This window comes from Klenkia terrae (assembly GCF_900491935.1).
In the GTDB taxonomy this organism is placed as follows: domain Bacteria; phylum Actinomycetota; class Actinomycetes; order Mycobacteriales; family Geodermatophilaceae; genus Klenkia; species Klenkia terrae.
In genome coordinates this window covers 4541486-4583174 of record NZ_UEXK01000004.1, presented here as the reverse complement: position 1 = coordinate 4583174, position 41689 = coordinate 4541486, and the positions used below count along the sequence as shown (strand labels likewise).

Sequence of the window (41689 nt, the reverse complement as noted above, 5' to 3'; positions counted from 1 at the left end):
CGGCGGGGGAGCGGGCACCGGGGCCGGACGGGGCGGCAGCAGCACCACCGGCTCCGGCGGCTACTCCCAGGTCGCCGTCGTCCCGGTCGGCTCCGTGGACACCGGCGACGGCTCCACCGCGTGACCCGGCTGTCGCACCGCCTGCGCCCGGCGGTGCTCGCCGCGGTCGCCGCGGTGCTGCTGGCCGGGTGCGAGTCCGGGGCGCCGGCCCCGTCCGCCGGGGGGCCGGCCACGAGCTCGTCGCCGGTCGCCGGGCCCACCACCGCGGCCCCGCCGGTGCTGCCGGCCTCCCAGCCGCTGCGGGTGCGGGTGCCGGCGATCGGCGTGGACTCCGAGCTGGTGGACCTGGGCATCGAGCCCGACGGCACGCTCGAGGTCCCGGCCGAGGGGTTCCCCGCGGGCTGGTTCACCGGCTCGCCCACCCCCGGTGAGCGGGGCCCGGCGGTGCTGGCCGGGCACGTCGACTGGGCCGGCTCGCCCGGGGTGTTCGCCGACCTGCTCGACGTCGTCGCCGGCGACACCGTGCTCGTCGACCGCGCCGACGGCAGCACGGCCACCTTCGTGGTCACCCAGGTGGACCAGGTGGCCAAGGCCGACTTCCCGACCGCCGAGGTCTACGGCGACCTCGGCCACGCCGGCCTGCGGCTGATCACCTGCGGCGGCGAGTTCGACTCCTCGACCGGGGACTACCTGGACGACGTCGTCGTCTACGCCGACCTGGTCGGCTGACCCCCACCTGATCGGGCACCGCCGCCGTCAGGACGGCGTCAAGACCTCCGCCGTCGGGCGTCAAGGACCCGTCAAGACGCCCCGCGGCGTGCCCGGGCGCTCCTAGCGTCGCCGACTGCGAGGGCACCGGCGACGGGTCGGGCCCCGGAGTGGGATGAGGGACCTGGCGTGACCGACGTGGTCTACGTGCTCCTGACGCTGGCGGTCTTCGGGCTGCTGGCGCTCGCCGTGCGCGGGGTGGAGCGGCTGTGATCGAGACCTGGGTCGGACTGGCCGTCGCGGTGGGCCTGGTGGCGTACCTGCTGGCGTCCCTGCTGTTCCCGGACCGGTTCTGATGTCCGGGGCCGCAGCCGGGTGGCTGCAGGTCGGGCTGCTCGTGGTGGCGCTGGCCGTCGTCCACAAGCCCCTGGGCGACTGGACGGCGCGGGTGTTCACCAGCCCGGCGCACTGGCGGGCGGAGAAGCTGGTCTACCGCGCGGTCGGGGTCGACCCCGGCTCGGACCAGCGCTGGCCGGTCTACCTGCGCAGCGTGCTGGCCGTGTCGGTGGTCGGCGTGCTGCTGCTCTACCTGCTGCAGCGCGTGCAGGGCCTGCTGCCGCTGGACAACGGCATGGCGCCGGTGGAGCCCTCCAGCGCCTGGAACACCGCCGTCAGCTTCGTGACCAACACGAACTGGCAGGGCTACGCCGGCGAGTCGACGATGGGCCACCTGGTCCAGATGGCCGGCCTGGCGGTGCAGAACTTCGTGTCCGCCGCGGTCGGGCTGGCCGTGCTGGCCGCCCTCGTGCGCGGGTTCGTCCGGCAGGGCACCGACCGGCTGGGCAACGCCTGGGTGGACATCACCCGCTCGATCACCCGGCTGCTGCTGCCGCTGGCCGTCGTGGCCACCGTGGTGATGGTGCTCGGCGGCGTGGTGCAGAACCTGCACTCGGGCACCGACGTGACCACCCTGGCCGGGGGTAGCCAGTTCGTCCCGGGCGGGCCGGTCGCCTCCCAGGAGGCGATCAAGGAGCTCGGCACCAACGGCGGCGGGTTCTTCAACGCCAACTCGGCGCACCCCTTCGAGGGGCCGACCGCCTGGGTCTCGCTGTTCCAGGTCTTCCTGCTGCTGGTCATCCCGTTCTCGTTGCCGCGCACGTTCGGCCGGATGGTCGGCGACCGCAAGCAGGGCTTCGCGATCCTCGGCGTCATGGCCACCCTGGCCACGATCAGCCTGACCCTGATGACGGTGTTCCAGGCCCGCGCCGGGGGTGCGGCCACCCAGCTCGCCGGCGGCGCGCTGGAGGGCCAGGAGGTCCGCTTCGGCGGCCCGCTGTCCTCGCTGTTCGCCACCGCCACCACGCTGACGTCGACCGGGGCGATCAACACCCAGCACGACAGCCTCACCCCGCTGGGCGGGATGGTCGCCCTGTTCAACATGATGCTGGGCGAGGTCGCGCCGGGCGGGGTGGGCTCGGGCCTCTACGGGATGCTCGTGCTGGCCGTCGTCGCCGTCTTCGTGGCCGGCCTGATGGTCGGCCGGACGCCGGAGTACCTGGGCAAGAAGCTCGGCCGCCGGGAGATGACCCTCGCGTCGCTCTACATCCTCACCACCCCGACGATCGTGCTGGTCGGGACCGCGGTCGCCATCGGCACCGCCGCCGGCCGGGCCGGCATGCTCAACGACGGACCGCACGGCCTCACCGAGGTGCTCTACGCCTTCACCTCCGCCGGCAACAACAACGGCTCGGCGTTCGGCGGGCTCAGCGCCGACACGACGTTCTACAACACCGCGCTGGGCCTGGCCATGGCCCTCGGCCGCTTCGTGCCGATCGTGCTGGTCGTCGCCCTGGCCGGCCGGCTCGCCGAGCAGGGCCGCACCCCGGTCACCGCCGGCACCTTCCCCACCCACCGCCCGCTGTTCGCCGGGCTGCTCACCGCCGTCGTCCTCGTGGTCGTCGGTCTCACCTACTTCCCGGTGCTGGCACTGGGACCGCTCGCCGAAGGACTCTCATGACCGCCCCCGTCCTGGACCGGGCCCCCGCGGAACGCCCGCAGGCCCGCCCGACGATCGAGTGGCGCCCGGCGCTGACCGGCGCCGTCGCCAAGCTCGACCCCCGCGGACTGGTCCGCCAGCCCGTCGTCTTCACCGTCTGGGTCGGCTCGGTGTTCTCCACCGTGCTGGCCGTGCTGCACCCCTCGGTCTTCGGCTGGTCGATCGCGGTCTGGCTGTGGCTGACCGTGCTGTTCGCCAACGTCGCCGAGGCCGTCGCCGAGGGCCGCGGCAAGGCGCAGGCCGCCTCGCTGCGCAACGCCAGGACGACGACCGTCGCCGTCCTGGAGGACGGCCGCGAGGTGCCGGCCGCCGACCTCGTCCCCGGCGACCGGGTGGTCGTCGTCGCCGGGCAGGTCATCCCCGGGGACGGCGACGTCGTCGAGGGCATCGCCAGCGTCGACGAGTCCGCGATCACCGGGGAGTCCGCCCCCGTCATCCGGGAGTCCGGCGGCGACCGGTGCGCGGTGACCGGCGGGACGACGGTGCTCTCGGACCGGGTCGTCGTGCAGATCACCAGCAAGCCGGGGGAGACCTTCGTCGACCGGATGATCGCCCTGGTCGAGGGCGCCTCCCGGCAGAAGACCCCCAACGAGACGGCGCTGAACATCCTGCTGTCCTCGCTGACCATCGTCTTCGTCCTGGCCGTGGTGACCCTGCAGCCCTTCGCGGTCTACTCGGGTGCCGGTCAGTCGACGACGGTGCTCATCGCGCTGATCGTCTGCCTGATCCCGACCACCATCGGGGCGCTGCTGTCCGCGATCGGCATCGCCGGGATGGACCGGCTGGTGCAGCGCAACGTGCTGGCGATGAGCGGGCGGGCCGTCGAGGCCGCCGGCGACGTCGGCACCCTGCTGCTGGACAAGACCGGCACGATCACGCTGGGCAACCGGCAGGCGGCGTCCTTCCGCCCGGTCGGCGACGCCACCGAGGCCGAGGTCGCCCAGGGCGCGGTGCTCGCCTCGCTGGCCGACGAGACGCCCGAGGGCCGGTCGGTCGTCGTCCTCGGCGGGGGAGCGGTGCCCCGCCCGGACGGCGCGACCTTCGTGGAGTTCACCGCGCAGACCCGGATGAGCGGGGTCGACCTGCCCGGCGGCCGGCAGCTGCGCAAGGGTGCCGCCGCGGCGGTGCAGGCCTGGGTCCGGTCGCTGGACGGCCCGGTGCCCCCGGACGTCGCCCCGCTGGTCGCCGAGGTCGCCGAGGCCGGCGGGACGCCGCTGCTGCTGGCCTCGGCCGGCCCGGACGGTGCGCGGGTGCTGGGCGTGATCGAGCTCAAGGACGTCGTCAAGCCCGGCATGCGGGAGCGCTTCGACGAGCTGCGCCGGATGGGCATCCGCACCGTGATGATCACCGGCGACAACGAGGCCACCGCCCGGGCCATCGCCGCCGAGGCCGGGGTGGACGACGTCCTGGCCGAGGCGACGCCGGAGGACAAGCTCGCGCTGATCGCGAAGGAGCAGTCCGGCGGACGCCTGGTGGCGATGACCGGCGACGGCACCAACGACGCCCCCGCGCTGGCGCAGGCCGACGTCGGGGTGGCGATGAACACCGGGACGTCGGCGGCCAAGGAGGCCGGCAACATGGTCGACCTGGACTCCGACCCGACGAAGCTCATCGAGATCGTCGCGATCGGCAAGCAGCTGCTCATCACCCGCGGCTCGCTGACCACGTTCTCCATCGCCAACGACCTGGCCAAGTACTTCGCGATCCTGCCGGCCATGTTCGCCCCGGCGTTCCCGGGGCTGGACGCGCTCAACGTCATGCGGCTGTCCTCGCCGGAGTCGGCGATCCTCTCGGCCGTCGTGTTCAACGCGTTGATCATCATCGCGCTGGTGCCGCTGGCCCTGCGCGGCGTGCGGTACCGGCCGGGCTCCGCCTCGGCGATGCTGCAGCGCAACCTGCTGGTCTACGGCCTGGGCGGCGTCGTGCTGCCCTTCGTCGGGATCAAGCTCATCGACCTCCTCGTCTCCCTCATCCCCGGGATCGCGTGATGCCCAGTCCTCGTCCGGGCCGCCAGCTGGTGGCCGCCGTCCGTGCCCTCCTCGTGGCCACCGTCGTACTCGGCGTCGGCTACCCGCTCGCCATGACCGGCATCGCCCAGGTCATCGCCCCCTCCGCGGCCGACGGGTCGCTGGTCAGCACCGCCGACGGCACCGTGGTCGGGTCCTCGCTGCTCGGCCAGGGCTTCGTGGACGCCGACGGCGCCCCGCTGCCGCAGTACTTCCAGTCCCGGCCCTCGGCCTCGGACTGGGACGGCCGCGCCTCCGGCGGGTCCAACCTCGGCCCGAACTCCGCCGAGCTCGCCGACACCGTCGCCCAGCGCCGCACCGCGGTGGCCGCCTTCAACGGCGTGCCCGAGGCCGACGTGCCGGCCGACGCCGTCACCGCCTCGGCCTCGGGCCTGGACCCGGGCATCTCCCCGGCGTACGCGGCCATCCAGGTCGCCCGGGTCTCCCGGGAGCGGGGGGTGCCCGAGGCGGAGGTGCAGCAGCTGGTCGCCGCGGCCACCACGGGTCGGGACCTCGGCTTCATCGGCGCCCCGTACGTCGACGTGCTGGAGCTCAACCTGGCCCTGGACCGCGAGCTCGGCTGACACCCGGGTCGGCCGACGGTCGGCGGACGCGACGGATGACGCTGGTGGGCACGCCGACCGGTGGCCGACGGTGCTGGGACGGGGCGGGACAGCGCCCCCGTCACCACCCGCGGACCCACGGAGCACCGATGCAGCCAGCCGAGCACCCCGACGACCCCGGCCGCTACCTGTTCCGGCCGCCGCGCAGCACACCGGCCTCGCGCGGCGGGCGCCCGCCGGAGCACCGGTTCGAGAACCGGCCGGGGATGGTGATCGAGAAGGACATCGCCGTCCCGTTCGGGGACGGCGGGGAGGTGTTGTACGTCGACGTCTACCGGCCCGACACCGATGTCCCGGCCGCGCCGCTGGTGAGCTGGTCGCCCTACGGCAAGCACAACCCGGCCCCGATCGGGCAGATCTACCCCGGCAGCGGCGTGCGGCCGGAGTGGACGTCGGACCTGACCACCTTCGAGGCGCCGGACCCCGAGTACTGGGTGCCGCACGGCTACGCGCTCGTGCTCGCCGACGTCCCCGGCACCTGGTACTCCGAGGGCCGGGCCACCTACCACTCGCCGGAGGAGGCGCGGGCGTTCGCCGACGTCGTCGAGTGGGCCGGCACCCAGCCCTGGAGCGCCGGGAAGGTGGGCCTGTCCGGCGTCTCCTACCTGGCCAGCCTGCAGTGGTTCGTCGCGGCCCTGGACCCGCCGCACCTCGGGGCGATCAACCCCTCGGAGGGCTGGAACGACACCTACCGCGAGGTCGCCCGGCACGGGGGCATCCCGGAGACCTCCTTCTGGCCCTACATCTGGGAGCGGTGGGGAGCCGGCACGACCGAGGTCGAGGACCTCGAGGCCGAGACGGCGGCCCATCCCTGGTTCGACGGCTTCTGGGCCAGCAAGACACCGGACCTGGAGGCCGTCCGGGTGCCGGCCTACGTCGTCGCCGGGTGGGCCGACCAGGGACTGCACCTGCGCGGCACGCTGGAGGGGTTCCGGCGGCTCGGGTCGGCCGAGAAGTGGCTGGACGTGCACGGCCGCAAGAAGTGGTCCTACTACTACGAGCCGGAGAACGTCGAGCGCCAGCGCGCCTTCTTCGACCACTTCCTGCTCGGCCGCGGGCCGGGGCCGGCGTCCTGGCCGCGGGTGCGCGCCGAGGTCCGCGAGTCCTACGGCGAGGCGACCTGGCGGGAGTCCGACCGCTGGCCGCTGGACGTCGAGCCCCGCCGGCTGCACCTGGACGCCGTCGCCGGGTCGCTGGGCTGGGACGCACCGGCGGGGGAGGGCGCGGTCTCCTACGACGGGCTGGGCAGCGGGCTGGCGCCGCGCCGGGTGACCTTCGCGGTGACGTTCGACGAGCCGGTCGAGCTGGTCGGTGGCGTGCGCGCCGTGCTGCACGTGTCCACCGACGGGGCCGAGGACGCCGACCTCTTCCTCGCCCTGGTCAAGCTCGACGCCGTGGGCACCCCGGTCGGGTTCGCGCACTACGGGCAGTTCGAGGACGGCCCGGTGGCCCAGGGCTGGCTGCGCGCCTCGCACCGGGAGCTGGACGACGAGCGCTCCACCGACCTGCACCCGGTCCTGGCCCACCGCCGGGCACTGCCGCTGGTGCCCGGGGAGCCGACCCGCCTGGACATCGAGGTCTGGCCCTCGGGCACCCGGTTCGAGGCCGGCGAGCAGCTGCTGCTCGTCGTGCAGGGCAGCGATGTCATGCGCTACCCGGAGCACCTGACCTACGCCCGGCACACCGACACGGTGAACGTCGGCCGCACCACCGTGCACACCGGCGGCCGGCACGACTCCCACCTGCTGGTCCCGGTGGTGCCGGCCGCGGGGACCTGACGGGCACAGCCGGCGCACGGCCGGCACCCAGGACGAATGTCGCACCCGACCACGTCAGGACCGGACGGTCGGGTCGGGACATTGCGGTGGTCCGGGTCACACGGGCCCGACCGTAGCGTCGCCCCCGACCGCCAGTACGCCGGCGGACGACGACGATGTCGGAGGGCGACGCATGACGGCACCACCTGCCCCGGACGCGATGCTGAGCGTGCGGGGGGTGTCCCTCCGCTTCGGCGGGATCACCGTGCTCGACGACGTCTCCTTCGACGCACCGCGCGGCGGCATCCTCGGCCTGGTCGGACCCAACGGCGCCGGCAAGACCTCGCTGTTCAACTGCATCAGCGGGCACTACCAGCCCGCGGCCGGCTCGATCCTGGTCGACGGCACCGAGACCGTCCGCACGCCGGCCTGGCGGATGGCCCGGCTGGGGCTGGCCCGCACCTTCCAGCACCCCGCGCTGCGGCTGGACGCCACCGTGCTGGAGAACGTGCTGCTCGGCGCGCACTCCTGGCTGCCCGGCGGCCCGGTCGCCTGGGCGCTGCGGTTGCCCACCACCCGCCGGCACGAGCGCGAGGCCCGCGCCCGCGCTCTGGAGCTGGTCGAGCGCACCGGCCTGGGCTGGGCCGCGCACACCCGCGCCGACGAGCTCTCGCACGGGCTGCACAAGGGCGTGGAGCTGTGCCGGGCCCTGCTGGCCCGCCCGAAGCTGCTGCTGCTCGACGAGCCGGCGGCCGGCCTCTCGCACGCCGAGGTGGAGCAGCTCATCGGCACCGTCCGCGCGGTGCGCCAGGAGTTCGACCTGACCGTCGTCGTCGTCGAGCACCACATGGGCCTGATCTCCGCGCTGACCGACCGGGTCGTCGTCCTGGACCACGGCGCCAAGCTCATGGAGGGCACGGCCGCGCAGGCGCAGTCGGACCCCCGGGTGGTCGAGGCCTACCTGGGCAAGGAGGTGGGCGCCGGTGAGCCTGCTTGAGCTGGACGGCGTCAGCGCCTCCTACGGCCACGCCGACGTGCTGCACGGGGTCTCCTTCGTGCTGCCGGACAACGGGGCCACCGGTCTGCTGGGCGCCAACGGCGCCGGGAAGACCACGACCCTGCGGGCGATCAGCGGGATGGTCCGCACCACCGGCCGGATCGTGTTCGACGGCCGCGACATCACCGGGCTCGGCCCGGACCGGACGGCGGCCCTCGGCATCGCCCACGTCCCCGAGGGCCGCGGCACGCTGGGCCAGCTCAGCGTCCGGGAGAACCTGCTGGTCGGGGCCTACCGGCGGCGCGACCGCAAGCAGATCGCGGTCGACGTCGACTACTGCCTGGACCTGTTCCCCAACCTGCGGGAGCGGGTGGGGTCCAACGCCGCGGCCCTGTCCGGCGGCGAGCAGCAGATGCTCGCCGTCGCCCGGGCGTTCATGGCCAAGCCGCGGGTGATGCTGCTGGACGAGGCCTCGCTCGGCCTGGCCCCCAGCACCGCCCGCCGCGTGTACGACGCCGTCGTCCGGCTCCGGCGGGAGGCCCAGGTGGCGATGGTCGTGGTCGAGCAGAACGCGAACCTGGCCTTCTCCGTGGTCGACGACGCGACCGTGCTGGAGACCGGCCGCGTCGCGCTGCAGGGCAGCAGCGCCGAACTGCTCGGCATGGACGCCGTCCGCCGCGCGTACCTGGGAGGTTAGGTGTCCTACTTCGTCCAAGTCGTGGTCGACGGGTTGTCCAACGGGGCGATCTACGCGGCCCTGGCCCTGGCCATCGTGCTCGTGCACCGGGCGACCGGGCTGGTGAACTTCGCGCAGGGCGGCATGGCGGTCGCGGCCACCTTCGTCGCGTTCGCCCTCACCCGCGCCGGTGTGCCGGTCCTGCTCGCGCTGCTGGCCGCGGTGGTGTTCGGCTTCGTCCTCGGCGCGCTGCTCGAGCGCGGCGTGATGCGGCACTTCGAGCGCGGTGACCCCGACACCGCGGTGGTCGCCACCATCGCGCTGCTGGTGCTGCTCACCGGGGCGTCGGCGTTCTTCTTCGGCTACGAGCCGCAGCCCTTCCCGTCGCTGTTCCCCAACCGCACCTTCGAGGTCCTCGGGGTGTTCGTCAGCTTCCGGTCGATCGGCACGATTCTCGTGCTCATCGCGGTGATGGTCGGCCTGCAGCTGCTGTTCCGGTCCACCAAGCTCGGCCTGGCCATGCGCGCGGTGGCCGACAACCCGGAGTCCTCCGCGCTGTCGGCGCTGCCGGTCAGCCGGTTGCTGATGATCGGGTGGGGGCTGGCCGCCGGGCTCGGCGCGGTCGCCGGGGTGCTCGTGGCCCCGCAGCTGTTCATCAGCCCCGGGATGCTCGACTTCGTCCTGGTCTACGCCCTCGCCGCGGCCATCCTCGGCGGGCTGGACTCCCCGGTCGGCGCGGTCGTGGCCGCGGCCTTCATCGGCGTCGCGGAGAACCTGGCCGGGGCCTACCTGGACGTCGTCGGCGACGACCTGAAGATCGCGGTGCCCTTCGTCGCGGTCATGGTGATCCTGGTCGTCCGGCCGCAGGGCCTGTTCGGCCGGAAGACCACGGTGCGCGTCTGATGGCCACCGCCACCCGTCCGGCCCCCGCGGCCACCACCACGCCGCCGCGGTCCGTCGTCACCCGCGCGGCCGCCGCCGTCGCCGGCCTCGCCGTCGCCGTGGTGCTGGTCGTCGCGCCGCTGGTGTCCAGCCCGTACATCAACTTCCAGCTCGCCTCGATCATGGTCTTCGCGGTCGCGCTGCTGGGCCTGAACGTGATCATGGGGTACACCGGCCAGGTCTCCCTCGGCCAGAGCGCGTTCCTCGGCCTGGGCGCCTACATCACCGCCTACGGGGTGCTGAACGACTGGCCGATCGCGCTGTCGCTCCTGCTCTCGGCCGTCGTCCCCGCCGCGGTCGGCATGCTCGTCGCGCTGGCCGCGGCCCGGCTGCGCGGGCTCGCGCTGGCGATGATCACCCTGGCGCTGCCGATCATCGGCGTCCCGCTGGCCCGGCGCTTCGACGGCTTCACCGGCGGCTCGCAGGGCCAGGTCGTCAGCTGGCTGCGCGCCCCGGAGTCCCTGGGGCTGGCCAACGACCAGTGGCGGTACTACGTCGTCGCGGTCATCGCGCTGGTCGCCTTCCTCCTGGTCCGCAACCTGGTGCGCGGACGCATCGGCCGGTCCTTCGCGATCGTCAAGGAGAACGAGGCGGTCGCGCTGTCCATGGGCGTCTCGCCGTACCGCACGAAGGTGCTGGCGTTCACGATCGCGTCGGCCCTGGGCGGGCTGTCGGGCTTCATGTACCTGGCCGTCGTGCAGTACACCTCGCCCGAGACGCTGGTCTTCGCCACCTCGATCAACCTGGTCGCGGCCATGGTGATCGGTGGATCGGCCAGCATCGTCGGCACGGCGCTGGGCGCCCTGTACTACGTGCTGGTGCCGGTGCTCGCCGGCCAGGTCAACTCCTCGCGCACCGCGCTGATCTCCGGCGCCGTCCTGCTCGCCGTGCTCTTCGTGCTGCCGGCCGGGCTGGTGTCCCTGCCCCGCCGGCTGGCCCGCCGCCGGTCGGCCCGCCGGGGCACCCGCACGGCCCCGCACGACACCGCGGACGACGCGGCGACCCCCACATCCACCGACGGGTCAGCACCTGCGGTGCCCGCCCCGGCGGCGACCACGACGGACCAGCACCCGTGAACCCCAGGAAGGGCGACCCCATGACCTCAACCCCCCACACCGTGCGCGCCGGCGCACTGGTGGCCACGGCGAGCATCGCCGTGCTGCTCGTGTCCGGGTGCACCCGCGCGGAGTCCTCGGGCGGTCTCGGCGGTGACGGGTCCAGCCCGGGCATCACCGACGACTCGATCAGCATCGGCATCAGCAGCCCGCTCAGCGGCCCGACCGCCGGCCCGGGCTCGTGCACCGTGGCCGGCCTGGCCGCCTACATCGAGGCGCAGAACGCCGACGGCGGGTTCGAGTTCGGCGACGGCAACACCCGCCAGGTCGAGTTCACCTACCTGGACGACGTCTACGACCCGGCCCGGGCGGTGTCGAACTTCCGGCAGCTCACCGACCAGGGGATCTTCGCCTACGTCGGTGCCCTGGGCACGCCCACCAACGCGGCCGTCATGCCGATCGCCGAGGAGGAGGAGGTGCCCCAGGTCCTGCTCACCACCGGTGCCCGCACCTTCTCCGAGGACCAGGAGGCGCACCCCTGGACCACCGGGTTCGTGCCGACCTACGCCACCGAGGGCCGGGCGTTCGGCGAGCTGCTGGTGGCGGCCGACCGGCCGATCACCGTGGCGACGCTGGCCCAGAACGACGACTTCGGGCAGAGCTACCTCGACGGCTTCACCGAGGCCACCGAGGGCAGCCAGGTGGAGGTCGTCGCCTCCGCGACCTACGAGCCCACCGACACCACCCTGGACTCCCAGGTGACCGAGCTGGCCGCCAGCAACGCCGACGTCCTGCTCAGCGCGGTGTCGGTGACCCCGCTGCAGGTCGGCGTGCTGACCAAGGCGCAGTCCCTGGGGTGGCTGCCGAGCATCTTCCTGCCGTCGAACACCTCGACGCCGGGCACGATCCTGCAGCCCGGCGGCGCCGAGGCCTACCCGGCGGTCTTCACCCCGTCGTTCTCCAAGAACCCCAACTCCCCGGCGTTCGCCGAGGACGAGGACGTGCAGGCCTACAACGCGGCCTTCGAGGAGTACGGCTCGCAGATCGCCACCACCTACACCCCGCACTGCACCTGGAGCTACGCCGAGGGCGCCGTGCTGGCCGAGGCCTTCGCGGGCATGGAGGAGCCCACCCGGGAGTCGTTCATGACCGCACTGCGGTCGATCAGCGACTTCCAGGCGCCGATGCTGCTCGACGGCATCACGGTGGACACCACCAGCGACGACGAGGCGGCCATCTCCACCGTCGAGCTCGTCCGGTACGACGCCGGCACCGGTGGCTTCGCGCCGGTCGACGGCTTCTGAGCCACCCGTGGTCGGGGCCGGGGTGCACGGCTGTGCATCCTGGTCCCGACCCGGGCCCGCCACCCGGTCCCCGCGGCGACCGCCGCGGGCCAGCGCCCGTGCCGAGGAGGCGTCCGTGCACCCCACCGTGGACCGCGCCGCACCGGCACCGCCTGCGCCGCACGACTGGGCGGAGGTCGCTCGCCGGGCTCCCGACGGGCTCGCGGTGGTCGACGCCGACGGCCGGTGGCTGCAGCTGAACCCGACCGCCGAGGAGCTGTGCGACGTGCCGGCCGCGGCGCTGGTCGGCACCGCGTCGCCGTTCCGCCCCACCCCGGCGGTCTCCCCGCAGGGGCAGGGCCACGGCCTGCTGGACGACGACGGCGCCGAGCTGGTCTGCAGCTGGACCGGCGGCCGGACGACGGGGGTGCGGGAGTTCGCCTACCGCACCCACCTGCTCGACGCCGGCACGGGGGAGCGGGTGGTGTCCTTCCGGGACGCCACCGCCGAGCGGCACCGCCGTCGCCGCGTGGCCGCCCTGGCCCGGGCCTCGGCCGGGCTGGCCGCGGAGGGTTCGGTGCCCGCCACCCTGGACGCCCTCGCCCGGGAGGTGCTGCGGGCCGACGCGCTGGCCGGCGTGCAGATCCTGAGCATGGACGAGGCCGGCTCCGGGCTGCGGATCATGGGCCAGGCGGGGTTCCCGCACTGCCCGGACTTCTTCGACCGGCTGCTGCAGTGCGGCCGGCAGGGCGCCCGGCTCACGATCTTCGAGGCGTTCGAGCGGCTCGAGCCGGTCGTCGTCCCCGACCGGTGGGCCAGCCTGCGCGACGACCCGGCCTGGGCCCCGCTGCACGAGTACCTGGGGCAGTCGGACTGGAGCTGGTTCGCCAGCGTCCCGCTGACCATCCGCGGCCGGCCGGCCGGGGTGCTCAACGCCTACCTGTCACCGGGCCAGGTGGTGGGCAACCAGACCCTGGAGTTCCTCACCGCGATGGCCGAGCAGGCCGCCGTGGCGCTGGACCACGCCGCGCTGCTGCAGGCCGAGCGGGAGCTCGCCCGCCGGGAGGAGCGCCAGCGGCTGGCCCGCGACCTGCACGACAGCATCGTGCAGCAGGCGTTCTCCATCGGCATGCAGGCCAAGGTGCTGGGCATCGTCGCCGCCCGCGGTGAGGTGCCCACCGACCGGGTGCGCAGCATCGCCCAGGAGATCGGCGTGCTCTCGCAGACCGTCCTGGCCGACCTGCGGGCGATGGTGCACGAGCTGCGGCCGCTGTCCTCGACCTCGCTCGGGCTGGAGGAAGCGCTGCGCGCGCTGGCCGAGAGCACCACGAACCGGACCGGCATGCGGGTCGGCCTGCAGGTCGGGGCCGGGGTGGACACCCTGCCCACCGACATGGCCGAGGACGTCTACCGGATCGTCGCCGAGGCGCTGCACAACGTGGTCAAGCACGCGGAGGCCGGCCGGGTCACCGTGCGGGTCGCGCTGCGGCACGGCTCGACGGTCAGCCTCACGGTCACCGACGATGGCCACGGCATGCCCGGCGGAGCACCCGGCACCCCGGACCGGCGCGAGGGCTACGGCCTGACGAGCATGCGCGAGCGGGCCGCGCGGTGGGGCGGCAGCCTGACCGTGGGCCCGCGGACCCGGGGTGCCGCCGGCACCTCCGTGCGCGCCGTCGTCCCCCTGCCCGACCCGCGGGCCGCCGCGGACCTCACCCGGGCCGGGTTGCCGGCGCCGGGCCCTGCACCGGATGGAGCCCCGTGACCGCACCGACCCCCGACGACGGCGAACCGGCCGACCCGGTCGTCCGCGTCCTCATCGTCGACGACCACGCCGTCGTCCGCCGCGGCATCCGGGCGTACCTGGAGGTGCTCGACGACCTCGAGGTGACCGCCGAGGCCGCGAACGGGGTGGAGGCGCTGTCCAAGCTCGGTGCGCTGTCCGCGCACGGCGAGCTGCCCGACGTCGTCCTCGTCGACCTGCTCATGCCCAAGATGGACGGCGTGGCCACCACGGCCCGGATCCGGGAGCTCTACCCCGAGCTGCGCACCGTGGTGCTGACCAGCTTCGGCGAGATGGAGCGGGTGCACGCCGCGCTGGCCGCCGGTGCCTCGGGCTACCTGCTCAAGGACGCCGAGCCGACCGAGGTGGTCGCCGCCATCCGCGCGGCCGCCCGCGGCGAGGTGTTCCTGGACCCCGCGGTGGCCCGGCAGCTGACCCAGGAGATGGTGTCCCCGCCGACCGGCCTGGGCTCCCTGACCGCCCGGGAGCGGGACGTGCTGGCGCTGGTGGCGCACGGCCGGTCCAACCAGGAGATCGCCGACGATCTGGTGATCAGCGAGCGGACAGCCCGCACCCACGTCAGCAACGTGCTGCGCAAGCTGCAGCTGACCTCGCGGACCCAGGCCGCGCTGGTCGCCGTCCGGCAGGGGCTCGTCCCACCGCAGGCGTGAGTGGTGCAGGCGTGAGCGGTGCGGGCCCCGCGGGGCCCGCACCGCCGGGTGCTCAGCTCGCGCTGGTGCGCCAGCCCTGCTGGTAGGTCTCCCGCGCCATGGCGGCGTACGGGGTGGGGCTGACGATCGCCCGCACGGAGAACTGCTCGTGCGGCTGCACGGTGGTCTTGCGCGAGCCGCCGTCGGGCTCGCCCCAGACCACGGTGACCTCGGCGCCCAGCGGGACGTCGGGGGCCACGGTCGCCAGGGACAGCGCGGTGCGCTCGTTGGCGCTGTAGCCGGTGAACATCGACAGCCCGACGACGGTGCCGTCGGCGTCCAGGACCGAGTCGAAGTTCGACGAGCCGTAGTTGGCGTTGGGCAGGTCGAAGAACTGGTAGCCCGGGCCCGGACGCACCGGCGAGGCGAGCAGTTCGGCGACGTCGTCGGCGTTCCAGGCCAGGGTGACCTTGCGGCGCTGCGTCGTCGGGTCGATCGCCTCCAGCGCGCTGCGGCCGATGAAGTCGTGGTCGAACTTGACGAAGTTGCCGTACCCGAGCTCCCACGGATTCGTGTAGTAGTCGGTGATGTCGTCGGAGACGAAGCTGCCGGCCAGGGCGTTGGTGGCCTCGTAGCCCTGCGCGGGCAGCCACTCGCGGTAGGCCCGCAGCTCCTCGCCGGTGTAGATCGCCGGCAGCGGGGAGGGGATCCAGCCCGACTCCAGGGTGTTGCAGCTGTAGGCGCGGGCACCGGCGGGCTCCAGGCCGAACTCGGCCCCGGCCTCCAGGATGGCCTCGCGGACGACGTCGTAGCTGTCGTACGGGCCCCAGATCTCCAGCCCCGGGGCGCCGGCCATGCCGTGCCGCAGCGTGCGGATCTCCTGGCCGGCGATGGTCATGGTGCCCATCCGGAAGAACTTGACCTTGTCGACGGTGCCGCCGTTGACCTTCTCGATGACCTCCCAGGCGCGCGGGCCCTGGATCTGGAAGCGCCAGACGTCCCGGGTGACCTGCTTGCCGTAGGGCCGCGAGGGGGAGCGGGGGTCGTTGCGGACGTCGACGTCGTAGCCGCCGGTCTCGGCCTGGAACATCAGCCAGTTGGCCACCGGGGCGCGGCCGACGTAGACGAACTGGTCCTCGGCCAGGCGGAAGAGGATGCCGTCGCCGATGACGCCGCCGTCGGGGGAGACCGGGACGAACTGCTTGGCCGAGTCGACCGGGAAGACCGCGGTGCTGTTGATCCCGGTGTCGGTGAACAGCTTCAGCGCGTCGGCGCCCGAGACCCACAGGTTGGTCATGTGGTGGGACTGGTCGAACAGCACGGCGGTCTGCTGCCAGGCGGTGACCTCGCGGCGGAAGTTCGTGAACTCCGAGGGCACGACGGGGTAGATGTAGGTGCCCAGCTGGGAGTTGCGCAGCAACTCCACGGTGCCGCCCGACTGGTCCAACACGTCCTGCAGGTTCGTGGCTGTCATGTCCTACCCGTTCTGGTCGCTGCTGCCCCGGTGACCACGGTCGGGTCCCCTCCCTGACGCTAGGGACCCCGGGGACGCGGCGGACCCGAGGAATGGCGGGGGATCGGCGTCGGACGCGACGCGTCCGGGCAGGACAGATGTCGCGTGCGGCACCCCCGCTGCGGCGGGCACGGTCGGGACGTCCAGGCGGTGCACGGCCGCCCCCGTGGTCCTAGCGTCGACGGCACGCCGCACCACGGCGACCGCGCCACCGGCACCAGGGAGCCCGCATGACCAGCCCGAGCAGCCCCACCGCGGCGGAGACCTACCTGTTCGACGGCCCCAGCAGCCGGCGCGGGCGGGCGATGAACAAGCTGTTCATGTCCCTGCGCGACGAGCAGGCCCGGGCCACGTTCCTGGCCGACGAGACGGCGTACTGCGCCCGGTTCGCGCTGAGCCCGGAGCAGACGCGGGCCGTGCTGGACCGGGACTGGCAGGCGATGCTCGACCTGGGCGGCAGCATCTTCTACATCTACAAGCTGGCGCTGATGGACGGGCTGTCCATGCAGTACCTCGGTGGGGTCTTCACCGGGATGACCGAGGCGGACTTCAAGGCCGCCATGCTCGCGGGAGGACGCACCGATGTCTGAGGTCATCTGGGGTCTGGGGACCTCGCACGTGCCGTCGATCGGGGCGGCCATGGACCGCGGCATGACCGCCGAGCCGGTCTGGGCCCCCCTCTTCGAGGGCTACCGGCCGGCCCGGGAGTGGCTGGCCGACCACACGCCCGACGTCGCGGTGCTGATCTACAACGACCACGCCAACGGCGTCGACCTGGACATCGTGCCGACGTTCGGCATCGGCACCGCCGACCGGTACACCGTGGCCGACGAGGGGTTCGGCAAGCGCCCGGTGCCCGACGTGCTGGGTCATCCGGAGCTGTCGTTCCACCTGCTGCAGCAGCTGGTCGACGAGGGGTTCGACCTCACCGTCTTCGGCGAGCTGGACGTCGACCACGGCTTCACCGTGCCGCTGTCGGTGTGGACGCCGGACCCCGGGGACGCCTGGCCCTGCCCGGTCATCCCGATCATGGTCAACGTCATCCGCTACCCGCAGCCCACCGCGGCCCGCTGCTACGCCCTCGGCCAGGCCCTCGGCCGGGCGCTGGCCAGCTTCCCGGAGGACATCACGGTCGGCGTGCTGGGCACCGGCGGCATGTCGCACCAGCTCGCCGGCACCCGGGCGGGATTCATCAACCCGACCTTCGACCACATGTTCCTCGACGCCATCCAGCACGACCCGCAGAAGCTGGCCGCGATGACCCGCGAGGACTACATCCGCGAGGCCGGGTCCGAGGGCATCGAGCTGATCATGTGGCTGGTCATGCGCGGGGCGATGAACGCCGAGATCACCAAGGTGCACTCGGCCTACCACGTGCCGGCGTCCAACACCGCCGCCGGCCTGGCCCTGTTCGACAACCGCGCGCCGGTCGCCGCCGGCTAGACCAGGGTGGCCGGCTCCCAGCCGCGCAGCGCGTTCAGCACGGCGAGGCCCTCGGCCCGGACCAGGTCGTCCGGGACGAGGGCCCGCTCGCGCAGCCGGCCGGACGCCACGGCGGCGGCGCGGGCCACCCCGGGCAGGCAGCCGCCGCCCAGCGGCGGGGTCCACCAGACGCCGTCCAGCCGGACGGCGAGGGTGGCCCGGCAGGTCTCGGTGACCTCGCCGCGGGTGTTCACCAGCACCATGTCGTCGGCCCCGGGGTGCCGGGCCAGCCGGGTGTCGTAGGGCGCCCGCAGCGTCGTCTTGTGGTGTGGCCAGCAGACGGTCTCGTCGACCGGCTCGTCGTCCACGGCCAGCCGGACCAGGTCGCGCGGGGCGGGCAGGCCGGCCAGGTCCACGGCGACCTCGCCGTCGGGTCCGCAGCGCAGCCGGACCCGGGCGTCCCCGGCACCGGCCAGCGCCTGCTGCAGGGCGGCCTCCACCGCCGGGACGTCGAGGCGGAACCCGAAGTAGGCCGCCGAGTCGGTGAGCCGGGCGCGGTGGCCGGGCCAGGCGACCAGCCCGCGGCCGGCCTCGTGCCGCATCGTCTCCAGCAGCTCGAAGGCCGCCGGCGGGGCGGCCAGGATCCGGGCCTTGGTCTCCAGCTCGGCGTACTCCGCCTCTGCCTCGGAGCTCCAGGTGATGCCCCCGCCGACGCCGTAGACCGCCGTCCCGGCCGACCGGTCGACCACGGCGGTCCGGATGGCGACGGTGAACCGGGCGTGCGCCGCCGGCCCCACGTACCCGACGGCCCCGCAGTAGACGCCGCGCGGGCCGGGCTCGAGCTCGGTGATCAGCGCCGTCGTCGACGTCTTGGGCGCCCCGGTGATCGACCCGCACGGGAACAGCGCGGTGAACAGGTCGACCAGCCCGGTGCCCGGGCGGAGCTGCGCCCGGACCTCCGAGGTCAGCTGGTGCACCGTGGGGTAGCGCTCGGCCGACAGCAACCGGGTGACCTCGACCCCGCCGACGACGGCCACCTGGGCCAGGTCGTTGCGGACCAGGTCCACGATCATCACGTTCTCGGCGCGCTCCTTCGGGCTGGCCAGCAGCGCGGCCCGGGCCAGCTGGTCGGCCGCGGTGGTCGGGCCCCGCGCGGCGGTGCCCTTCATCGGCGCCATCACCACCTGGTCGCCGTCCCGGGTGAAGAACAGCTCCGGGCTGGCGCTGGCGACGGCGAACCGGCCGGTGTCCAGGTAGGCGTTGCCGCTCCCGCGCTGGGCCAGCGCCAGGTCGGCGTACAGGCTCAACGGGTCGCCGGCGGTGCGGGCGCGCAGCCGGGTGGTGAGGTTGACCTGGTAGGTGTCCCCGGCGGCGATCCGTTCGCGGACGGCGGCCACCGCGGCGGCGTGCGTGGCCCGGCCCGCGTCGGCGACCCACGGGCCGGTGCGGTGCCCGGTGCCGGCGTCGGCGGTGATCGGCGGGCCGGCCTCGGGGGCGTCGTCCACGACGCCGAACCAGACCAGCGGCAGCCCCTCCTCGGGCGGGTGCACCGGCAACCCGGCCCCGAGCCCCGCCGCCGCCTCGTAGGCGACGAACCCGGCCGCCCAGGAGCCCTGTGCGCACGCCTGCTCCACCGCGGCGAGCACGCCGGGGACCTCGGCCGGGGTCCAGGCGGCCAGCACCCGCGGCGGGGTGCTGAACAGCAGGGCCTGCCCGGCGACCAGGTCGTCGAACCGCGCCCAGCAGGGGTCGGGCGCAGCGGGGACGGACACCGGACCATCGTGGTCGACGGCCGTCGGCGGCGGATCGTCGCTCTGCGCGCCCGGGCTACGTCACATGCCCTACCCGGGGCACGACGGCCGCCCACCGAGGTCCGGTCATCCGCGCGATCCTCCGAGACCGGTGCCGTCCCTACCGTCGAACCAGGTCAGGTGCCGGGTCCCCGGCGCCGCCCCCGAGGGAAGGCCACCCGCAGATGACGTCCGAGTCCCTGGCAGCCGCCGTCGACCGCGCCGGCTCCCCGGTCGAGCTGCTGCGGCACTCGGCGGCCCGGGCCATGACGTTCCCGGTCGCGCCGGAGTTCACCAACTGGCGCTCGGAGCAGCGGGCCTGGGCGGAGACCTGCGCCCTGCTGGACCAGTCGCACCACATGACCGACCTGTTCCTGTCCGGGCCCGGCGCGCTGGACCTGCTGCGCGGGCTGGCGGTGAACTCCTTCGAGGGCTTCGGCGTGGACAAGGCCAAGCAGTTCGTGGCGGTCAACCCCGACGGGCAGCTGATCGGCGACGCGATCCTCTTCCACCTGGAGGACGAGCTGTTCGACCTGGTCGGCCACCCGATGGTCATCGACTGGGTGCTGTTCCACCTGCAGCGCGGCGACCACGACGTCACCGCCGAGCGCGACGACAACTCCGCCGTCCGCACCGACGGCCCGCCCCGCCTGTACCGCTACGAGCTGCAGGGGCCGACCGCGGCCGCCGTCCTCGAGCAGGCCACCGGCGCGCCGCTGCCGGACACGAAGTTCTTCCACATGGCCACCTTCACCGTCGACGGCGCCACCGTGCGGGCGCTGCGGCACGGCATGGCCGGCCAGCCCGGCTTCGAGCTGTTCGGGCCCTGGGCCGACGGCGAGCGGGTGCTGCAGGCGCTGCTGACCGCCGGCGCCGACCACGGCCTGGTCCGGGCCGGCGCCAAGGCCTACTCCACGGCCAACCTGGAGTCCGGGTGGGTGCCCGCCCCGATCCCGGCGGTCTTCGGCGACGACCCGCTGCTGCAGGAGTACCGGGAGTGGCTGCCGGCCTCGGCGATCGGCGCGATCGGCGGCAGCGTGGACTCCGCCGACATCGCCGACTACTACCTGACCCCCTACGACCTGGGCTACGACCGGAACGTGAAGTTCGACCACGACTTCGTCGGCCGGGCGGCACTGGAGGCGCTCGCGGTCGCCCCGCCCAGGCGAAAAGTCACCCTGGTGTGGCACCCCGAGGACGTCGCCGCGGCCATGGGATCGCTGGTCGAGGAGGGCCCGGGCGCGAAGTACCTGGACCTGCCCAAGATCCGCTACGCGCTGCACCAGGAGGACCAGGTGTTGCTCGACGGCCGGCCGGTCGGCGTCTCCCTGGACTGCGGCTACATCGCCAACGAGCGGGTGATGGTCTCCCTCGCCGCGGTGGACCTGGCCTGCGCCGAGCCCGGCACCGAGGTCGTCGTCCGCTGGGGCGAGGAGCCGAACTCGCGCAAGCCGCAGGTCGAGGAGCACCGGGTGGTCGACATCCGCGCCACGGTGGCCCAGGCCCCCTACGTCCAGTTCGCCCGCAGCAGCTACCGGGACCGGTGATGGCCGTGGTCTCCCGCCCGGACGCCGGGCTGCCGCGGGCCGGCCGGGCCCAGCTCGCCGCCGCCCTCCGCGACGCCACCTACGAGGTGCTGCCCTTCAAGACGGCCGAGGACAAGGTGCTGGCCGACGTCCCCACCGACGTCGCGCTCACCGTCACCACCACCGAGGCCAAGGGCCTGGGCCCGACCGTGGACCTCGCCGTCCGGCTGACCGCCGCCGGGTACCGGGCCGCGCCGCACCTGGCGGCCCGGCTGGTCCGGGACCGGGCGCACCTGGCCGACCTGGTGGCCCAGCTGCGCGAGGCCGGCGTCGACCGGGTCTTCGTGATCGGCGGGGACGCCGCCGAGCCGGCCGGTGACTTCACCGACGCCCTCGGCCTGCTGGAGGCCCTGGACGAGATGGGCCGCCCGTTCAGCACGGTCGGGATCGGCGGCTACCCGGAGGGGCACGGCAGCATCGCCGACGAGCTCGTCGAGCGCGCGCTGGAGGCCAAGGCCGAGCACGCCACCCAGGTCATCACCCAGCTGTGCTTCGACGCCGCGACCACCGTGCGGTGGGCCCGCACGGCCTACGAGCGCGGGGTCACCCTGCCGGTCCGGGTGGGCATCCCCGGGGCGATCAGCCGGCAGAAGCTGATCCGGGTGTCGGCCGGCCTCGGCCTGGGCCAGTCCGCCCGGTTCCTGAAGAAGCAGCAGAACATGTTCTGGCGGTTCTTCCTGCCCGGCGGCTACAGCCCGGACAAGCTGATCCAGCAGCTGACCCCGGCCTTCGGCGTCCCGGGCAGCGGGCTCGAGGGCCTGCACGTGTTCACCTTCAACGAGCTGGACACCACCGAGGCCTGGCGGCAGCGCTGGCTGGCCCGGCTCCCGTGACCGCCCAGCTCATCGACGGCCGCGCCTGCGCCCGCGCCCTGCGCGAGGAGCTGGCCGTCGACGTCGCCGCGCTGCGCCGGGACGGCGTGGGCATCGGCCTGGCCACCCTGGCGGTCGGCCAGGAGTACGGGGCCGGCGCCTACGAGCGACGGCTGCGCCGGTTGGCCGGCGAGCTGGACGTGCCCTACCGGCACCGCGCGCTGGACGGCGCGACCACCCTGCCCGAGGTCCTGGCCGAGGTGGCGCTGCTGAACGCCGACCCGGCCGTCTCCGGGATCCTGGTGCTGCGCCCGCTGCCGGCGCACCTGGACGAGTCCGTGGTGTTCCGGGCCATCGACCCGACCAAGGACATCGAGAGCGTGCACCCGGAGAACGCCGGCCTGCTGGCCCTGGGCGTGCCCCGCTTCGTGCCGTCCACCGCGGCGTCGGTGTTCCACCTGCTCGACACCTGGCTGGACTCGGTGGGGGAGGACCGCACGGACTTCTACCACCGGGCGAACATCGTCGTGGTCGGCCGCTCGAACAACGTGGGCAAGCCCGCGATCAGCCTGGGCTACGCCCGGCAGGCCACGGTGCAGTCGGTCGACGAGTGGGCCGACCGGACCACCGGCATCGGCCGGCACACCCGGTGGGCCGACGTGCTGGTGGTCGCCGCGGGCAAGGCCGGACTGATCAGGGCCGAGCACGTCAGCGAGGGCGCCGTCGTCATCGACGTCGGCATCAACGCCCGGACCGGCCCGGACGGCGTCGTCCACATGGTCGGCGACGTCGACTTCGCCTCGGTGGCCCCGCGGGTACGGGCGATCACCCCGGTCCCCGGCGGCGTCGGCCCGGTCACCGACGTCTGGCTGCTGCGCACCACCGTCACCGCGGCCCGGCTCGCCGCCGGGCAGCCCGCCCCGTCCCTGCTGGAGGTGCCATGACCCCGCCCCTGGGCGCGCAGCACGGCGTGCTGCTGCTGCACTGCCCCGACGCCCCCGGCATCGTGCACGCGGTCAGCGGCCTGCTGGTGGACCTGGACTGCACCATCGTGCAGAGCGGCCAGTTCGGCAGCCCCAGCACCGGTGAGTTCTTCCTGCGCGTGGAGTTCGCCCGGGTCGACGGCGCCCCGCTGGACCTGCCGGCCATCCGGGCGGCCGTCGAGCCGCTGGCGGAGCGGTTCGGGATGACCTGGACCCTGGCCGACCGGAACCACCGGCCGCGCGTGGTGATCATGGTGAGCAGGTTCGCCCACTGCCTGCACGACCTGCTCTTCCGCGCCTCCGTGGGTGAGCTGGGCATCGAGGTCGTCGCGGTGGTGTCCAACCACCCGGACCTGGGCCGGGTGGCCGACAGCTTCGGCGTGCGGTTCGTGCACATCCCGGTCACGCCGGACACCAAGGCCGACGCCGAGGCGCAGCTGCTCGAGCTGGTGGAGCGCGAGGAGGTCGAGCTGGTCGTGCTGGCCCGGTACATGCAGATCCTCAGCGACGGCCTGTGCCGCGCGCTGGCCGGCCGGGCGATCAACATCCACCACTCGATGCTGCCCAGCTTCAAGGGCGCCCGGCCCTACCACCAGGCCCACGCCCGCGGCGTGAAGTTCATCGGCGCCACCGCGCACTACGTCACCGCCGACCTCGACGAGGGTCCGATCATCGAGCAGGAGCTCATCCGGGTCGACCACTCCCACGGTCCCGACGACCTGGCCGCCCGCGGCCGGGAAGCCGAGAGCCGGGCGCTGGCCCGCGCGGTCCGCTGGCACACCGAGACCCGGGTCGCGGTGGTGGGCAACCGGACCGTCGTCTTCGGCTGAGCCTCAGCGCAGCAGACCGCCGCCGTCCACCACCACGCACTGGCCGGTGGTGAGCCGGCCGTCGGGGGAGAGCAGGTGCGCCACCGTGCCGGCGACGACGTCCCCGGTGACCGGGTCGGGGATGGCCTGCTGCGACCGGGTGCGGGCGAAGACCTCGGGACCCGAGTGCGCCTGGGTGCCCGGTGTCTCCACCTGGGCGGGGACGACGGCGTTGACGGTGACCCGGTGCTCGCCGAGCTCGCGGGCCATCACCCGGGTCATGCCGATCACCGCGCCCTTGCTGGCCACGTAGGCGAGCTGGCCGGGGCCGCCGGTGAAGAACGTGCGGCTGCCCAGGTTGACCACCCGGCCGCCGGCCTCGGCGTCGCGCAGGTGCGGGAAGCAGGCCTGCGTCATCAGCAGCACGCCGACGGCGTTGACGTCGAAGAAGCGGTGCATCTGCTCGGGCGTGGTCTCCAGGAAGCTGGCCCGCCCGGACAGCAGGCCCGCGTCGTTGACCAGCGCGTCCAGCCGGCCGTGCCGGGCCACCACGGCGGCCACGGTGTCGTGCACGGCGATCGGGTCGGTGACGTCGCAGTCCCACCAACCGACGGTGCCGCCCTCGACCGCCGCCCGCACGCCCTCGTCGGCCGGTGGTGCCACGTCCAGGGCGGCGACGGCGAACCCGTCGGCGACCAGCCGGCGCACGATGGCCGCCCCGATGCCGCCGGCCGCGCCGGTGACGACGGCGACCGGCGTCACCGGCGTTCCTGCGGGTGGGTGGCCAGGGCCTCCACCTGCACGTCCATGTACTTCCACATCGGCAGCGAGACCAGGGCGTCGTGCAGCTCGGCGGGGTCGGCCGCCGCGTAGAGCCCGACGGTGGCGTTGCGGCCGGGCACCCGCCACAGCCGCAGCAGGATGCCGGCGTCCCGCAGCTCCTGGGCCCGCGCGCGCTCCCCGGCGCGCAGGGACTCCCGGACGTCGTCCGGGGTGTCGAGGGGCATGCGGTTCTCGGTCCGGACGAGGAACTCCACGGTGGTCTCCAGTCTCAGCGGGCGAGTCGGTCCAGCAGGGCGGCCAGCTCGTCGGGAGCGGTCACCATGGCCTCGTGGCCGGTGGCGATCTCGTGCACGGGCCAGCCGCGGGCGCGGGCCCGGTCGGCCTGGCCGGCGAACACCCCCATCCAGTCGGTGCACTCGACGAAGGCGGCGGGGACGCCATCCCCGGCGCCGGTCAGCCGGAGCGGGTCGGTGTAGGTCTTCCACGGGTGCGGGGTGAGCTTGGGCAGCAGCCAGTCCACGTCGGCCTGCTCGGTGACGCCCAGCACCGACAGCTTGCGGACGGCGACCAGCCAGCCGAAGCCCTGCTCGGCGGCGGACTCGGCCCAGTGGTGGGCGACGGTCTCGGGCAGCAGCTCGCGGGCGGCCTCGCCGTCGTCCCCGACGAAGGCGTCCAGGTGCACCCGCAGCGCGACCCGGTCGGGACGGCGGTCGGTCACCGCGGTGACCACCTGGCCGGCGTAGCTGTGCCCGACCAGCACGACGTCGCGCAGGTCGAGGGTGTCGAGCAGGCGGACGACGTCCTCGACGTGGGTGTCCAGCCCGACCAGCGGCGAGAGCAGGTGCGCCCGCTCCGACAGCCCGGTCAGCGTGGGCGCGTGCACCTCGTGGCCGGCGGCGCGCAGCACCGGGGCGACCCGGTCCCAGCACCACCCGCCGTGCCACGCGCCGTGGACGAGCACGAACGTCGACACGGTCCCCACCTCCCGCGAGCTGCCGGCCCGATCGGGCCTCCCGAAATCCTAGGGAGGACACCGGGGGACGACGTGCTCCGCGTGACCCGGGTGCCGTGGCCGGTGCGGCACCGGTGCGGCGCGACATCTGACCCGCCCGGCCCGGGTCGCCCGGCCGGTGCGGGCGCGTCGTCGGACCGGCGCGGAGCGGTCGGCCGGTGCAGCAGGCTCCGGGCAGCACCTCCCCGCACCACCGCCCGGTGGCGCCCACTCCAGCGACGGAGCAGCAGACGATGACGCAGACCGACCCCACCCCGACCCTCGTGCTGGTGCACGGCGCCTGGCACGGTTCCTGGTGCTGGTCGACGGTGGTCGACGAGCTGGCCGCCCAGGGGCAGGCGACGGCGACGGTGGACCTGCCCAGCTCGGGGCAGGACGCCGCGGCGCTCGGGGGACTGGCCGACGACATCGCGGCCGTCGGTGCGGTGCTCGACGCGGTCGAGGGGCCCAAGGTGCTGGTCGGCCACTCCTACGGCGGGCTGCCGGTGAGCGCAGCCGCGGTCGGCCGGGACGACGTGGTGGGCGTGGTCTACGTGTGCGCCTTCGTCCTGGACGAGGGGGCGACCCTGCTGCAGGCCGGCGGCGGCACGCCGCCGCCGTTCTGGGACATCTCGGCCGACGGCACGCACATGGCCGCCGCCGACCCGGTCGCGGTCTTCTACGGCGACTGCGACCCGGCCGTGGCCGCGTCGGCCGCGGCGCAGCTGGGGTTCCAGTCGATGAGCTCGGTGACCACCCCACTGCCGGCGACCGCGCACCGGGCGGTGCCCACGACCTACGTGGTGGCCGACCTGGACACCGGCATCCCGCCGTTCGTGCAGGAGGCGATGGCCGAGGGCCGGGTGGACCACGTGGTGCACGTCGACTCCGCGCACTCGCCGTTCCTCAGCCGGCCGCGCGAGCTGAGCCGGCTGCTGCTGGACGCCGTCGCGAGCGCCTGAGTGCGGGGGCGGGGCCGGCGGCCCCGCCCCCGGTCAGGCGTCGTCCTCGTCCAGGTAGACCACGCCCAGCCGCTCCAGGGTGGGGCGCAGGTCGTAGAGGTCCAGGCCCAGGGTGCCGGCGGCGAACTGCGCCCGCTTCCCGGCCTCCGTGGCCTCCCGGGCGGCCGACGCGGCCACCACGGCGGGGACGTCGGCCAGCGGCACGCACATCACCCCGTCGTCGTCGGCGACCACGGCGTCCCCGGGGGTGATCAGCCGGCCGGCCACCACCACGGGCACGTTCACCGAGCCGGGGACCGCCTTGGCCGTGCCCTGCGCGTGCACCGCCCGGGACCAGACCGGGAAGTCCATGGCGGTCAGCTCGGCGACGTCCCGGACGCCGGCGTCGGTGACCAGGCCCAGCACGCCGCGGGCCCGCAGCTGGGTGGCGAACAGCTCGCCGAACATGCCGTCGGTGCTGCGTGAGGTGGTCGCCACGACCAGCACGTCACCGGCCCGGCACTGCTCGATGCAGGCGTGGATCATCAGGTTGTCGCCGGGGTGGGACAGCACGGTGACCGCCCGGCCGGCAATCCTGGAGCCGGGGTAGATTGGCCGCAGCTCGGGCCCGACCAGCCCGGTCCGGCCGGCCGCCTCGTGCGCGGTCGCGACGCCGAACCCGGCCAGTGCGGCCAGGTCGGCCGGCGCCGGGCCCTTCGTCGTCCGCACCACCACGTGCTGGGTCATCGCAGCTCCGTCCCGACGCTGGGGTAGGTCCGCCGGAAGGCCTCGGCGTGGGTGACGCCGGCGGGGGCGCCGTTGCGCCGGGCCTGCACGCCGCGCCGGACGCCGAGGTCGGTGTAGTAGTCGACGAGATGACCCTGGCCGCCGGCCATGCAGCGCATGGCCTCGAGCTTGCGCTCCCAGACCGGGGAGACGTCCAGCAGCAGGTCGGGCACGAAGCCGCAGACCTCGGGCTGGTGCGGCTCGAACTGGAACACCTGCGGGGCGCCCAGCGGGGCGGTGCTGCGGTCGTGGCCGTGCGCCTGGGCGACCATCCGGGTCCGCAGCGTGGTGGCGTGGGCCAGGTCGTGGTCGGTGTTGTACGGGTCGTGCGGTACGTGGGTGAGCAGCACGTCCGGGGCGTGCGCGCGCAGGATCGCGACGAGGGTGTCCTCGGCGCCGGCGTCCACCCGCAGCGGGTAGTCGCCGAGGTCCAGGAACTCGACCGTCGCGCCCAGGGCCTGCGCGGCGGCGGTGGACTCCGCGCGTCGGGCGGTCTTGACGCCGTCCAGGGTCATGCCCTCCTGCTTCCAGAGGCCCTGGGACTCGCCGCGCTCGCCGAAGCTCAGGCACACGACGTGCACCGCGGCGCCGCGGTCGGCGTAGAGCGCCAGGGCACCCCCGGCGCGCCAGACGAAGTCGGCGGCGTGCGCGCTGACGACCAGCACGGAGCCGGGTCCTGGGGCTGTCATGACGGGTGCACCCTCCGGTCGACCGGGGCGACCGGTGCCGGGGGCGGCACGGCGTCGTCCACGTGTGCCGAGGGTAGGCAGCCGGCCGGCCGGCGACCCACCGTGCGATGACCCCTCCGGGACCGGTGGCACGACGCGGCCGGGCTACGTCATCCGTCCCGGAGGGTCAGGGGGCGCTGACCACCGACAGCAGCTGCAGCTTCTCGTGGCTCTCGCTGCCGGGCACCGCGGTGTAGACCAGCAGCGAGTGGGACTGCTGCGGGTCGGACAGGGTCTGGCACTGCAGCTCCAGCAGGCCGACCTCCGGGTGCACGAAGCGCTTCACCGGCCGCGGCCGCACGCCGACCTCGTGGGTGGCCCAGACCTGCCGGAACTCCTCGCTGCGCGCCAGCAGGTCCTCGGCGAGCGCCGCGGCCCGGGACCGCGGACCCCGGAGCGCGATGACCTCCCGCAGCCCGGAGGCCCACACCCGGGACAGGTAGCCGTGGTCGTCGGGGTGGTAGAGCGACCGGGACCCGGGATCGGTGAACCAGCGGTGGCCCAGGCTGCGCCCGGGGCCGGTCCGCACCGAGGCGTCGCCCAGCAGGGCGATGCCCATCCGGGTCTGGCGCAGGGTCTCCCCGAGCTCGGTCACCACCTCGGCCGGGGTGTCGTCGAGCCGGTCGAGGATCCGCAGGATGCCCGGCCCGACGTGCTGGCTCTCCGCGCCCCGGGCGGGCGGGTGGTGGCCGGCGAGGCGGGACAGGTGGTCGCGCTGGTCGAGGGACAGGTGCAGGCCCTGCGCGATCGCCGCGACCATGCCCTCCGACGGCTGCGGCCCCCGCCGGCGCTCGAGGCGGGCGTAGTAGTCGGCGGACATGTGGGACAGCGCGGCCACCTCCTCGCGGCGGAGTCCGCTGGTGCGACGCCGCTGGCCGCGGGGCAACCCGACGTCCTCGGGCTGCAGCGCCTCCCGGCAGGTGCGCAGGAAGTCCGCCAGACCCGTGCGGTCGATGTCCACGCGCTCTCCTGCCCTCGTCGGTGCCGGTCTCCTCCCGCACCGGTCTCCTTCGTACCGGTCGGCGCCGTCGCGTGGCAGGACCTGGTGATCCCCCTCTGCGCGGCAGGCCCGGCCCGGCCAGCCACGGATCGACAGGCCGTGGCTGCCCCGGCCGGCGGCGCGCACTGTCGGCGGCGACCCGCTCGACACCGACCGTTCGACACCGACCCCGGAGGTCCCCGTGGCCCGCACAGCCCTCGACATCACCGTCCCCGACCTGACCGGCACCCGTGCCCTCGTCACCGGCGCCAGCGACGGCATGGGCCGGCTCATCGCCGCCCGGCTGGCCGCCGCCGGCGCCGAGGTGGTGCTGCCCGTCCGCAACCCCGCCAAGGGCCAGGCCGCACTCGACGGCATCCGGGCGGAGGTGCCCGGCGCTCAGGTGTCGCTGCGCACGATGGACCTGTCCTCGTTGGACTCCGTGGCCGCGCTGGGCGACGAGCTGCGGGCCGAGGGCGCCCCGATCGGCATCCTGGTGCTCAACGCCGGCGTGATGACCCCGCCCACCCGGCAGACCACCGTCGACGGGCACGAGCTGCAGTTCGGCACCAACCACCTGGGCCACGTGGCCCTGGTCGCCCACCTGCACCCGCTGCTGGTCGCCGGTCGCGCCCGGGTGGTGTCCCAGCTCAGCATCGCGGCCGACCGCGGCGTGCTGCACCTGGCGGACCTGGACTGGGAGCGCAGCTACGACGGGATGAAGGCCTACCGCTCGTCCAAGGTCGCGCTGGGGCTCTTCGGCCTGGAGCTGGACCGGCGCAGCAAGGCCGCCGGCTGGGGGATCACCAGCAACCTGGCGCACCCCGGCATCGCGCCGACCGCCCTGCTGGCCGCCCGTCCCGAGGTCGGTCGCAGCCGGGACACCGCCGGCCGCCGCGTGATCCGGCTGCTGTCCGTCCGCGGGTGGGTGGTCGGCACGGTGGAGAGCGCCGGCCTCCCGGCCCTGCTCGCGGCCACCGACCCGGCGGCCGACGGGGGCCGGTTCTTCGGTCCCCGCGGCCCCCTGGGCCTGGGCGGGGCGCCCGCGCAGCGGCCGCCCTACGCCAGCCTCACCGACGCCGACCTCGCCGCCCGGACCTTCGACCTCTCCCTGCGGCTGTGCGGGTTGACCGCCCTCGGTGCGCCGGCCGCCCCGGAGGACGCCGGCGCCCGGTGACCGCAGCGCCGGTCGGTCAGGGCCGGGTCAGGGGACGGTGACCACGACCTTGCCCGTGCCGCCCTCGGCCAGCGCGTGGGCCTCGGCGACGGACGCCAGCGGGAGGACGTGCGCGACCCGGGGGGTGTACGCCCCGCGCCGGCCCAGCTGGGCGAGCTGCTCGAGCAGGGCGGAGTCGTTGCGGGCGTTGACCGAGCGCGCGCCCAGGCGGGCCGCGCCTGCGGTGTCCACGACGGTGACGACCCGGGTGGCGTCGCCGACGATCGCCACCAGGTCGGGCAGCGAGGCCGAGGGGGCGGCGTGGACGGCGACGTCCACGCCGTCCGGGGCGAGGGCGGCGACCCGGTCGGCCAGGCCCTCGCCGTAGGTCGTCACCCGGATGCCCAGGGCGGTGAGGGCGTCGTGGTGCGCCTGGCTCGCGGTGCCGACGACCGTGGCCCCGGCGGCCAGCGCGAGCGCCGCGACCGCGCTGCCGACGCCGCCGGAGACACCCTCGACCAGCACCGTCCGACCGGCCAGGTCGCCCAGGTCCTCCAGCGCGGCGGCCGCGGTGGCCGACGCCAGGCCGGCAGCGGCCGCCTGCTCGGTGGACCAGCCACCGGGGACGCCGCTCCACGCGGTCAGCACCGCGAACTCCGCCGTGGTGTCGCTGACCCCGCCCAGGCCGAAGACAAGGTCGCCCACCCGGGTGCCCTCGACCCCGGCGCCGACCTCGTCGACCACCCCGACGGCGTCCCGGCCGGGGATCGCCGGCAGCTCCAGGGGCAGCACGGACTCCAGCCGGCCGGCGCGCAGCAGCACGTCGATGGGGTTGACGCTCACGGCCCGGACGGCGATGCGGACGGCGCCGGGACCGGCGTGCGGCTCGGGGGCCTCCTCCACGACGAGGACGTCGGGCGCGCCGTAGCGGTGGTAGCGGGCAGCATGCACGGGGGATCTCCTGTCGACGCGCGGCATCTCTTGCCGCGGAAAGCAACGTACGCCAGGTCCTTTCCGCGGCAAGCAACGGTAGGGTGCGGGCATGGAGCGCCTGTCCGACCAGCAGGACCGCACCTGGTCGCTGCTGGTCGGGGTGATGATGTGGCTCCCCGCCGAGCTCGACACCTACCTCGAGGCCGCCGCCGGCCTGAGCCACGCGGAGTACGGGGTGCTCCGGTGCCTGTCGGCCGGCGAGGACCGCGAGGTGCACATGGGCCGGCTGGCCTCCACCGCCGCCGTCACCCCGTCGCACCTGTCGCGGATCGTCGCCCGGCTGGAGAAGCGCGGGCGGATCACCCGGACCACCGACCCGGCCGACGCCCGGCGCACGCTGGCCCGGCTGACCGAGGCCGGTGCGGAGCTGGTGGCGCAGGTCGAACCGGGCTACGCCCAGGAGGTCCGGCGGCACGTGTTCGAGCCGCTGGGCACCTGGGGGGCCCGGCAGCTGGAGGACCTCGCCGAGGCCCTGCTGACCCCCCTGCGGCCCGACTGCGTGGCCGCGCTGCCGGCGCACGGCGCCCGCTGACCACCGACGCCGGCCACCAGGAGCAGCCATGCGCGCCACCCATGTCCGGCAGGCGTTCTACGGGGTCGCCGCCGTGGTCGGGCTGGTCGGCACCTGGTGGTTTACCCTCCGGTACACCGGCTCGGTCCCGTACCTCGAGGCCTGGTTCGCCAACGCTGCGTCGTCCTCGGCGGCCGTCGACCTGCTGGTCGTGTTCGTCGCGGGCGCGGTGTTCATGACCGTCGAGGGCCGGCGGGTGGGCATGCGGCTGCCCTGGCTCTACGGCCTGCTGTCGCTCCCGACGGCGTTCGCGCTGATGTTCCCGCTGTTCCTGCTCGTGCGGGAACGCGCGCTGGACCGTCAGGTCGCGGCCCCCGCTGTGCCGGCCTGACCCCGGCCGGCGGGTCCGCCCGGGGGTGGAGACCGCCGGCGCGGATCTCCACCCCGGGGGCGATCCGCGACGGGGGACGGCGGGCGACAGTGGTCGCGTGACCACCGCCCTGTCCTCGAGCGCTGCAGCCCCGACCGCTGCGCCCCCGACCGCCCCCGTCCGGTGGCTGCTCGCCCTCGGCGTCGGCGTGGCCGTCGGGGCGCTGACGTCCCCGGCGCAGACGCTGCTCGGGTCGACCGTCCTGTCGGGTCTGACGAACGCGGTCGGGCCGTGGCTGCTGGCGCCGTTCCTGGTCGCCGCGTGGGCCCGCTCGACCCGGTCCGCCGTCCTGGTCGGCGTGCTCGCCTGCACCGCGCAGGTGGCGGGCTACTACATCGTCTCCGCCGCGCGCGGGTTCGGTGTGGCCCCCGTGCCGGTCGCGGTGTGGCTCGTCGCCGGGGTGGTCGGCGGTGCCGTGCTGGGCCTGGCGGGCCGGGCCTGGCGCACCGGGGAGGGGCGGGAGCGCGGCCTCGGGATCGCCGTGCTGGTGGCGGCCTGGCTGGCCGAGGCGGTCGTGCTGTTCGGCGTCGTGCTGGGCCACCCCGGGCAGGCTGCCGTCGCCGGGGGCGTGGGGGTGCTGCTCCTCCTGGTGCTCGGGTCCCACCGTCGGCAGCACCTGGCCGCCGCGCGCTGGCTGCTGCCGGCCGTGGCGGCCGGGGCGCTGGGGTTCGGCGTCCTGCTGGCGCTGCTGTGATGCGGAGGGCGGCGGTGCTGGTGGCCGCGGTCCTGCTGGCCGGCTGCGGAGGGAGCGGCGGGACGGCGTCGACGTCCAGCCCCTCGTCCGCACCGTCGTCCGCGGCGGCGTCCACGACGACCCCCGACGTCGCCGCCCTCGCCGGTGTCGACGCGCTCGAGCAGGCCTACGGCGCCCGGGTGGGCGCCTGGGTGCTGGACACCGGCACCGGGCAGGTGCTCGGCCACCGGGTCGACGAGCGGTTCGCGCACGCCTCGACCATCAAGCTCGTGCTGGTCGGCCTCCTGCTGCAGCGGGTCGACGACGCCCAGCTGGACGCCGTGGTGCCGATCGAGGCCGCCGACGTGCTGGAGTACGCGCCGGTGACGTCGCAGTACGTGGGGGTCGGTCTGCCGCTGCGCGAGGTGATGCGGGCGGCGATCACGGTCAGCGACAACACCGCGGCCAACCTGCTGGTCGAGCAGCTGGGCGGTCCGGCCCAGGTGCAGGCCGCACTGCGGGACGCCGGCAACACCACGACGAACGTCGACCGCACCGAGCCCGCGCTCAACGAGGCCACCCCGGGCGACCCGCGGGACACCTCCACCCCGGCCGGCCTGGGCCGCACCGTCGAGCAGCTCGTGCTCGGCGACGCGCTGACCCCGCCGCGGCGTGCGCTGCTGCTGCAGTGGCTGCAGGAGAACACCACCGGCGACGCGGCCGTCCGGGCCGGCGTCCCGACGGGGTGGACGGTGGGGGACAAGACCGGGAGCGGCGGGTACGGCACCCGCAACGACGTCGCGGTCGTGCAGCCGGACGACGGCGGCGCACCGCTCGTCGTCGTCCTGCTCACCGACCGCGGGACGGCCGAGGCCGACAGCGACGACGGGCTGCTGGCCGATGCCACCCGGGCGGTCGTCGAGCAGCTCGGCCGGTAGGTCCGCCCTCGTCGAGCGTGGGAGGGTCGCCCCCGTGGAGGAGCCGGGTCCCGACGGGATCGTGCTGACCACCGAGCGGCTCCGGCTGCGGCCCTGGCGGGTGGCCGAGGCGCCGGTCCTCCGGCAGCTGTGGGAGGAGCGGGACCCGCGGGTCCCGCCGCACCGCCGGCCCGGCCGCGACGGTCGGCCCACGGTCGAGGAGCTCGGGCGGTGGATCCGGGAGCAGCGGCCGAGCACGCTCGGCTGGCTCGCCGTCGAGCGCCGCGGACAGGGCGACGTCGTCGGGCACTGCGGTCTGCTCGCCGGCGAGCGCGTGCCCGCGGGGGAGCCGGAGATCGCGTTCGAGCTGCTGCGGCACGCCTGGCACCGGGGCCTGGCCACCGAGGCCGCCGCAGCGGTGGTGGGCTGGGCCGACAGCTCGGGGCACCGGCGACTGTGGGCCACGGTCCGGCGGCGGAACGGCGCCTCCCTCCGGGTCCTCGCGCGCGTCGGTTTCGAGCCGACCGACCGGGTGGAGCCCGACGACGCCCACGGCGACACGCTGTTCCTGACCCGGCCGATGAGTCCGCCGGTCGGCTGAGGTCTGCACGGCATGACCACCACCAGCGTCGAGCAGTACCTCGACACCCTGCAGCACCCGCGCCGGGACGACGTCCTGCGGGTGCGCGCCGCCGTGCTGGCCCTGCGCCCGGGCATCGAGGAGCGGGTGAAGTGGAACGCGCCGTCCTTCGCCGTCGACGGCGTCGACCGGGTCACCTTCCGCCTCGCACCGGGGGACGTCTTCCAGCTGGTGCTGCACCGCGGAGCCGCCCGCCGGGCGGACACCGGCACCTTCCGGTTCGACGACGGGTCCGGCCTGGTCCGGTGGCCGGCCCCCGACCGCGGCGTCGTGGACCTGACCGCGCCGGGCGCCACCGACGAGCACCTGGACGCCGTGCTGGAGCTGCTCGGCCGTTGGCTGGACGTGGACGTGGACGTGGCCCCGCCGCGCTGACCGGGCTGGTGCCGGTCGCCCCGCCAGCCGACGACGAGGACACCCCTTCGTCGAACTCGTCCTGCGTACCGTCCCCTCCACGGCCGTCGGACAGGAGTGACCAACGTGTACCGCTTGGCACCCAACATCGAGCTGCTCTTCACCGAGGCGGGTCCCGACCACGCGGACCGCGTCCGCGCGGCGGCCGCCGCCGGCTTCGACGCAGTCGAGATGTGGGGGACCGCGAGCAAGGACCTGCCCTCGATCGCCGGTGCGCTGGCCGACACGGGCGTGTCGATGACGTCGATCGTCGTCGAGCCTCGCACCGACTTCGCGCTGCCCTGGGAGACGGCGGACGCCTTCTCCGCGGGCCTCGACCGCGCGGTCGAGGCTGCTCACCTCCTCGGTTGCCCGCGGGTAGTCACCGGCTCGGGCGTCGGGTACGGCGGGGCGACGCGCACTGCGAACCACGAACGCCTGGCCGGCATCTTCCGCCGGGCCGTGGACAGGATCGAGGGTTCGGGTGTGGCTCTACTGCTGGAGGCCGTGAACACCCGGGTGGACCACCCGGGCGCACTCCTCGACCACACGGCCGATGCGGCCGACGTGGTCCGGAGGGTGGGCTCCGACTCGTTCCGGTTGCTCTACGACCTCTACCACTCGGTTACCCAGGGCGAGGACCCGACGGTGGAACTCGCCGCCTTCGCCGACCTCGTGGAGTACGTGCAGATCGCCGACTCCGCGGGACGCGGGGAACCCGGCACCGGCGGCATCGACTGGCCGGCTCGGCTGTCCGACCTGCGGACCGCGGGCTACGCCGGCCCGATCGGTCTGGAGTACGCACCGACCACGACGACGGAGGCGTCCGCCGAGTACATCCGCAGGCTGGCCCGATCAGCCTGAGGACCCGCGACCGGACAGCCGCCGCCCCGGCGACCACCTACCTGAAGGAGACACCGTGCGCATCGTCCTGAGCACCACCGCCGACCCCGAGGTCACCGGCGCCGACGACCTCAAGAGCCTCGACGTGCTGGCCCCGGCGGAGATCCCCGCCGACCAGCTGACCGACCGGCTGGCCCCGCTGGGCACCGTCGAGGGTGACCACGCCTGGCTCGACGTGGCCCGGCTGCGGGCAGCGGGCCGACCCGACGACGAGCAGTGGGTCGCCGGCTTCGAGGGGATGGTCGGCTACGCGGCGAGCAAGGGCTGGCTCGACCCGGCCGGGACCGCCGTCCGGGCGCACCTCACCGGGCGGGAGTGAGGGCCGCGCTCAGGACGTGAGCAGCGGCAGCCGCTTGGTGAGCGCGGCGATCCGGTTGCGCGGGCCGACCAGGCCCACCGCGCGGCAGGCCAGGTCGGCCGGTGCGGTGGTCGCCAGCTCGGCCAGGGAGCCGTCGTACACCCGGTGGGTCTGCGCCGACCGGGGCATGTCGACGACCAGCACGCCCACCGAGGCCACCGCCTTCGCCCGGACGGCGGCCAGCTCCTCGGCGGTCGCGGTCAGCACCGAGCAGCCGGCCCACGGCAGGCCCGGGTGGTCGACGCCGTCGGCGTCCGGGCCGCCCGGGCCGAGCAGGTTGTCCACCGCAGCGCCGGTGGCCGCGGCGATGCAGGCCACCGCGTTCACCATCTCGCCCGCGGGGACGGCGGGGTCGACCAGGACCACCCACTTCAACCGGGCGTTGCGGGTCGGCTCGTCCGTGATGACCTCGGTCGGCAGGAGACCCGGGACGTCGTTCGCTGTCATGCCGTCACGCTAGGCACAGGAGGGGTCGATCCGGACCGCTGCCGAACATCGTTCGGCAGCGGCGGGCAGGATGGACCCGTGGACGAACTCGATGCGGCGATCCTGCGGGAACTGCAGTCCGATGCCCGGCGGAGCAACCGCGACGTGGCCGCCGCGGTGGGCGTGGCGCCCTCCACCGCGCTGGAGCGCACCCGGCTGCTGCGCGACCGCGGGGTCATCCGCGGCGCGACCCTGGACGTCGACCTGGCCGCCGTCGGCCGCCCGGTGCAGGCGCTGATCGCCGTCCGGGTGCGGCCGCCGTCCCGCCGGGCGATCGAGGCCTTCCGGGACTGGGCGCAGGCGCTGCCCGAGACGATCGGGCTCTTCGTGGTGTCCGGCGCCGAGGACTTCCTGCTGCACGTCGCGGTGGCCGACAACGAGGCGCTCTACGCCTTCGTCATCGACCGGCTGACCGAGCGGGCCGAGGTCGCCGACGTCCGGACCAGCGTGGTCTACGAGCACCTGCGCCGGCCGCCCCGGATCGACCCGGTCCGCCCCTGACCGCGGTCAGCCCAGCGTCGCGAGCACGTCGGGCAGGGCCAGCAGGTCGGGCACCACGAGCCCGGGCACCGGCCCGGCGGGGTCCAGCCGGTGCCCGGGCCGGACCACCCGGACGACGGCCATCCCGGCCTCCAGCGCGCCCCGGACGTCCCGTGCCGAGGCGGGCACGTGCACCTCCACGCCGGCGGCCACCGCCCGGCGGTAGATCTCCGGGCCCGGCTTGTAGGCCCGCAGCCGCTCGCTGGTCAGCAGGTCGTCGGGGTCCAGCAGCCCGGCGACCCGGGTCCGGGCCAGCAGCGCGTCGTCGACGTTGGACAGCACGCCCACCCGGTGCCGCTCGCGCAGCCGGGGGAGGGCCGCCGGGACGTCGGGCCAGGTCGGCCAGCTCGGCAGCGAGTCCAGCAGCTCCTCGGTGGCGGCCCCGACGTCCCCGGACCACCCCCGCGCCGCCCAGGTGCCGGCCAGGGCCAGCCGGCAGTGCTCGGCGAACGGGATCCACCCGACCGTGTCCCGCTGCGAGGCCTTGCATCGGGCGTCCCAGTCGTCGAAGAGCGCCCCGCCGTCCACGTCGTGCCCGGCCGCACCGGCGATCCGGGCCAGCGCCGCACCGCCGCCGGCTCGGCTGTCGATCAGCGCGCTGAACAGGTCGATGGTGACGAACACCGGCCGAGCCTGGCACGGGCCGCCGTCCGCCACCTGGCGGACGACGGCACCCGAAGTGCGCGCCGCTGACGGTTACCCAGGTCACACGGATCGACCAGGGTCGTCGGTGCACCGGGAACGGACCCGGCGCACACGACGGAGGTCACCGATGGGCGCACGGATCGACGGCAGCAGGATCGACGCGGTGCTCGCGGCGGCGGTCGGCAGCGGCGAGGTGCCGCACATCGCGGCGATCGTGGCCGACCGGGACGGCGTGCTCTACGAGGGCGGCGCCGGGGTGCGGGTGGCCGGGGAGAGCGACGACCCGGTCACCACCGCGACCCAGTTCCGGATCATGTCGATGACCAAGATGGTCGCCACCACCGTGGCGCTGCAGCAGGTCGAGCGCGGCGAGCTGGACCTGTCGGCGCCGGTCGCGGACTACCTGCCCGAGTTCGCCGACCTGCAGGTGCTCACCGGCTTCGACGGCGACACCCCGCAGTACCGGGCACCGGCCAGCCAGGCGACGGTGCACCAGCTGGTCACCCACACCACCGGCCTGGGCTACTGGTTCTGGAACGCCGACCTGGTCCGCTGGGAGGCCGCCACCGGCACGCCGAACGTCGTCCCCGGCACGATGGCGGCCTTCCGGGCCCCGCTCACCGCCGACCCCGGCACGTCCTTCGTCTACGGCATCAACACCGACTGGCTCGGCCGGGTCGTCGAGACCGTCGCCGGGACGACCCTGGACCGGGTGGTCGCCGAGGGCGTCACCGGTCCGCTGGGCATGGCCGACACGATGTTCCTGCTCGACGAGGAGCGGAAGAAGGACCTGGTCACGGTGCACGTGCCCGGCGAGGGCGGCGGCTGGACCTCGGCGGGGGAGATCCTCAACCAGTCGCCGGAGTGGTTCGCCGGCGGGCACGGCCTGTACTCCACGCCCCGGGACTACGTCCGCTTCCAGCGCGCCCTGCTGCGCGGCGGCGAGCTCGACGGCGTCCGCATCCTGCGGGAGGACACCGTGGACGCCGCGTTCAGCAGCCAGCTCGGGGACATCCCGTTCCCCGAGGAGATCGCCACCGCCGACCCGGCCACGACCGACAGCTTCGTCACCGGCCCCGGCTGGACCTGGGGCCACGGGCTGCTGATCAACACCGTCGACGTCCCCGGTGGTCGGCGGGCGGGCACGGGTGCCTGGGCGGGGCTGTTCAACACGCACTTCTTCGTCGACCGGACGACGGGTATCTGCGCGTCGGTCTACACCAACAGCCTGCCCTTCATCGCCCGCGACGGGGCCTGGAAGACCTACGTCGACGTGGAGCAGGCGGTCTACGCGTCGCTCTGACCGCCTCGCACGACCCCCGGACGTGCCCCGGCCCCCTCGAGCCCGTCGGGGGGCCGGGTGCACCCGGGAGCACGATCAGCACCGACCACCCCGGCGCGCAGGCAGGAGACCCCCGTGCGGACACCCGTGGACGCCCCGCCCCGCCCGCCGTTCGACCCCGAGCTCAAGGCCGGCCTGGCCGTCGTCGGCGGCATGTTCCCCCCGACGATCACCCCGGACCTGATCGGCTTCATGCGGACCTCCTACGCGTCCGCCCCGATCGAGGACACGCTGCGCGAGCGCCGGATCTCCCGGGCCGACCGGGAGATCGCCGGCCACCGCGGCGACCCGGTCACCGTCTCGGTGCTGACCCCGGACGGCGCCGACGGCTCCCGGCCCGGCGTGCTCTTCGTGCACTCGGGCGGGCTCATGTTCGGCGACCGGTTCAGCGGCATCGACCTGGTCCTGGACTGGGTGCAGCACCTGGGGGCGGTGCTGGTGACCGTCGAGTACCGGCGGGCCCCCGAGCACCCCGACCCGTTCCCGCGGGAGGACGTCTACGCCGCGCTGGAGTGGACCGCCGCGCACGCCGGCGAGCTCGGCATCCGGCCCGACCGGCTGCTGGTCTGCGGCGCCAGCTGCGGGGGAGGCCTGGCCGCCGGGCTCGCGCTGGCCGCCCGCGACCGCGGCGGCCCGGCCCTGTGCGGCCAGGTGCTGGACTACCCGATGCTCGACGACCGGGGGACGACGCCGTCCACCGGCCAGTTCGACGGCATCGGCGTCTGGGACCGGATCAGCAACGAGACCGGCTGGACGGCGCTGCTGGGCGACGCCCGCGGCGGACCCGACGTCTCGCCCTACGCCGCGCCCGCCCGGGCCACCGACCTGGGCCGGCTGCCGCCGGCCTTCATCGACGTCGGGTCGGCCGAGATCTTCCGGGACGAGGCCATCGAGTACGCGAACGGCCTCTGGCGGGCCGGGTCCGCCGCCCAGCTGCACGTGTGGAGCGGGGCCTTCCACGCCTGCGACGTGTTCGCCCCGCACACCGCCGTCGCCCGCCAGATGATCCGGGCCCGGGACGCCTGGGTGGAGACCGTGCTGGGGGACTGACCGGGACCCCCCGCCGGGGCTACTGTCTCGGCACCCGCGCGAGACGAGGACGTGACGTGCAGGAACTGCTCGGCCGGATCACCCGCCTGGACCCCGAGGCCAGCCTCGCCCTGCGCGTCATCGCCTGCTTCGACGAGCTGTCCGTCGGCGGGGTCAACACCCGCGGGCTGCTCGCGGCGGCCGCCTCGCTGGCCGGCTGCGTGGCCGGGTTCGGCCAGCAGCGGCCCGCCCGCACGGTCCGGGTCACCCCGCGCGGCGAGCTCGCCGACGGACCGCCCCCGGACGGTCCGCCCGCGGGGGCCACCCCGGCGGGACCGGGCACCTGCGTCTGGCTGGAGCGGACCGGCCCGGCCGAGGCCAACGACGCCATCGTCCTGGAGCGGCTGGCCCTGGCCGTCCGCCTGCGGCACGACCGGGACGCCGGCGCCCCCGACGCCCGCCGGCACCTGGCCGTGCTGGTGGACGGTGACCTGCCCGCCGACCGGCGGCGCACCGCGGCCGCGGCGCTCGGGCTGTCCACGACCGCCTCCTACCGGGTGGTGACCGCGCCGCTGTTCGCGGTGTGGGCCGAGCACCCCGGCGGCCCCGAGGACGTCGTCCCGACCGCGCACGGGCCGCTGCACACCCTGGTCGTGCCCGCGGCCACCGCGGTCGTGCAGGCCGGCCCCAGCGGGGTCGGCGTGGCCACCACGCCCGACCACCTGGACCACTCGTTCCGCACCTCCGTGGTCGCGCTGCGGCTGTGCGGGCGCGGCGCCACCCGCTCGGTGGGGGCCGACGCCTACGCCGGGCTGGTCAGCATGTTCGCCGAGGAGCCGGCCGGGGCGCACCACCCCGACGTCCAGCTGGTCGCCGCGGTGGACGAGCACCCCTGGGGTGCGGCGACGCTGGACGCGCTGACCACCAGCGGGTCCGCGCGGCAGGCAGCCCGCGCCCTGGGCATCCACCACAGCACGCTGCAGCACCGGCTGGAGATCATCACGACGACGCTGGGCTTCGACCCGCTCGACGGGCTCGGCCGCCTCCGCGCCGGCGTCGCCCACCTCGCCTGGCGGCTGCAGACCAGCCGCGTGCTCGACCTGCCGGCACCCACCGCACCCGGCCGGCCCGGGGAACCGGAACCTGTCGGACCCGGGCACTAGCCTGGGCAGCGCCCGACCACGGGCGCGGAGACGGGGGAGGACGGCGTGACGACGGCTGGTTCGCAGGGCACCGCCGCGGTCTCCCGCGACGACCTCGGTGACCGGGTGTGGACGGTGCCCAACGCGCTGTCGGTGCTCCGGCTGCTGGGTGTCCCGCTGTTCCTCTGGCTGCTGCTGGGGCCCGAGGCCGACGGCTGGGCCGTCGTGGTCCTCATGGTCTCCGGCGTCACCGACTGGGCCGACGGCAAGCTGGCGCGGGTGCTCGGCCAGTCCAGCAAGCTCGGCGCGCTGCTGGACCCCGCGGCCGACCGGCTCTACATCGTGGCCACGCTGGTGGCCTTCGTGCTGCGCGACGTCGTCCCGCTGTGGTTCGTGGCGGTCATCGTCGTCCGGGAGCTGGTCCTGGCCGTCGTCCTGCTGGTGCTGCGCCGGTACGGCTGGCCGCCGCTGCAGGTGCACTACCTCGGCAAGGCCGCCACCTTCATCCTGCTGTACGCCTTCCCCGGCCTGCTGATGGCCGACGGCACGGGCTGGCTGGCCACCGTCATCGCGCCGCCGGCCTACGCGCTGACCATCTGGGGCGGCGCGCTGTACCTGCTCTCCGGCGTCCTCTACGTCGTGCAGGCCGTCGGCCTGGTGCGGCAGAGCCGGGCGGAGCGGTGAGCACCCAGCAGGCCTCCCGCACCCGCTCGCTGGGCGCCTCCCTGCTCGACCAGGTGCTGGCCGAGACCCTGGACCCGGCCTACGCGCAGGCGGCCGCCGCCCGGGCCGCGGGCACCGCGCCGCCGCGCCGGGTCCGGCGCGGGTGGCAGGTCCTGGTCGCGGTGGTCATGGTGCTGGCCGGCTTCCTG

The 41689-nt window shown here is 74.8% G+C and carries 46 protein-coding genes (1 of these 46 only partly in view); 35 read left to right on the top strand and 11 right to left on the bottom strand.

The genetic code is table 11. The annotated features are described in order from the left end of the window. Positions 1–120 precede the first annotated feature (120 nt). From LFA75_RS22735 to LFA75_RS22675, 13 genes are all read left to right on the top strand, one after another. On the top strand, positions 121–729 hold the full coding sequence (locus tag LFA75_RS22735; protein WP_225235850.1) for a class F sortase: 609 nt from the start codon (positions 121–123) through the stop codon (positions 727–729). A 248-nt stretch (positions 730–977) separates the two neighbouring features. Continuing rightward, a complete protein-coding gene (kdpF, locus tag LFA75_RS24215; RefSeq protein WP_225236112.1) occupies positions 978–1064 on the top strand; it encodes a K(+)-transporting ATPase subunit F in 87 nt (28 codons plus the stop codon). Next, on the top strand, positions 1064–2725 hold the full coding sequence (gene kdpA / locus LFA75_RS22725) for a potassium-transporting ATPase subunit KdpA (RefSeq protein ID WP_225235849.1): 1662 nt from the start codon (positions 1064–1066) through the stop codon (positions 2723–2725). The genes kdpF and kdpA overlap by 1 nt, the downstream gene beginning before the upstream one ends. Next, positions 2722–4752, top strand: a complete 2031-nt coding sequence (gene kdpB, locus LFA75_RS22720; RefSeq protein ID WP_225235848.1) for a potassium-transporting ATPase subunit KdpB — start codon at positions 2722–2724, stop codon at positions 4750–4752. The genes kdpA and kdpB overlap by 4 nt, the downstream gene beginning before the upstream one ends. Beyond that, a complete protein-coding gene (gene kdpC / locus LFA75_RS22715; protein WP_225235847.1) occupies positions 4752–5354 on the top strand; it encodes a potassium-transporting ATPase subunit KdpC in 603 nt (200 codons plus the stop codon). The genes kdpB and kdpC overlap by 1 nt, the downstream gene beginning before the upstream one ends. A 128-nt stretch (positions 5355–5482) precedes the next feature. Further along, a complete protein-coding gene (locus LFA75_RS22710) occupies positions 5483–7171 on the top strand; it encodes a CocE/NonD family hydrolase (protein ID WP_225235846.1) in 1689 nt (562 codons plus the stop codon). 172 nt (positions 7172–7343) lie between these two features. Continuing rightward, positions 7344–8147 carry an ABC transporter ATP-binding protein gene (locus tag LFA75_RS22705; RefSeq protein ID WP_225235845.1) on the top strand — a complete coding sequence of 268 codons (804 nt, stop codon included), beginning with the start codon at positions 7344–7346 and terminating at the stop codon, positions 8145–8147. Then, positions 8134–8844 (top strand): ABC transporter ATP-binding protein, encoded by a 711-nt coding sequence (locus tag LFA75_RS22700; RefSeq protein ID WP_225235844.1) that lies wholly within the window; start codon positions 8134–8136, stop codon positions 8842–8844. Before LFA75_RS22705 ends, LFA75_RS22700 begins: the two co-directional genes overlap by 14 nt. After that, the gene (locus LFA75_RS22695; protein ID WP_225235843.1) at positions 8845–9726 is read left to right on the top strand and encodes a branched-chain amino acid ABC transporter permease; all 882 of its coding nucleotides are present in this window, start codon (positions 8845–8847) and stop codon (positions 9724–9726) included. Next, complete coding sequence (locus tag LFA75_RS22690; protein ID WP_225235842.1) at positions 9726–10841, top strand: branched-chain amino acid ABC transporter permease; 1116 nt, start codon at positions 9726–9728, stop codon at positions 10839–10841. The genes LFA75_RS22695 and LFA75_RS22690 overlap by 1 nt, the downstream gene beginning before the upstream one ends. A gap of 20 nt (positions 10842–10861) precedes the next feature. Next, entirely contained in the window at positions 10862–12124 is a 1263-nt protein-coding gene (locus tag LFA75_RS22685) for an ABC transporter substrate-binding protein (protein WP_225235841.1), read from the top strand. 115 nt (positions 12125–12239) lie between these two features. Continuing rightward, positions 12240–13868: a sensor histidine kinase gene (locus LFA75_RS22680; RefSeq protein WP_225235840.1), complete on the top strand. Its 1629-nt coding sequence runs from the start codon at positions 12240–12242 to the stop codon at positions 13866–13868. Beyond that, positions 13865–14557, top strand: coding sequence for a response regulator (locus LFA75_RS22675; RefSeq protein WP_225235839.1), 693 nt, complete (start codon positions 13865–13867; stop codon positions 14555–14557). Before LFA75_RS22680 ends, LFA75_RS22675 begins: the two co-directional genes overlap by 4 nt. Positions 14558–14609: 52 nt before the next feature. Here the strand turns inward: LFA75_RS22675 and ligM are convergent, their stop codons facing one another. Continuing rightward, positions 14610–16010, bottom strand: coding sequence for a vanillate/3-O-methylgallate O-demethylase (gene ligM, locus LFA75_RS22670; RefSeq protein ID WP_225235838.1), 1401 nt, complete (start codon positions 16008–16010; stop codon positions 14610–14612). Between the two features lie 269 nt (positions 16011–16279). On the opposite strand from ligM, the gene LFA75_RS22665 reads away from it, so the two are divergent. Then, on the top strand, positions 16280–16639 hold the full coding sequence (locus LFA75_RS22665) for a protocatechuate 3,4-dioxygenase (protein ID WP_225235837.1): 360 nt from the start codon (positions 16280–16282) through the stop codon (positions 16637–16639). Beyond that, complete coding sequence (locus LFA75_RS22660; RefSeq protein ID WP_225235836.1) at positions 16632–17492, top strand: class III extradiol dioxygenase subunit beta; 861 nt, start codon at positions 16632–16634, stop codon at positions 17490–17492. The genes LFA75_RS22665 and LFA75_RS22660 overlap by 8 nt, the downstream gene beginning before the upstream one ends. Here LFA75_RS22660 and pabB read toward each other — a convergent pair. Beyond that, on the bottom strand, positions 17489–19243 hold the full coding sequence (gene pabB, locus LFA75_RS22655) for an aminodeoxychorismate synthase component I (RefSeq protein ID WP_225235835.1): 1755 nt from the start codon (positions 19241–19243) through the stop codon (positions 17489–17491). The genes LFA75_RS22660 and pabB overlap by 4 nt on opposite strands. A 203-nt stretch (positions 19244–19446) precedes the next feature. Here pabB and LFA75_RS22650 point away from each other — a divergent pair, with 203 nt between their 5' ends. From LFA75_RS22650 to purU, 4 genes are read left to right on the top strand one after another with little or no spacing between them, the layout of a single operon-like run. Continuing rightward, complete coding sequence (locus tag LFA75_RS22650; protein ID WP_225235834.1) at positions 19447–20808, top strand: aminomethyl transferase family protein; 1362 nt, start codon at positions 19447–19449, stop codon at positions 20806–20808. Continuing rightward, positions 20808–21680 (top strand): methylenetetrahydrofolate reductase, encoded by an 873-nt coding sequence (locus LFA75_RS22645; protein WP_225235833.1) that lies wholly within the window; start codon positions 20808–20810, stop codon positions 21678–21680. Before LFA75_RS22650 ends, LFA75_RS22645 begins: the two co-directional genes overlap by 1 nt. Further along, positions 21677–22603: a bifunctional 5,10-methylenetetrahydrofolate dehydrogenase/5,10-methenyltetrahydrofolate cyclohydrolase gene (locus LFA75_RS22640; RefSeq protein WP_225235832.1), complete on the top strand. Its 927-nt coding sequence runs from the start codon at positions 21677–21679 to the stop codon at positions 22601–22603. Before LFA75_RS22645 ends, LFA75_RS22640 begins: the two co-directional genes overlap by 4 nt. Then, positions 22600–23472 carry a formyltetrahydrofolate deformylase gene (purU, locus tag LFA75_RS22635; RefSeq protein WP_225235831.1) on the top strand — a complete coding sequence of 291 codons (873 nt, stop codon included), beginning with the start codon at positions 22600–22602 and terminating at the stop codon, positions 23470–23472. The genes LFA75_RS22640 and purU overlap by 4 nt, the downstream gene beginning before the upstream one ends. Before the next feature lie 3 nt (positions 23473–23475). Here purU and LFA75_RS22630 read toward each other — a convergent pair whose 3' ends face one another. Genes LFA75_RS22630 through LFA75_RS22620 form a run of 3 tightly spaced genes read right to left on the bottom strand, consistent with a single transcriptional unit; the run spans position 23476 to position 25207 of the window. Beyond that, positions 23476–24213, bottom strand: a complete 738-nt coding sequence (locus LFA75_RS22630) for an SDR family NAD(P)-dependent oxidoreductase (RefSeq protein WP_225235830.1) — start codon at positions 24211–24213, stop codon at positions 23476–23478. Continuing rightward, positions 24210–24488, bottom strand: a complete 279-nt coding sequence (locus LFA75_RS22625) for a muconolactone Delta-isomerase family protein (protein WP_225235829.1) — start codon at positions 24486–24488, stop codon at positions 24210–24212. Before LFA75_RS22625 ends, LFA75_RS22630 begins: the two co-directional genes overlap by 4 nt. Positions 24489–24502: 14 nt before the next feature. Further along, positions 24503–25207 carry an alpha/beta fold hydrolase gene (locus tag LFA75_RS22620; RefSeq protein ID WP_225235828.1) on the bottom strand — a complete coding sequence of 235 codons (705 nt, stop codon included), beginning with the start codon at positions 25205–25207 and terminating at the stop codon, positions 24503–24505. A 272-nt stretch (positions 25208–25479) separates the two neighbouring features. Here LFA75_RS22620 and LFA75_RS22615 point away from each other — a divergent pair, with 272 nt between their 5' ends. After that, entirely contained in the window at positions 25480–26187 is a 708-nt protein-coding gene (locus tag LFA75_RS22615) for an alpha/beta fold hydrolase (RefSeq protein ID WP_225235827.1), read from the top strand. 33 nt (positions 26188–26220) lie between these two features. Here LFA75_RS22615 and LFA75_RS22610 read toward each other — a convergent pair whose 3' ends face one another. From LFA75_RS22610 to LFA75_RS22600, 3 genes are all read right to left on the bottom strand, one after another. Beyond that, positions 26221–26913, bottom strand: coding sequence for a 4-carboxy-4-hydroxy-2-oxoadipate aldolase/oxaloacetate decarboxylase (locus LFA75_RS22610; protein ID WP_225235826.1), 693 nt, complete (start codon positions 26911–26913; stop codon positions 26221–26223). Beyond that, the gene (locus LFA75_RS22605; protein WP_225235825.1) at positions 26910–27641 is read right to left on the bottom strand and encodes a PIG-L deacetylase family protein; all 732 of its coding nucleotides are present in this window, start codon (positions 27639–27641) and stop codon (positions 26910–26912) included. The genes LFA75_RS22610 and LFA75_RS22605 overlap by 4 nt, the downstream gene beginning before the upstream one ends. A 166-nt stretch (positions 27642–27807) precedes the next feature. Further along, entirely contained in the window at positions 27808–28641 is an 834-nt protein-coding gene (locus LFA75_RS22600) for a helix-turn-helix transcriptional regulator (protein ID WP_225235824.1), read from the bottom strand. A 220-nt stretch (positions 28642–28861) separates the two neighbouring features. Between LFA75_RS22600 and LFA75_RS22595 the strand changes: the two genes are divergently transcribed. After that, a complete protein-coding gene (locus LFA75_RS22595) occupies positions 28862–29836 on the top strand; it encodes an SDR family oxidoreductase (protein WP_225235823.1) in 975 nt (324 codons plus the stop codon). A gap of 27 nt (positions 29837–29863) precedes the next feature. Here LFA75_RS22595 and LFA75_RS22590 read toward each other — a convergent pair whose 3' ends face one another. Further along, a complete protein-coding gene (locus LFA75_RS22590) occupies positions 29864–30766 on the bottom strand; it encodes an NADP-dependent oxidoreductase (RefSeq protein ID WP_225235822.1) in 903 nt (300 codons plus the stop codon). A gap of 91 nt (positions 30767–30857) precedes the next feature. Between LFA75_RS22590 and LFA75_RS22585 the strand changes: the two genes are divergently transcribed. From LFA75_RS22585 to LFA75_RS22550, 8 genes are all read left to right on the top strand, one after another. Further along, entirely contained in the window at positions 30858–31340 is a 483-nt protein-coding gene (locus LFA75_RS22585) for a MarR family winged helix-turn-helix transcriptional regulator (RefSeq protein WP_225235821.1), read from the top strand. 28 nt (positions 31341–31368) lie between these two features. Further along, positions 31369–31710 carry a DUF2834 domain-containing protein gene (locus tag LFA75_RS22580; RefSeq protein WP_225235820.1) on the top strand — a complete coding sequence of 114 codons (342 nt, stop codon included), beginning with the start codon at positions 31369–31371 and terminating at the stop codon, positions 31708–31710. Between the two features lie 97 nt (positions 31711–31807). After that, positions 31808–32443, top strand: coding sequence for a DUF6518 family protein (locus tag LFA75_RS22575; protein ID WP_225235819.1), 636 nt, complete (start codon positions 31808–31810; stop codon positions 32441–32443). After that, on the top strand, positions 32443–33360 hold the full coding sequence (gene bla, locus LFA75_RS22570; RefSeq protein WP_225235818.1) for a class A beta-lactamase: 918 nt from the start codon (positions 32443–32445) through the stop codon (positions 33358–33360). The genes LFA75_RS22575 and bla overlap by 1 nt, the downstream gene beginning before the upstream one ends. Positions 33361–33394: 34 nt before the next feature. Beyond that, positions 33395–33940: a GNAT family N-acetyltransferase gene (locus LFA75_RS22565; RefSeq protein WP_225235817.1), complete on the top strand. Its 546-nt coding sequence runs from the start codon at positions 33395–33397 to the stop codon at positions 33938–33940. A 12-nt stretch (positions 33941–33952) separates the two neighbouring features. Next, positions 33953–34354 carry a DUF1801 domain-containing protein gene (locus LFA75_RS22560; RefSeq protein ID WP_225235816.1) on the top strand — a complete coding sequence of 134 codons (402 nt, stop codon included), beginning with the start codon at positions 33953–33955 and terminating at the stop codon, positions 34352–34354. Positions 34355–34459: 105 nt separating this feature from the next. After that, the gene (locus LFA75_RS22555; protein ID WP_225235815.1) at positions 34460–35236 is read left to right on the top strand and encodes a TIM barrel protein; all 777 of its coding nucleotides are present in this window, start codon (positions 34460–34462) and stop codon (positions 35234–35236) included. 55 nt (positions 35237–35291) lie between these two features. Beyond that, a complete protein-coding gene (locus LFA75_RS22550; protein ID WP_225235814.1) occupies positions 35292–35594 on the top strand; it encodes a hypothetical protein in 303 nt (100 codons plus the stop codon). A 9-nt stretch (positions 35595–35603) separates the two neighbouring features. Here the strand turns inward: LFA75_RS22550 and LFA75_RS22545 are convergent, their stop codons facing one another. After that, positions 35604–36080, bottom strand: a complete 477-nt coding sequence (locus LFA75_RS22545) for a DUF2000 domain-containing protein (RefSeq protein ID WP_225235813.1) — start codon at positions 36078–36080, stop codon at positions 35604–35606. Between the two features lie 78 nt (positions 36081–36158). On the opposite strand from LFA75_RS22545, the gene LFA75_RS22540 reads away from it, so the two are divergent. Then, positions 36159–36620: an Lrp/AsnC family transcriptional regulator gene (locus LFA75_RS22540; RefSeq protein ID WP_225235812.1), complete on the top strand. Its 462-nt coding sequence runs from the start codon at positions 36159–36161 to the stop codon at positions 36618–36620. A 6-nt stretch (positions 36621–36626) separates the two neighbouring features. Here the strand turns inward: LFA75_RS22540 and LFA75_RS22535 are convergent, their stop codons facing one another. Further along, positions 36627–37283, bottom strand: coding sequence for an HAD family hydrolase (locus LFA75_RS22535; RefSeq protein WP_225235811.1), 657 nt, complete (start codon positions 37281–37283; stop codon positions 36627–36629). Between the two features lie 148 nt (positions 37284–37431). Here LFA75_RS22535 and LFA75_RS22530 point away from each other — a divergent pair, with 148 nt between their 5' ends. From LFA75_RS22530 to LFA75_RS22510, 5 genes are all read left to right on the top strand, one after another. Next, positions 37432–38607 (top strand): serine hydrolase domain-containing protein, encoded by a 1176-nt coding sequence (locus tag LFA75_RS22530; protein WP_225235810.1) that lies wholly within the window; start codon positions 37432–37434, stop codon positions 38605–38607. Positions 38608–38721: 114 nt separating this feature from the next. Further along, positions 38722–39696: an alpha/beta hydrolase gene (locus tag LFA75_RS22525; protein WP_225235809.1), complete on the top strand. Its 975-nt coding sequence runs from the start codon at positions 38722–38724 to the stop codon at positions 39694–39696. 56 nt (positions 39697–39752) lie between these two features. After that, positions 39753–40838 carry a helix-turn-helix domain-containing protein gene (locus LFA75_RS22520; RefSeq protein WP_225235808.1) on the top strand — a complete coding sequence of 362 codons (1086 nt, stop codon included), beginning with the start codon at positions 39753–39755 and terminating at the stop codon, positions 40836–40838. A gap of 45 nt (positions 40839–40883) precedes the next feature. Then, positions 40884–41501, top strand: a complete 618-nt coding sequence (locus LFA75_RS22515) for a CDP-alcohol phosphatidyltransferase family protein (RefSeq protein ID WP_225235807.1) — start codon at positions 40884–40886, stop codon at positions 41499–41501. Then, positions 41498–41689: the 5' portion of a DUF881 domain-containing protein gene (locus LFA75_RS22510; protein WP_225235806.1), read on the top strand. The gene runs 729 nt beyond the window's last position; only the first 192 of its 921 coding nucleotides appear in the window; it begins with the start codon at positions 41498–41500; its stop codon lies beyond the right edge, outside the window. Before LFA75_RS22515 ends, LFA75_RS22510 begins: the two co-directional genes overlap by 4 nt.

What these genes read in the sequence shown, in the direction of transcription:
- LFA75_RS22585 (WP_225235821.1), top strand. Translation starts at nt 30,858, where the DNA reads ATGGAGCGCCTGTCCGACCAGCAGGACCGCACCTGGTCGCTGCTGGTC.
- LFA75_RS22660 (WP_225235836.1), top strand. Translation starts at nt 16,632, where the DNA reads ATGTCTGAGGTCATCTGGGGTCTGGGGACCTCGCACGTGCCGTCGATC.
- LFA75_RS22580 (WP_225235820.1), top strand. Translation starts at nt 31,369, where the DNA reads ATGCGCGCCACCCATGTCCGGCAGGCGTTCTACGGGGTCGCCGCCGTG.
- kdpB (WP_225235848.1), top strand. Translation starts at nt 2,722, where the DNA reads ATGACCGCCCCCGTCCTGGACCGGGCCCCCGCGGAACGCCCGCAGGCC.
- ligM (WP_225235838.1), bottom strand. Translation starts at nt 16,010, where the DNA reads ATGACAGCCACGAACCTGCAGGACGTGTTGGACCAGTCGGGCGGCACC.
- LFA75_RS22530 (WP_225235810.1), top strand. Translation starts at nt 37,432, where the DNA reads ATGGGCGCACGGATCGACGGCAGCAGGATCGACGCGGTGCTCGCGGCG.
- kdpC (WP_225235847.1), top strand. Translation starts at nt 4,752, where the DNA reads ATGCCCAGTCCTCGTCCGGGCCGCCAGCTGGTGGCCGCCGTCCGTGCC.
- LFA75_RS22685 (WP_225235841.1), top strand. Translation starts at nt 10,862, where the DNA reads ATGACCTCAACCCCCCACACCGTGCGCGCCGGCGCACTGGTGGCCACG.
- LFA75_RS22690 (WP_225235842.1), top strand. Translation starts at nt 9,726, where the DNA reads ATGGCCACCGCCACCCGTCCGGCCCCCGCGGCCACCACCACGCCGCCG.
- LFA75_RS22705 (WP_225235845.1), top strand. Translation starts at nt 7,344, where the DNA reads ATGACGGCACCACCTGCCCCGGACGCGATGCTGAGCGTGCGGGGGGTG.
- kdpA (WP_225235849.1), top strand. Translation starts at nt 1,064, where the DNA reads ATGTCCGGGGCCGCAGCCGGGTGGCTGCAGGTCGGGCTGCTCGTGGTG.
- purU (WP_225235831.1), top strand. Translation starts at nt 22,600, where the DNA reads ATGACCCCGCCCCTGGGCGCGCAGCACGGCGTGCTGCTGCTGCACTGC.
- LFA75_RS22650 (WP_225235834.1), top strand. Translation starts at nt 19,447, where the DNA reads ATGACGTCCGAGTCCCTGGCAGCCGCCGTCGACCGCGCCGGCTCCCCG.
- bla (WP_225235818.1), top strand. Translation starts at nt 32,443, where the DNA reads ATGCGGAGGGCGGCGGTGCTGGTGGCCGCGGTCCTGCTGGCCGGCTGC.
- LFA75_RS22545 (WP_225235813.1), bottom strand. Translation starts at nt 36,080, where the DNA reads ATGACAGCGAACGACGTCCCGGGTCTCCTGCCGACCGAGGTCATCACG.
- LFA75_RS22605 (WP_225235825.1), bottom strand. Translation starts at nt 27,641, where the DNA reads ATGACAGCCCCAGGACCCGGCTCCGTGCTGGTCGTCAGCGCGCACGCC.
- LFA75_RS22645 (WP_225235833.1), top strand. Translation starts at nt 20,808, where the DNA reads ATGGCCGTGGTCTCCCGCCCGGACGCCGGGCTGCCGCGGGCCGGCCGG.
- LFA75_RS22665 (WP_225235837.1), top strand. Translation starts at nt 16,280, where the DNA reads ATGACCAGCCCGAGCAGCCCCACCGCGGCGGAGACCTACCTGTTCGAC.
- LFA75_RS22610 (WP_225235826.1), bottom strand. Translation starts at nt 26,913, where the DNA reads ATGACCCAGCACGTGGTGGTGCGGACGACGAAGGGCCCGGCGCCGGCC.
- LFA75_RS22560 (WP_225235816.1), top strand. Translation starts at nt 33,953, where the DNA reads ATGACCACCACCAGCGTCGAGCAGTACCTCGACACCCTGCAGCACCCG.
- LFA75_RS22615 (WP_225235827.1), top strand. Translation starts at nt 25,480, where the DNA reads ATGACGCAGACCGACCCCACCCCGACCCTCGTGCTGGTGCACGGCGCC.
- LFA75_RS22710 (WP_225235846.1), top strand. Translation starts at nt 5,483, where the DNA reads ATGCAGCCAGCCGAGCACCCCGACGACCCCGGCCGCTACCTGTTCCGG.